The sequence below is a fragment of the Streptomyces sp. MRC013 genome (assembly GCF_023614235.1).
In the GTDB taxonomy this organism is placed as follows: domain Bacteria; phylum Actinomycetota; class Actinomycetes; order Streptomycetales; family Streptomycetaceae; genus Streptomyces.
Genome location: NZ_CP094264.1, coordinates 3,425,388 through 3,483,058 on the forward strand (window position 1 = coordinate 3,425,388; position 57,671 = coordinate 3,483,058).

The 57,671-nt window shown below is 73.4% G+C and carries 31 protein-coding genes, 2 rRNA genes, 1 other RNA gene and 8 pseudogenes (1 of these 42 only partly in view); 26 read left to right on the forward strand and 16 right to left on the reverse strand.

From position 1 onward, the window contains the following. Together LUW75_RS15705 and rrf are read left to right on the forward strand one after the other, a co-directional pair. A 23S ribosomal RNA gene (locus LUW75_RS15705) occupies positions 1-1,372 on the forward strand (it extends 1,744 nt beyond the left edge of the window). Positions 1,373-1,450: 78 nt separating this feature from the next. Next, positions 1,451-1,567: ribosomal RNA gene (rrf, locus tag LUW75_RS15710) — 5S ribosomal RNA — on the forward strand. A gap of 119 nt (positions 1,568-1,686) precedes the next feature. Here rrf and LUW75_RS15715 read toward each other — a convergent pair. From LUW75_RS15715 to LUW75_RS15735, 5 genes and pseudogenes are all read right to left on the reverse strand, one after another. After that, positions 1,687-2,997, reverse strand: coding sequence for a DUF58 domain-containing protein (locus LUW75_RS15715; protein ID WP_250336173.1), 1,311 nt, complete (start codon positions 2,995-2,997; stop codon positions 1,687-1,689). Between the two features lie 3 nt (positions 2,998-3,000). After that, positions 3,001-3,992 (reverse strand): annotated as a pseudogene (locus LUW75_RS15720) (AAA family ATPase). Beyond that, complete coding sequence (locus LUW75_RS15725) at positions 3,989-5,197, reverse strand: DUF4350 domain-containing protein (RefSeq protein WP_250336174.1); 1,209 nt, start codon at positions 5,195-5,197, stop codon at positions 3,989-3,991. The pseudogene LUW75_RS15720 and the gene LUW75_RS15725 overlap by 4 nt, the downstream one beginning before the upstream one ends. Next, a complete protein-coding gene (locus tag LUW75_RS15730; protein ID WP_250336175.1) occupies positions 5,194-5,883 on the reverse strand; it encodes a DUF4129 domain-containing protein in 690 nt (229 codons plus the stop codon). Before LUW75_RS15730 ends, LUW75_RS15725 begins: the two co-directional genes overlap by 4 nt. A 4-nt stretch (positions 5,884-5,887) precedes the next feature. Further along, a pseudogene (locus LUW75_RS15735) lies at positions 5,888-7,086 on the reverse strand (glycerophosphoryl diester phosphodiesterase membrane domain-containing protein). A gap of 193 nt (positions 7,087-7,279) precedes the next feature. Between LUW75_RS15735 and mtnA the strand changes: the two are divergent. From mtnA to LUW75_RS15770, 7 genes and pseudogenes are all read left to right on the forward strand, one after another. Further along, entirely contained in the window at positions 7,280-8,431 is a 1,152-nt protein-coding gene (mtnA, locus tag LUW75_RS15740) for an S-methyl-5-thioribose-1-phosphate isomerase (protein WP_250336176.1), read from the forward strand. A 4-nt stretch (positions 8,432-8,435) separates the two neighbouring features. Beyond that, positions 8,436-9,125, forward strand: coding sequence for a two-component system response regulator MtrA (gene mtrA, locus LUW75_RS15745; protein WP_250336177.1), 690 nt, complete (start codon positions 8,436-8,438; stop codon positions 9,123-9,125). 1 nt (position 9,126) lies between these two features. Then, positions 9,127-11,156, forward strand: a pseudogene (gene mtrB, locus LUW75_RS15750) (MtrAB system histidine kinase MtrB). After that, positions 11,146-13,008 carry an LpqB family beta-propeller domain-containing protein gene (locus tag LUW75_RS15755; RefSeq protein ID WP_250336178.1) on the forward strand — a complete coding sequence of 621 codons (1,863 nt, stop codon included), beginning with the start codon at positions 11,146-11,148 and terminating at the stop codon, positions 13,006-13,008. The pseudogene mtrB and the gene LUW75_RS15755 overlap by 11 nt, the downstream one beginning before the upstream one ends. 73 nt (positions 13,009-13,081) lie before the next feature. Next, the gene (locus tag LUW75_RS15760; RefSeq protein ID WP_250336179.1) at positions 13,082-14,194 is read left to right on the forward strand and encodes a phosphoribosyltransferase family protein; all 1,113 of its coding nucleotides are present in this window, start codon (positions 13,082-13,084) and stop codon (positions 14,192-14,194) included. 333 nt (positions 14,195-14,527) lie between these two features. Beyond that, complete coding sequence (gene hpf, locus LUW75_RS15765) at positions 14,528-15,217, forward strand: ribosome hibernation-promoting factor, HPF/YfiA family (RefSeq protein ID WP_250336180.1); 690 nt, start codon at positions 14,528-14,530, stop codon at positions 15,215-15,217. A gap of 194 nt (positions 15,218-15,411) precedes the next feature. Continuing rightward, positions 15,412-16,182 carry a response regulator gene (locus LUW75_RS15770; protein ID WP_250336181.1) on the forward strand — a complete coding sequence of 257 codons (771 nt, stop codon included), beginning with the start codon at positions 15,412-15,414 and terminating at the stop codon, positions 16,180-16,182. Positions 16,183-16,246: 64 nt separating this feature from the next. Here LUW75_RS15770 and LUW75_RS15775 read toward each other — a convergent pair whose 3' ends face one another. Further along, positions 16,247-17,410 carry a winged helix-turn-helix domain-containing protein gene (locus LUW75_RS15775; RefSeq protein WP_250336182.1) on the reverse strand — a complete coding sequence of 388 codons (1,164 nt, stop codon included), beginning with the start codon at positions 17,408-17,410 and terminating at the stop codon, positions 16,247-16,249. A 466-nt stretch (positions 17,411-17,876) separates the two neighbouring features. Here LUW75_RS15775 and secA point away from each other — a divergent pair, with 466 nt between their 5' ends. Then, positions 17,877-20,687, forward strand: a complete 2,811-nt coding sequence (gene secA / locus LUW75_RS15780) for a preprotein translocase subunit SecA (RefSeq protein ID WP_250336183.1) — start codon at positions 17,877-17,879, stop codon at positions 20,685-20,687. Between the two features lie 397 nt (positions 20,688-21,084). Here the strand turns inward: secA and LUW75_RS15785 are convergent, their stop codons facing one another. Then, positions 21,085-21,564, reverse strand: a complete 480-nt coding sequence (locus tag LUW75_RS15785) for an Rv3235 family protein (protein ID WP_462933799.1) — start codon at positions 21,562-21,564, stop codon at positions 21,085-21,087. 587 nt (positions 21,565-22,151) lie between these two features. Between LUW75_RS15785 and LUW75_RS15790 the strand changes: the two genes are divergently transcribed. From LUW75_RS15790 to LUW75_RS15800, 3 genes are all read left to right on the forward strand, one after another. Then, positions 22,152-22,658: a DUF6912 family protein gene (locus LUW75_RS15790; RefSeq protein WP_250336185.1), complete on the forward strand. Its 507-nt coding sequence runs from the start codon at positions 22,152-22,154 to the stop codon at positions 22,656-22,658. Between the two features lie 42 nt (positions 22,659-22,700). Further along, positions 22,701-23,363: an HAD family hydrolase gene (locus tag LUW75_RS15795; RefSeq protein ID WP_250336186.1), complete on the forward strand. Its 663-nt coding sequence runs from the start codon at positions 22,701-22,703 to the stop codon at positions 23,361-23,363. 449 nt (positions 23,364-23,812) lie between these two features. Further along, positions 23,813-28,753 carry an NAD-glutamate dehydrogenase gene (locus LUW75_RS15800; protein WP_250336187.1) on the forward strand — a complete coding sequence of 1,647 codons (4,941 nt, stop codon included), beginning with the start codon at positions 23,813-23,815 and terminating at the stop codon, positions 28,751-28,753. A 265-nt stretch (positions 28,754-29,018) separates the two neighbouring features. Here LUW75_RS15800 and LUW75_RS15805 read toward each other — a convergent pair whose 3' ends face one another. The 4 genes and pseudogenes from LUW75_RS15805 to LUW75_RS15820 form a co-directional block, all read right to left on the reverse strand. Beyond that, the gene (locus LUW75_RS15805) at positions 29,019-29,891 is read right to left on the reverse strand and encodes a carbohydrate ABC transporter permease (RefSeq protein ID WP_250337693.1); all 873 of its coding nucleotides are present in this window, start codon (positions 29,889-29,891) and stop codon (positions 29,019-29,021) included. A 20-nt stretch (positions 29,892-29,911) separates the two neighbouring features. Next, positions 29,912-31,252 carry a carbohydrate ABC transporter permease gene (locus LUW75_RS15810; protein WP_250336188.1) on the reverse strand — a complete coding sequence of 447 codons (1,341 nt, stop codon included), beginning with the start codon at positions 31,250-31,252 and terminating at the stop codon, positions 29,912-29,914. Positions 31,253-31,256: 4 nt separating this feature from the next. Beyond that, positions 31,257-32,621, reverse strand: a complete 1,365-nt coding sequence (locus LUW75_RS15815) for an ABC transporter substrate-binding protein (protein ID WP_250336189.1) — start codon at positions 32,619-32,621, stop codon at positions 31,257-31,259. A gap of 129 nt (positions 32,622-32,750) precedes the next feature. Continuing rightward, positions 32,751-35,919, reverse strand: a pseudogene (locus tag LUW75_RS15820) (FtsK/SpoIIIE domain-containing protein). A gap of 392 nt (positions 35,920-36,311) precedes the next feature. Between LUW75_RS15820 and LUW75_RS15825 the strand changes: the two are divergent. From LUW75_RS15825 to LUW75_RS15840, 4 genes and pseudogenes are all read left to right on the forward strand, one after another. Continuing rightward, the gene (locus LUW75_RS15825; protein WP_250337694.1) at positions 36,312-38,012 is read left to right on the forward strand and encodes a serine/threonine-protein kinase; all 1,701 of its coding nucleotides are present in this window, start codon (positions 36,312-36,314) and stop codon (positions 38,010-38,012) included. Between the two features lie 201 nt (positions 38,013-38,213). Then, positions 38,214-39,471, forward strand: a pseudogene (locus LUW75_RS15830) (serine/threonine-protein kinase). Between the two features lie 81 nt (positions 39,472-39,552). Beyond that, positions 39,553-40,671, forward strand: a complete 1,119-nt coding sequence (gene prfB / locus LUW75_RS15835; RefSeq protein WP_250336190.1) for a peptide chain release factor 2 — start codon at positions 39,553-39,555, stop codon at positions 40,669-40,671. 700 nt (positions 40,672-41,371) lie between these two features. Next, positions 41,372-42,403, forward strand: coding sequence for a hypothetical protein (locus LUW75_RS15840; RefSeq protein WP_250336191.1), 1,032 nt, complete (start codon positions 41,372-41,374; stop codon positions 42,401-42,403). 101 nt (positions 42,404-42,504) lie between these two features. Here the strand turns inward: LUW75_RS15840 and LUW75_RS15845 are convergent, their stop codons facing one another. After that, positions 42,505-42,699, reverse strand: coding sequence for a hypothetical protein (locus LUW75_RS15845; RefSeq protein WP_250336192.1), 195 nt, complete (start codon positions 42,697-42,699; stop codon positions 42,505-42,507). A 276-nt stretch (positions 42,700-42,975) separates the two neighbouring features. Here LUW75_RS15845 and ftsE point away from each other — a divergent pair, with 276 nt between their 5' ends. The 5 genes and pseudogenes from ftsE (at position 42,976) to ssrA (ending at position 46,901) form a co-directional block, all read left to right on the forward strand. Next, complete coding sequence (gene ftsE / locus LUW75_RS15850) at positions 42,976-43,665, forward strand: cell division ATP-binding protein FtsE (RefSeq protein WP_250336193.1); 690 nt, start codon at positions 42,976-42,978, stop codon at positions 43,663-43,665. A gap of 57 nt (positions 43,666-43,722) precedes the next feature. Next, positions 43,723-44,640 (forward strand): permease-like cell division protein FtsX, encoded by a 918-nt coding sequence (gene ftsX, locus LUW75_RS15855; protein ID WP_250336194.1) that lies wholly within the window; start codon positions 43,723-43,725, stop codon positions 44,638-44,640. 75 nt (positions 44,641-44,715) lie between these two features. Next, positions 44,716-45,911 (forward strand): annotated as a pseudogene (locus tag LUW75_RS15860) (S41 family peptidase). Positions 45,912-45,929: 18 nt separating this feature from the next. Then, positions 45,930-46,409, forward strand: coding sequence for an SsrA-binding protein SmpB (gene smpB, locus LUW75_RS15865; RefSeq protein ID WP_250336195.1), 480 nt, complete (start codon positions 45,930-45,932; stop codon positions 46,407-46,409). A gap of 122 nt (positions 46,410-46,531) precedes the next feature. After that, positions 46,532-46,901: a transfer-messenger RNA gene (ssrA, locus tag LUW75_RS15870) on the forward strand. 113 nt (positions 46,902-47,014) lie between these two features. Here ssrA and LUW75_RS15875 read toward each other — a convergent pair. Together LUW75_RS15875 and LUW75_RS15880 are read right to left on the reverse strand one after the other, a co-directional pair. After that, complete coding sequence (locus LUW75_RS15875) at positions 47,015-47,500, reverse strand: GNAT family N-acetyltransferase (RefSeq protein ID WP_250336196.1); 486 nt, start codon at positions 47,498-47,500, stop codon at positions 47,015-47,017. Next, positions 47,494-48,800, reverse strand: a pseudogene (locus LUW75_RS15880) (MFS transporter). The gene LUW75_RS15875 and the pseudogene LUW75_RS15880 overlap by 7 nt, the downstream one beginning before the upstream one ends. 145 nt (positions 48,801-48,945) lie before the next feature. On the opposite strand from LUW75_RS15880, the gene LUW75_RS15885 reads away from it, so the two are divergent. The 3 genes from LUW75_RS15885 (at position 48,946) to LUW75_RS15895 (ending at position 54,198) form a co-directional block, all read left to right on the forward strand. Beyond that, complete coding sequence (locus tag LUW75_RS15885; protein ID WP_250336197.1) at positions 48,946-49,929, forward strand: LysR family transcriptional regulator; 984 nt, start codon at positions 48,946-48,948, stop codon at positions 49,927-49,929. A gap of 206 nt (positions 49,930-50,135) precedes the next feature. Then, positions 50,136-52,418 carry a HelD family protein gene (locus tag LUW75_RS15890; RefSeq protein ID WP_250336198.1) on the forward strand — a complete coding sequence of 761 codons (2,283 nt, stop codon included), beginning with the start codon at positions 50,136-50,138 and terminating at the stop codon, positions 52,416-52,418. 355 nt (positions 52,419-52,773) lie between these two features. Further along, positions 52,774-54,198, forward strand: coding sequence for an NAD-dependent malic enzyme (locus LUW75_RS15895; RefSeq protein ID WP_250336199.1), 1,425 nt, complete (start codon positions 52,774-52,776; stop codon positions 54,196-54,198). Between the two features lie 294 nt (positions 54,199-54,492). Here LUW75_RS15895 and LUW75_RS15900 read toward each other — a convergent pair. Further along, positions 54,493-55,475: pseudogene (locus tag LUW75_RS15900) on the reverse strand (IS5 family transposase). A gap of 126 nt (positions 55,476-55,601) precedes the next feature. Here LUW75_RS15900 and LUW75_RS15905 point away from each other — a divergent pair. After that, a complete protein-coding gene (locus tag LUW75_RS15905) occupies positions 55,602-55,883 on the forward strand; it encodes an HU family DNA-binding protein (protein WP_250336200.1) in 282 nt (93 codons plus the stop codon). Between the two features lie 228 nt (positions 55,884-56,111). Here the strand turns inward: LUW75_RS15905 and murA are convergent, their stop codons facing one another. Then, positions 56,112-57,452 (reverse strand): UDP-N-acetylglucosamine 1-carboxyvinyltransferase, encoded by a 1,341-nt coding sequence (gene murA, locus LUW75_RS15910; protein ID WP_250336201.1) that lies wholly within the window; start codon positions 57,450-57,452, stop codon positions 56,112-56,114. Between the last annotated feature and the right edge of the window lie 219 nt (positions 57,453-57,671).

The window sequence follows — 57,671 nt, forward strand, 5'->3', positions numbered from 1 at the left end:
GATTGTGGCGAAGTGGATGATCCTATGCTGTCGAGAAAAGCCTCTAGCGAGTTTCATGGCGGCCCGTACCCTAAACCGACTCAGGTGGTCAGGTAGAGAATACCGAGGCGTTCGGGTGAACTATGGTTAAGGAACTCGGCAAAATGCCCCCGTAACTTCGGGAGAAGGGGGGCCATGTCTGGTGATGAGTCTTGCACTCGGAGCTGGGTGTGGCCGCAGAGACCAGCGAGAAGCGACTGTTTACTAAAAACACAGGTCCGTGCGAAGCCGTAAGGCGATGTATACGGACTGACGCCTGCCCGGTGCTGGAACGTTAAGGGGACCGGTTAGCTCCATTTCGGTGGGGCGAAGCTGAGAACTTAAGCGCCAGTAAACGGCGGTGGTAACTATAACCATCCTAAGGTAGCGAAATTCCTTGTCGGGTAAGTTCCGACCTGCACGAATGGCGTAACGACTTCTCGACTGTCTCAACCATAGGCCCGGTGAAATTGCACTACGAGTAAAGATGCTCGTTTCGCGCAGCAGGACGGAAAGACCCCGGGACCTTTACTACAGTTTGATATTGGTGTTCGGTTCGGCTTGTGTAGGATAGGTGGGAGACTGTGAAGCTTCAACGCCAGTTGGGGTGGAGTCGTCGTTGAAATACCACTCTGGTCGTGCTGGATGTCTAACCTGGGTCCGTGATCCGGATCAGGGACAGTGTCTGATGGGTAGTTTAACTGGGGCGGTTGCCTCCTAAAGGGTAACGGAGGCGCCCAAAGGTTCCCTCAGCCTGGTTGGTAATCAGGTGTTGAGTGTAAGTGCACAAGGGAGCTTGACTGTGAGACCGACGGGTCGAGCAGGGACGAAAGTCGGGACTAGTGATCCGGCGGTGGCTTGTGGAAGCGCCGTCGCTCAACGGATAAAAGGTACCCCGGGGATAACAGGCTGATCTTCCCCAAGAGTCCATATCGACGGGATGGTTTGGCACCTCGATGTCGGCTCGTCGCATCCTGGGGCTGGAGTCGGTCCCAAGGGTTGGGCTGTTCGCCCATTAAAGCGGTACGCGAGCTGGGTTTAGAACGTCGTGAGACAGTTCGGTCCCTATCCGCTGTGCGCGTAGGAATATTGAGAAGGGCTGTCCCTAGTACGAGAGGACCGGGACGGACGAACCTCTGGTGTGCCAGTTGTTCTGCCAAGGGCATGGCTGGTTGGCTACGTTCGGGAGGGATAACCGCTGAAAGCATCTAAGCGGGAAGCCTGCTTCGAGATGAGTGTTCCCGCCTCCTTGAGAGGGTAAGGCTCCCAGTAGACGACTGGGTTGATAGGCCGGATATGGAAGCCCAGTGATGGGTGGAGTTGACCGGTACTAATAGGCCGAGGGCTTGTCCTCAGTTGCTCGCGTCCACTGTGTTGTTCTGAAGGAACGACCTCCCGGTGTGCCGGTGGAGTGTCGGTATCTTCATAGTGTTTCGGTGGTCATAGCGTTAGGGAAACGCCCGGTTACATTCCGAACCCGGAAGCTAAGCCTTTCAGCGCCGATGGTACTGCAGGGGGGATCCTGTGGGAGAGTAGGACACCGCCGAACAATTCTTGAGACGGGAAAGCCCCGCACCTGACGGTGCGGGGCTTTCCCGCGTTTCCGGTTCTTCTGGCAGGACAGCCTACCGAGGTCTCCGAAGGTTCTCAGTAGGCTGCTCGCTTTCCTCAGAGACGCCCTGCCGCCTTCAGCGCGAGGTATGCGTCGGCAAGTGCCGGTGCCAGATCCTCCGGTTTGGCGTCCACGACGGTGACGCCGTGCCGTCGAAGCTGCTCCGCCGTACGGTGTCGCTGGGCTTGGGCCTGAGCTCCGGCAGCAGCCTCGTACACCGCCTCAGTCGTCCCCCGCGACCTCGTCATCCGGTCCACATGCGGATCCGACACGGCGGCCACCACGACTGTGTGCCGCTGGGTGAGCTGCGGCAGTACCGAGAGGAGGCCCTCCTCGATCGGCGCCGCGTCCAAGCCGGTCAGCAGCACGATTAACGAACGGCGCGGGGCGCCGGCCAGCGCTGCGGCGCTCAGACCGCGTGCGTCCGTCTCCACCAGCTCCGGCTCCAGCGTCGCCATGACGTCGACCATCACGGGTAGGACGTCCCGGGCCGCCCGGCCCTGCACACGGGCGCGGAGGCGGCGATCGTACGCCAGCAGGTCCACCCGGTCGCCGGCGCGTGAAGCGAGCGCGGTCAGCAGCAGGGCGGCGTCCATCGCCGCGTCCAGACGGGGAACGTTTCCGACACGGCCGGCCGAGGTGCGCCCCGTGTCCAAGACGAGCAGGAGGTGCCGATCCCGCTCCGGACGCCATGTGCGGACCGCGACATTCGATTGCCGTGCCGTGGCACGCCAGTCGATGGAACGGGTGTCGTCCCCGGGTACGTACTCGCGGAGACTGTCGAACTCGGTGCCCTCGCCCCGCGTCAGCACACTCGTCCGGCCGTCCATCTCCCGCAGCCTCGCGAGCTTGGACGGCAGGTGCTTGCGACTGGTGAACGGAGGCAGGACGCGGACCTTCCACGGCAGGCGGTGGCCGCCCTGGCGGGCCGCCAGACCCAGTGGTCCGTACGAGCGGACCGTGATCCGTTCCGCCTGGCGGTCACCGCGGCGCGTGGGCCGCAGCACCGTCGTCAGCCTGCGTCGCTCGCCCGCCGGGACCGTCACCTTGTGCCGGGAGGCATCCTGGGCGGTGCCCACCGGCCAGGAGCTCGGCGGCCACGCGTCCCGGACGACCGCCCGCAGGCGTCGCCGCGAGGGGTTCTCCAGGAGGAGGTGGACCTGTGCGTTCTCGCCGAGTCGAACGGAGGTATCACCACTTCGGGTGAACCGCAGGGTTCGCACTGGCGCAGCCAGGGCGTAGTCGCACAGAATTGCGAGGGACAGGGGGGCGTTGACGGCCAGCATGCCCGTCCAGCTGGGGGCGAGGATGCCGACCGGGAGCGAACCGATCGCGGCCAGAAGGGCGGTACGCCCGGTGAGGGTCATGGATCACTGCCTCAGCGACGGTGCGGGGACGTGGGCGAGGATCGAGTTGATGACGGAGTCGGCCGTCACGCCCTCCATCTCCGCTTCGGGACGCAGTTGGACGCGGTGGCGCAGGGTGGGTAGGGCGAGGGCCTTCACGTCGTCGGGGGTGACGTAGTCCCGGCCGGTGAGCCAGGCCCAGGCCCGGGCGGTGGAGAGCAGAGCGGTGGCGCCTCGGGGGAGACGCCGAGGGTGAGCGAGGGGGATTCACGCGTGGCACGGCAGATATCGACGACGTAGCCGGAAATCTCGGTGGACACCGAGGTTCGGGCGACCGCGCGGCGAGCGGCCTCCAGGTCCGCGGCGCCGGCGACCGGACGCACACCCGCAGCCTTCAGGTCACGTGGGTCGAAGCCCTCCGCGTGACGGGTCAACACGTTGACCTCGTCGTCGCGGGACGGCAGGGGGACCGTCAACTTCAGGAGGAAACGGTCCAACTGTGCCTCGGGGAGGGGGTAGGTCCCCTCGTACTCGACGGGGTTCTGCGTCGCCGCCACCAGGAACGGCTCGGGCAGGGGACGCGGTGTGCCGTCCACCGTGACCTGCCGCTCCTCCATCGCCTCCAGAAGCGACGACTGGGTTTTCGGCGGCGTCCGGTTGATCTCGTCGGCGAGGAGCAGATTCGTGAAGACCGGGCCCGGCTGGAAGGAGAACTCCGCGGTCCGCGTGTCGTAGACGAGTGAGCCCGTCACGTCGCTCGGCATCAGGTCAGGGGTGAACTGGACGCGCTTGGTGCCGAGTTCCAGCGACGCGGCGAGGGCGCGCACGAGCAGTGTCTTGGCGACACCGGGCACGCCCTCCAGAAGGACGTGGCCCCTGCAGAGCAGAGCGACGACGAGTCCGGTGACGGCGGAGTCCTGCCCGACCACGGCCTTGGCGATCTCGGTGCGCAGGGCTTCCAAGGAGGCGCGGGCGCGGTCCGAGTCCTCAGCGGTCTCGGGGGTCGGGGCACTCATGAGGTGCGTACCTCTCTTTCGAGGGCGTCGAGTTGGTCTGCCAGGAGGACGAGCGCGGCGTCATCGAAGGGAGCCGGGCCGAACAACAGGTCCCGCACGTCGTCGGTGCCGCCGGCCAAGCGGGCCGACAGGGCGGGGAGCAGGGCATCGGGTGAGTGGGCTTCCCGCAGGGGGACACCCACGAGGGGAGCGAGGCGGCCGCGGACGGCCGAGCGGAGCACGGCGGCGGCGCGGTCGCGGGCGTTGGCGCGGAAGTAGAGGCGGGCGCGGCCCTCCGTCGCCTCCGACGCGCGGATCGCGGCCGGGAGGCGTTCCATGACGAGCGGCCCCAGACGGCGGGCCCGCCAGACGGCGGCCAGGACCGCCGCCACGGAGAGCTGCAGGGCGGCCCACGACCAGCCCGAGGGGATCAGGCTGAGGAAGTCCGCTTCCCCTTCCGCATGGTCCCCGCCGTCGGAGCCGTCGCCATCGGCGGCGGAAGGATCGGTGAGTGAGGGGAGGTACCAGACGAGATGGCTACGGGAACCGAGGAGTTGCAGAGCGAGCGACGCGTTGCCCTCGGCGGCGAGGTGCTCGTTGAACAGCAGGTCCGCCGCTCCGAGAAGGACCGTGTCACCGCCGGCGGAGTTCTCCAGGCGGATCAGTGTGGGCAGGCCGTCGTGGAAGTAGCAGGCGTCCGCGGAGGTGGAGCCGGTCGTCGCGTACCGCTCGCCGCCCAGGTCCACCGAGCCCGCACGGCGGGCCTCGGGAAGGTCGCAGCCGGGCTGCAGGGTCCGGACCGCGGCGGGGAGGTCCGCCGTCACACCGGGGGCCAGGGTGCCGAGGGACGACGTGTCGGCGGCGAGGAGGACGGTCCGGCCGCCCGACGTGCCGATCGTGTCGCGCAGGGCCGTTCGCTGGGCGCCGCTGAGCACGTTGGGTGCCGTGACCAGGACGGTGGAGTCGGGGCCGGCGGCGGCGGTGACCTCGTCGAGGGTCGTGGCGACCCGGACCGCCACCCCGCGCTCCCTGAGCAGTTCGGCGATCGCGCGGCTGCCGTTGCGGTTCGGGGAGCGGGGGTCGAGACGGCCGTGCTGCTCGTCGGCCCGCAGCAGGGCCAGAACGAAGCCCGCGGTGATCAGCAGTGCCAGGGCGAGCAGGACGCCCCGCACCCGCGACCAGACGTGGGCGGGGCTCCGGGACAGGGAAGTGCCGGCGGAGGTCATCGGGCGGCTCCCCGGGGCTGGTCGCCCCACCGGGGCCTGGTCCGCTGCACCGCGGCGTCCAGATCCCTCAGACGCCGGTACGCGCGCTGGTCGGCGGTCCGGCCGCCGTACGTGACGTCGTCGAACTCGCGGGCGGCGGTGCGTAGCCCGTCGGCATGGGCGGGCAGTGCCCGGCCCGCCTCGGCGGCCGCCTCGTCCGCGGTGCGGCCCGGACGCGGGTCGAGTACGGTGCGCTCCTCCAGGGAGCGGACCACGGCGCGCATCCGTTCCTGCACCGCCTGGTTCCAGCGGCCCGCGGCCGCGTGTCGCTCGGCGGCCGCACGGTGGTCCTCCGCCGTCCGCGGCTCCTCGGCGAACAGCGAGTCCGCCCGCATCGGCGCCCGGCGCGGCGTGCCGAGCCGCCACCCCAGGGCGCCGAGCAGGGCCGCCGCGAGGGCGGTGATCACCACGATGCCCACCCAGCCCCCCGGAGTGGCGCCGGACGCCGCGTCGAACAGGTCGCCGATCCACTCGAAGAAGGCGTCCGCGGCACGCAGGAGGAGGCTTGGCTCGTCCTCCCCGTACAGCGGCCTGGACAGCTCCCGCTCCGCCGCCTCACGGGCGGGCACCCGCGGCACGTCCAACGGCGGCCCGTCGCCGTCCGCGGTGATCCGCCCCCACACCCCTGCTCCCCCCGCGACCTGCACCGCATCAGCTCCTGGGAGTCGTGCCGCCCGGCGAGGCGGAGCCGTAGCCGGGCACACCCGCCGCACGGGCGAGTTCGAGGTCGAGGGCCTCACGGCGGATACGCAGGTCCACGTAGAGCAGGACCGGCACTCCCGCGGAGATCGGGTACGTGATCGCGGATGCGACGACGGCACCGACGTGCGTAATGACCAGGAACGTCCAGTCGTACGGGGAAACGCCTCCGGAGAGCAGGCCGCCCATCCCCTCACCGCTCACGGCGAACGCGAGCAGGGAGAACGGAACCGCCACGATCATCATGACCAGGAACGTCAGCAGCACCGTCAGGATCAGGATGCCGAAGGTCCGCCACCACGAACCCCGCACCAGTCTGGCGGAACGCCGCAGCGAGGCCACCACACCCTGCCTCTCCAGCATCACCACCGAGTACGACAGGCTGAACCGCACCATCAGCCAGCACACCGCGAGCAGTGCGACCAGCCCGCCGAGGACCGTCAGCAGCGCGCCCGGTGCGGAGCCGACCGCCAGCCCCGGGAGGACGCCCACGGCCATGACGGCGGTGGCCACCAGCGGAAGGAGGAGCATCAGACCCAGCAGCGGCACGAGCCGCGGCCGGGCGTCCCGCCACACCTCTCCGAGCGTCACCGGACGGCCCAGCACCGAGCGGCTCACCACGAACGTCAGCAGCGCCGTCGTCACGAACATGGCCATCAGCCCCAGCAGCGACGACGGAAACGCGGAGATCATGCCCACCCGCAGCGACTCGCCGGTCTGCTCCAGCACCTCCGACGGGCTCGCGTTCGGGTCGACCGTCGGCTGCCGCGGGAGTACGTACCGCCGCAGGAGGAGCTGCGCCAGCTGCACCACCACCGACACGGAGAGCGTGATCCCCAGGACGGTCCGCCAATGCGTACGCAGCGTCGACACCGCCCCGTCCAGGATCTCGCCCACGCCCAGCGGACGCAGCGGGATCACGCCCGGCTTCGGCGCCGGAGGCTGCGCCCACCCGCCGTACGGACCGCCGCCGCCCCGGCCGGGCCCGCCCGGCCCGGGCGCCGACGGCGACCACCGGCCGGGAGGCGGCTGGTTACCCGACCACTTCGGGGCAGGGCCGCCCTGCCCGCCTACCGGGCGGGGCGAATCGGCGCCCCGGTCGTCGGCGGGGGAGGGGATCCGGGCGAGGCCCAGCCCGGAGAGTCGTTCACGGTCGTCCACCTCGTGGCTTGGTCGCGGGGCCCACTCGTCGAGCCGGCTCGGTCACGGCACCCGGCCGCCCGCAGAGCGGCAGGTCGGCAGCCATCGTGCCACGGGCCGCCCGCCCCGGGACCAGTGCCCCGGCGACTCGACCACCCGCCGTGACACCTTCATTGTCACCCGGCCAGCGGGCAGACTGGGCGAATGGCTGATCAGCACGCAGGAACGGATATCGGCGCCCTACCGCCCGTACCCTCCGCCCTCCGCTGGGCGGAACCCCCCGAAGGCCCCGTGGTGATACTCCTCGACCAGACCCGGCTCCCCGCCGAGGAGGTCGAACTGGTCTGCACCGACGTGCCGGCCCTCGTCCGGGCCGTCCAGACGCTCGCCGTGCGCGGCGCACCCCTCCTCGGTCTCGCCGGAGCCTACGGCGTGGCGCTCGCCGCCGCCCGCCGCTACGACGTGGAGGAGGCCGCGGTCCAGCTGGCCGAGGCGCGCCCCACCGCCGTGAACCTCGGATACGGCGTACGGCGGGCCCTCGCCGCCCATCGCGCCGCCGCCGCGAGGGGCGCCACCCCGGAGGAGGCCGCCGAGGCCGCCCTGGTCGAGGCCCGGCGGCTCCACCGGGAGGACGCGGAGGCCAGCACCGCCATGGCCGCCCGAGGCCTCGCCCTCCTCGACGAGCTGCTGCCCGGGGGGAGTCACCGCATCCTCACCCACTGCAACACCGGGGCCCTCGTGTCCGGAGGTGAGGGGACCGCGTTCGCCGTCGCCCTCGCCGCCCACCGGGCCGGGCGGCTGCGGCGGCTGTGGGTCGACGAGACGCGGCCCCTCCTCCAGGGCGCCCGCCTCACCGCGTACGAGGCCGCCCGCAACGGCCTCGCCTACACCCTGCTCACCGACAACGCCGCCGGGTCCCTCTTCGCGGCCGGCGAGGTCGACGCCGTCCTCGTCGGCGCCGACCGGATCGCCGCCGACGGCTCCGTCGCCAACAAGGTCGGCACGTACCCTCTCGCCGTCCTCGCCAGGTACCACCACGTACCGTTCGTGGTCGTCGCCCCCGTGAGCACGATCGACACCGGCACGCCCGACGGGGCGTCCATCGAGATCGAACAACGACCGGGAAGCGAAGTGACGCGGTTCACGGTCCCGGTCCCCGCCGGGGCGGCCGCGAGGGGCACCGGCGGCGGCACACCCGTCGCACCCTTGGGAACCCAGGCCTACAACCCGGCCTTCGACGTCACACCGCCCGAACTGGTGACCGCGCTCGTCACCGAGGCGGGAGTGGCGTCGCCGGCCACCCCGGGAGGAATCGCAGAGCTGTGTGCCAGGTCATGCCGGGTAACGATGAGCTAATGGGATGATGTCGATTATGAAGGGACGCGTCCTTGTCGTCGACGACGACAGCGCACTGGCCGAGATGCTCGGGATCGTGCTGCGTGGTGAAGGGTTCGAGCCGTCGTTCGTAGCGGACGGCGACAAGGCGCTCGCCGCATTCCGGGAGACCAAGCCCGACCTGGTACTCCTCGACCTCATGCTGCCCGGACGGGACGGCATCGAGGTGTGCCGGCTCATCCGCGCCGAGTCGGGCGTGCCGATCGTCATGCTCACCGCCAAGAGCGACACCGTGGACGTGGTCGTCGGCCTCGAATCCGGTGCCGACGACTACATCGTCAAACCGTTCAAGCCGAAGGAGCTCGTCGCCCGCATCCGGGCGCGCCTGCGCAGGTCCGAGGAGCCCGCGCCCGAGCAGCTCACCATCGGCGACCTCGTCATCGACGTCGCCGGGCACTCCGTGAAGCGGGACGGGCAGTCCATCGCGCTCACGCCCCTCGAGTTCGACCTCCTCGTCGCGCTCGCCCGCAAGCCGTGGCAGGTCTTCACCCGTGAAGTCCTCCTCGAGCAGGTCTGGGGTTACCGCCACGCCGCCGACACGCGCCTGGTGAACGTCCACGTCCAGCGCCTCCGCTCCAAGGTCGAGAGGGACCCCGAACGGCCCGAGATCGTCGTCACCGTCCGCGGCGTCGGCTACAAGGCGGGACCGAGCTGACATGACCCGAGGCAGCGCTGCTCCGAAGCCCGGGAAGCCGGGAGTCCGTGCGGGGCGGGCTGCCGGACCCGGTCACGGTCCCACCCGCCTGGGCCGCCTCCTCTCCGGCGGACGCATCCTCCAGGACGGAGCACCGGGGGGCCCGGTGCTCCGCCTCCTGGCGCGGTGGATCCGCCGTCCCCTCCTGCCCGCCCTGCGCCTGTGGCGACGCAACATCCAGCTCCGCGTCGTCGTCGCCACCCTCCTCATGTCGCTCGGCGTGGTCCTGCTGCTCGGCTTCGTCGTCATCGGTCAGGTCCGCAACGGCCTGCTCGACGCCAAGGAACGAGCCGCGCAGAGCCAGGCCGCGGGCGGCTTCTCCGCCGCCCAGGACGAGGCCAGCGCCGCCACCGGCTCCGCCCCCACCGGCGGTGACACCCCCTCCCGCTCCCTCCTCAACTGGCGCTCCGACCTCGTCGTACAGCTCGCCAGCGGCGGCGCCGGCGCCTTCGACGTCGTCGCCCTCAGCTCCGACTCCGCCGGCACCGCACCCAGCCGCGGTGCCCGCGCCTCCGGAGGCGTCGAGGTCGAGAGCATCCCCGTCGCCCTGCGCGAGGCGGTCGCCCAGGGCACCGGGACCTTCCAGACGTACACCCGCATCCACTACGCCGACGGCCAGCACTCGGAGGCCGGACTCGTCATCGGCAAGCGCCTCAACGACGTCGAGGGCAACACCTACGAGCTGTACTACCTCTTCCCCCTCACCCAGGAGGAGACCTCCCTCAGCCTCGTCAAGACGACCATCACCACCGCCGGGCTGTTCGTCGTCGTCCTCTTCGGCGCCATCGCCTGGCTCGTCGTGCGCCAGGTCGTCACCCCCGTCCGCATGGCCGCCGGCGTCGCCGAACGCCTCTCCGCCGGGCGTCTCCAGGAACGCATGAAGGTCACCGGGGAAGACGACATCGCCCGCCTCGGCGAGGCCTTCAACAAAATGGCCCAGAACCTCCAGCACAAGATCCAGCAGCTGGAGGACCTGTCCCGCATGCAGCGCCGCTTCGTCTCCGACGTCTCCCACGAGCTGCGCACCCCCTCACCACCGTCCGCATGGCCGCCGACGTCATCCACGAGGCACGCGACGACTTCGACCCCGTCACCGCGCGCTCCGCCGAGCTCCTCGGCGACCAGCTCGACCGGTTCGAGTCCCTCCTCGCCGACCTCCTCGAGATCAGCCGCTTCGACGCCGGCGCCGCCGCCCTCGAGGCCGAGCCCATAGACCTCCGCGACGTCGTCCGCCGCGTCATCGACGGCGCGCGGCCCCTCGCCGAACACAAGGGCGGCCGCATCCGCGTCGCCGGCGACGAACAGCCCGTCATCGCCGAAGCCGACGCCCGCCGGGTCGAACGCGTCCTGCGCAACCTCGTCGTCAACGCCGTCGAGCACGGCGAGGGCCGCGACGTCGTCGTCCGCCTCGCCGCCGCGGGCGGTGCCGTCGCCATCGCCGTACGCGACTACGGCGTCGGCCTCAAACCCGGCGAGGCCACCCGCGTCTTCAACCGCTTCTGGCGCGCCGACCCCGCACGCGCCCGCACCACCGGCGGCACCGGCCTCGGTCTCTCCATCGCCCTCGAAGACGCCCGCCTCCACGGCGGCTGGCTCCAGGCCTGGGGCGAACCGGGCGGCGGCTCGCAGTTCCGCCTCACCCTGCCCCGCACCGCCGACGAACCGCTCCGGGGCTCCCCCATACCCCTCGAACCCGAGGACTCCCGCCGCCACCGGCAACACGCCGCCGCCGAACACGCCCGGAGGACCGACGCGCGGACCGGCCCCGCCCCGCCCGGCCCGGCCCGGGGCGACGGCGACGGAAACCCCGGGCCCACCCGTCCCGCCCCGCCCGGCCCGGCGCGCGCCGCCACCGCCGACCCCGCCGCCCTCCCCGGCAACGGCACCCGCGTCGTCGCACGCGGACACAGCGCCGAGCCCGCCGCCGGCGACGCACCGCAAGACCAGGACCAGGACCGGACGAAGCGGAAGGACACCACCCGTGGACGCTGACCGCCGACGCGCCCGCCGGCGAACGGCACGCGGCACCGCGCTCCTCGGCTCGGCCGCCCTCCTCGCCGGCTGCGCCTCCATGCCCGACACCGGGGACGTCAGCGCGGTGAAGACCTCCCGGCAGGGCGACTCCCAGGTACGCGTCTATCCCGTGCCGCCCCGCGAGAACGCCGAGCCCGCCGAGATCGTCGAAGGCTTCCTCGAGGCGATGACCGGCGACGACCCCGACTTCGACACCGCCCGCAAGTACCTCACCAAGCAGGCCGCCCGCACCTGGAAGCCCGAGGAGCGCACCACCGTCCTCAGCACCGCCCCCGTCCCGCAGCAGGGCGGCCCCGCACGCCAGGAGCGCGCCGCCCCCGGCAGCCCCCAGACCCTCCTCTACCGCCTCTCCGGCCGGAAGATCGCCACCGTCGACGACCGGCACGCCTACCAGCCGCTCGGCTCCGTGACGTACAGCGAATTCATCCGGCTCGTGCAGCAGCGCTCCGCGGACGGCAAACAGAAGGAGTGGCGCATCGACCTCCTCCCGCAGGGCCTCCTCCTGGGCGAATCCGACTTCCAGCGCAACTACCGCTCCGTCAACAAGTACTACTTCGCGGCCGGCAAGCACTGGGTCGTCGCCGATCCGGTGTACATCCGGAAACGCCAGGACCCCGTGACCGGCATGGACTCCCTGACGCAGGCGGTGGAAGCGCTCCTGGAAGGGCCGACGAACTGGCTCAAACCAGCCGTCGAGACCCGCTTCCCCGACGGGACGGAACTGAAGGAGGACACCACCGTCCTCGCCACCGACGACCAGAACACCCTCAAGGTCCCGCTCAACGACAAGGCGAACGGCGTCGACCGCGAGCAGTGCCGCAAGATGGCCGCACAAATCCTCTTCACCGTGGGGGACCTGGCCTCCACCCGGGTCCGGCAGGTGGAACTCCAGCGCTCCGACGGCCGCTCCCTCTGCGCCCTGCGCGAGGACCGGAAATCCGACTTCATGGCCGATCCCACCCCCGGCCTCCGCGAGACCCCCTACTTCGTCGACGCCCAGGGCAGACTCGCCCGGCTCCTTCCCGGCGCCAAGGAGACCGTCGAGCCCCGGCGCGTCCGGGGACCCTTCGGCGACGGGGCCGTGAAGGTCGAGGCCGCCGCGGTCTCCCGGGACGAGGAGCACGCCGCCGTCCTGGCCGAGAACGGCCGCACCCTCCGCGTCGCCTTCCTCCAGTCCGACTCCGGTCTTCCCGAACCCCTCGTCACCAGCCGGGGCGCCCGGGCGGCCGACCGGCTCTCCGCGCCCAGCTGGGACGGGCGCAAGGACCTGTGGGTCGCCGACCGGGACCCCGCCGGACCCCGGTTGCTCCTCCTCCCCGGCGGCACCGGCGAGCCGCTCACCGTCACCGCGCCCTGGCTCGGCGAGGGCGTGCGCGTCGAGGAGCTGCGCCTCTCCGAGGACGGCGTGCGCATCGCCATGCGCCTCACCGAGAACGGCAGGACCACCCTCCAGATCGGCCGCGTCGAACGGCGGACCGTCGGCGACCGGCAGAAGGTCGCCGTCGTCGACCTCCAGTCGGTCGCGCCCCGCATGGAATCGGTGGCGTCCGTCTCCTGGGCCGGACCCAGCCGCCTCGTCGTCCTCGGCAAGCAGGCCGGCGGCGTCCAGCAGGTCCGCTACGTCCAGACCGACGGCTCCGCCTCAGCCGCCGTCATCCCCGGTCTCAACCAGGTCAAGGCCGTCGCCGCCGCCAGCGACGAGCGCGCCCCCCTGGTCGCCGCCGCCGACGACGGTGTCGTCAGACTCCGGTCCGGCGTCAACTGGCAGCCCATGGTCGACAAGGGGACCTCCCCCGTCTACCCGGGCTGACCTGCGCAGACGCCCCTGGGGGAGTTTTCCACAGGGGTGGCGAACCGCCCCGGAGCGCGCCATCGTGGAGGGCATGCGGGGATGGTGGCAGGAGATCACCGGGCTCGTACTGCCGGCGGCCTGCGCCGGTTGCGGCCGTGCCCGTGCGGTCCTGTGCGACGCCTGCACCCGGTCGCTCCACGGACGGCCGGCGGTACGCGTACGACCCGAACCGGAGCCCGCGGGGCTCCCCGGCGTGTGGGCGGCGGCCCCCTATGCCGACGCCGTACGCGCGGCCCTGCTCGCCCACAAGGAGCGTGGAGCGCTGGCCCTGGCCGTGCCGCTGGGCGCGGCCCTGGCGGGCGCCGTGCGGGCGGCCGCGGCGAGGTGCGCGGGGGCCGGCGGGCGCCCGCACGGAGCGGAGGCGGAGGAGGCGGGTGGGGGAGGGGCGGGGGGCCTCCCCCTGGTACTGGTGCCGGTTCCGTCGGCACGCCGGGCCGTGCGCGCGCGTGGCCATGACGCGGTACGGCGTGCGGCGGCCGCCGCCGCGAGGGAGTTGCGGCGCACCGGGGTGGCGGCTCGGGTCGCGCCGGTGCTGCGGCAGGGCAGGACGGTCGCCGACCAGGCCGGTCTGGACGCGCGGGAGCGGCGGGAGAACCTGGCGGGTGCGTTGGAGGTGGTCCCGGGCGGGATCCGGCTGCTGCGGGGCGCCCGGGTGGTGCTGGTGGACGACGTCATGACGACGGGGGCCTCCCTCGCCGAGGCGGCGCGGGCGCTGTACGCCGCGGGGGTGGGGTCCGTTTCCGGCGGCGCGGCGGGTTCCCCCGCCGGGCGCGGCCGCGACGCGTGCGCCGGGTCCTCGCCGCGGGGGGCGGCGGGCACCGGCGGCGCAGGAGCCGGCGGGGAGCGGCCGGTCCACCGGGCCGTGGGGGGCCCGGAGCCGGCGGGGGAGGCCCGCCGACCCGGCACGCCGCCCGACGGCGCGGACGCCCGGGTCGCGGTGCCGCCCGGTGCTCCGCCCGGGCGGTGGGCGCCGGGGCGGCGGAATGGCGGGGATTCCGCGGCGAAATCCCCGCCGTCCGGGGCGCGGGTGCGAATTCCGGATCGCGGGCACGATGGATCGGCGCGGGGCGACCGGGTGCCGTCGCTGGTCGGCGCCGCTGTCGTGGGCGCCTCTCCCAAATCGTTCGGAATAAACCGGAACTGATGGGGAATTCCAAACGTTGCAGGTAGTGAGGGGAGAGGAACGCCTGATCGGAGGTTTGTGCTGGTAACGGGTGCCGAGATCAGTCCGGGCGAGCTATGTTCGGTTGTACAGGAATGGCGAATGCCGCCCTTCACCGAATGCGCCGTCATGCGTCCGTACGGAATCCGGAGCCGGTCAGCACATCGGCGTCGTGGGGTGGGGATCTTGTCGACTGGGGAGGAGGAAGTTCGAGTCGCCAAGTCCGGGACCCCGGTGTTCACCGGGGTCTGGTGCAAAAGGGAGAAGCCCGCCAGCCGCTGAGCTGGTCGGAGTGATCCGGGAACGGAGTTCTGCGTGGACATCGTCGTCAAGGGCCGCAAGACCGAGGTGCCCGAGCGGTTCCGCAAGCACGTGGCCGAGAAGCTGAAGCTGGAGAAGATCCAGAAGCTCGACGGCAAGGTGATCAGCCTCGACGTCGAGGTGTCCAAGGAGCACAATCCGCGGCAGGCCGACCGGTCCGACCGCGTGGAGATCACCCTCCACTCCCGAGGCCCGGTGATCCGGGCCGAAGCGGCCGCCCCCGACCCGTACGCAGCGCTCGACCTCGCGACCGCCAAGCTGGAGGCGCGGCTGCGCAAGCAGCACGACAAGCGGCACACCCGCCGCGGCAGCGGTCGTATGACGGCCGCCGAGGTGGCCGAGGCGGTGCCGGGCGCCGCCCGGCTCAACGGGGCCGGGGTCGCGGTGCTCGAGGAGTCGGAGGAGGCCGTCCCGACCACCCGGATCGGCCCGCTGGAGGTGCAGGGCGAGGGCCCGCTCGTCGTGCGCGAGAAGACGCACCGGGCCGCCCCCATGTCGCTCGACCAGGCGCTGTACGAGATGGAACTGGTCGGCCACGACTTCTATCTGTTCGTCGACGCGGAGACCAAGCAGCCCAGCGTCGTGTACCGGCGCCACGCCTACGACTACGGCGTGATCCACCTGGAGAACGACCCGCTCGCGGCGAGCGAGGGCGGCGGCGCCGGTGGAGCGCTCGGCGGTTGACGGTTCCCCGGCCGGTTCGGTGCCCCCGGAAGCGCCCCGTGCGCCCCCCGGGGGGCGCCTTCGTGCCACCGAGGGGTCACCGCCCGGTCGTCGGGGCATGAAATCATGGCGGCGCGCACCAACCGGTCCGTGCCGGACCGCCGTTGGTGCATTTACCGTGAACTTCAGGGCCCCGGCCTGCAGGGGGAGGAACGATGGCGGACAGCTTCGGCCCGGTGCATCATCCGGGCGGCTCCGGCGCCCCGGACCGCGGCGCCGGCTCGCGCGACGCCTCCGGAGACGGGGGGAGCGGCGGGTCCGGGAAGGAGCCCATCCGGGTTCTCGTGGTGGACGACCACGCACTGTTCCGCCGCGGGCTGGAGATCGTCCTCGCGCAGGAGGAGGACATCCAGGTGGTGGGGGAGGCCGGGGACGGCGCGGAAGCCGTCGGCAAGGCCGCCGACCTGCTTCCCGACATCATCCTGATGGACGTCCGGATGCCCAGGCGGGGCGGTATCGAGGCGTGCACGTCCATCAAGGAGGTCGCCCCCAGCGCGAAGATCATCATGCTGACGATCAGCGACGAGGAGGCGGACCTCTACGACGCGATCAAGGCGGGCGCCACCGGGTACCTGCTCAAGGAGATCTCCACCGACGAGGTCGCCACGGCCATCCGGGCCGTCGCGGACGGGCAGTCGCAGATCAGCCCGTCCATGGCGTCCAAGCTGCTCACCGAGTTCAAGTCGATGATCCAGCGCACCGACGACCGCCGGCTCGTCCCGGCGCCCCGGCTCACCGACCGGGAGCTGGAGGTGCTGAAGCTGGTGGCGACGGGGATGAACAACCGGGACATCGCCAAGGAGCTGTTCATCTCCGAGAACACCGTGAAGAACCACGTCCGCAACATCCTGGAGAAGCTGCAGCTGCACTCCCGGATGGAGGCCGTCGTCTACGCGATGCGGGAGAAGATCCTGGAGATCCGGTAGACGTCCGGATCCCCGCGGGCCGCCGGCCGAGGCACCGGCGGCCTCCCGCCGGGCGGCGCCGTCGTCAGGCGAGTGCCGCCGTGAGGGCCGGGGCGAGGTCCGGGCGGTCGGTCCGCTCGACGCGCACGGAGTCGCAGCCCACCCACTCCGCCGCCTCCCGCAGCGCCCTGGCCATCGGAGTCACCGCCCCGGGCCCCGCCAGGGACAGCTGCCGGGCCACCAGCGTGGTGCCCTCGCGAGCCGGGTCGACGCGTCCCAGCAGCCTGCCGCCCGTCAGCAGCGGCATCGCGAAGTAGCCGTGGACGCGCTTCTGCTTCGGTACGTACGCCTCCAGCCGGTGGGTGAAGCCGAAGATCCGCTCGGTGCGGGCCCGCTCCCAGACCAGCGAGTCGAAGGGGGACAGCAGCGTCGTCCGGTGCCGTCCGCGGGGCTCGTCCTCCAGCGCCGCCGGGTCCGCCCAGGCGGGCCTGTCCCAGCCCCGCACCCGCACGGGGACGAGTCCCGAGTCCGCGACGACCGCGTCGAACTCCTCGCCCCTGATGCGGTGGTAGTCGGCGATGTCCGCGCGCGTGCCCACGCCCAGCGCCTGCCCGGCGAGCCGGACGAGGCGGCGCAGGCACTCGGCGTCGTCCAGCTCGTCGTGGAGCAGGTCGGCGGGGACGGCGCGCTCCGCCAGGTCGTACACCCGCTTCCAGCCGCGCCGCTCGACGCACACGACCTCGCCGTACATCAGCGCCCGCTCGACGGCGACCTTGGAGGCGGACCAGTCCCACCACTCGCCGCCGTTCTTCGCGCCGCCCAGCTCCGTCGCCGTCAGGGGGCCCTGCGCGCGCAACTGCCCGATGACCGCCTCGTAGGTGCCGTCCGGCAGGTCGTGGTGCCACTGGGGACGCCGCCGGTAGGCGCGGCGGCGGAACGCGAAGTGCGGCCACTCCTCGATCGGCAGGACGCACGCCGCGTGCGACCAGTACTCGAACGCGTGCCGGCCCGTCCAGTACGCCGCGTCGACCGCCGGGCGGCCCACGGCGCCGAGCCGGGCGTAGGGCACCAGCTCGTGCGAGCGGGCCAGGACGGAGATCGTGTCCAGCTGGACCGCGCCGAGACGGCGCAGGACGCCGCGGACGCCGGCGCGCCGGTCGGGGGCGCCCAGGAAGCCCTGTGCGCGCAGGACGATGCGGCGGGCCTCGTCGGCCGAGAGCTCTGTCGCGGGTCGCGGCGTGGTGGTCATGCCCCGCACGATAGGGGCCGCCACTGACACCCTCCGTCCGGGGGCCTCAGCATGCGCCGGCGTGCGGTTCGGGGGTGCCCGGACGGCAGGTGGGGGACGGCGGACGGCAGGTCCGGGTCGGGAGGGGAGGAGGGGGCCGAGCCGGCAGCCGCGGCGGCCGCCGGGGTGGGCGGACGCGGCGCGGAGGGCGTCCTTCCGGGGTGAAGCCGGCCTTCCCGGCGACGAGCCGGGAGGCGGGGCGCGGCACGAACCGTTTTGGGCGGGTGCGGCACCTTCGGCGCGTCCCGCGCGTTCTCCCTGAGGGCGGCGGCCGCCCCCGGCGGTCGTTCCTCGGAGGCGCGGACCTCCCGGCGCGGCGGGGTCCTCGCTTACGATGACCGTTGCGGTGGGGCCCACCTGCCGTGCCCGTGCCCGTGTCCATGACAAGACCCAGTGCCAGGCCCGACCGGCAAGGAGACCAGCCTCAGTGTCCGTCTTCAACAAGCTCATGCGTGCAGGCGAAGGCAAGATCCTGCGCAAACTGCACCGCATCGCGGACCAGGTCAACTCCATCGAAGAGGACTTCGTCGACCTCTCCGACGCCGAGTTGCGCGCCCTCACCGACGAGTACAAGCAGCGGTACCAGGACGGTGAGAGCCTCGACGACCTGCTCCCGGAGGCCTTCGCGACCGTCCGCGAGGCGGCCAAGCGCGTGCTCGGCCAGCGCCACTACGACGTGCAGCTGATGGGCGGCGCCGCGCTGCACCTCGGGTACGTGGCGGAGATGAAGACCGGTGAGGGCAAGACCCTCGTCGGCACCCTCCCCGCGTATCTGAACGCGCTGTCCGGCAAGGGCGTGCACCTGATCACGGTCAACGACTACCTGGCGGAGCGCGACTCCGACCTGATGGGCCGGGTGCACCGGTTCCTGGGCCTGTCGGTCGGCTGCATCCTGGCGAACATGTCGCCGGCGCAGCGCCGCGAGCAGTACGCCTGCGACATCACCTACGGCACGAACAACGAGTTCGGCTTCGACTACCTGCGCGACAACATGGCGTGGTCGAAGGACGAGCTCGTGCAGCGCGGCCACAACTTCGCGTGCGTCGACGAGGTGGACTCGATCCTCATCGACGAGGCCCGTACGCCGCTGATCATCTCCGGCCCCGCGGACCAGGCGACGAAGTGGTACGGCGACTTCGCGAAGCTGGTGCAGCGCCTGAAGCGCGGTGAGCCGGGCAACCCGCTCAAGGGCGTGGAGGAGACCGGCGACTACGAGGTCGACGAGAAGAAGCGGACCGTCGCCATCCACGAGGCCGGCGTCGCCAAGGTCGAGGACTGGCTGGGCATCGACAACCTCTACGAGTCGGTGAACACGCCGCTCGTCGGCTACCTCAACAACGCCATCAAGGCGAAGGAGCTGTTCAAGAAGGACAAGGACTACGTCGTCATCGACGGCGAGGTCATGATCGTCGACGAGCACACGGGCCGCATCCTCGCCGGCCGCCGCTACAACGAGGGCATGCACCAGGCGATCGAGGCGAAGGAGGGCGTCCCGATCAAGGACGAGAACCAGACGCTCGCCACGATCACCCTGCAGAACTTCTTCCGCCTCTACGACAAGCTGTCCGGCATGACCGGTACGGCGATGACCGAGGCCGCCGAGTTCCACCAGATCTACAAGCTGGGCGTCGTGCCGATCCCGACGAACCGGCCGATGGTCCGCAAGGACCAGTCCGATCTGATCTACCGCACCGAGGTCGCCAAGTTCGCGGCGGTCGTCGACGACATCGCGGAGAAGCACAAGAAGGGCCAGCCGATCCTCGTCGGCACCACGTCGGTCGAGAAGTCCGAGTACCTGTCGCAGCAGCTGTCGAAGCGGGGCGTCCCGCACGAGGTGCTGAACGCGAAGAACCACGAGCGCGAGGCGTCGATCGTCGCCCAGGCGGGCCGCAAGGGCGCCGTCACGGTCGCGACGAACATGGCCGGCCGCGGCACGGACATCAAGCTCGGCGGCAACCCCGACGACCTCGCCGAGGCGGAGCTGCGCCAGCGCGGCCTCGACCCGGTCGAGCACCCGGAGGAGTGGGTGGCGGCCCTGCCGGACGCGCTGGAGAAGGCCGAGCTGGCCGTGAAGGCCGAGTCGGAGGAGGTCAAGCAACTCGGCGGCCTGTACGTGCTGGGCACCGAGCGGCACGAGTCGCGGCGCATCGACAACCAGCTGCGCGGCCGTTCCGGCCGTCAGGGCGACCCGGGCGAGTCCCGCTTCTACCTGTCGCTGGGCGACGACCTGATGCGGCTGTTCAAGGCGCAGATGGTCGAGCGCGTCATGGCGATGGCGAACGTGCCGGACGACGTGCCGATCGAGAACAAGATGGTGACGCGCGCGATCGCGTCCGCCCAGTCGCAGGTCGAGCAGCAGAACTTCGAGGCGCGTAAGAACGTCCTGAAGTACGACGAGGTCCTCAACCGGCAGCGCGAGGTCATCTACGGCGAGCGCCGCCGCGTCCTGGAGGGCGAGGACCTGCGCGAGCAGATCCTCCACTTCATGGACGACACGATCGACGCGTACATCCAGGCGGAGACCGTCGAGGGCTTCGCGGAGGAGTGGGACCTGGAGCGGCTGTGGGGCGCGTTCAAGCAGCTCTACCCCTGCAAGGTCACCATCGAGGAGCTGGAGGAGGCCGCCGGGGACCGGGCCGGTATCACGGCGGAGTTCATCGCGGAGTCCGTCAAGGACGACGTCCACGAGCAGTACGAGGCGCGGGAGAAGCAGCTCGGCTCCGAGATCATGCGTGAGCTGGAGCGGCGGGTCGTGCTGTCCGTGTTGGACCGCAAGTGGCGCGAGCACCTCTACGAGATGGACTACCTCCAGGAGGGCATCGGGCTGCGCGCGATGGCGCAGAAGGACCCGCTGGTCGAGTACCAGCGCGAGGGCTTCGACATGTTCATCGCGATGATGGACGGCATCAAGGAGGAGTCCGTCGGCTACCTGTTCAACCTGGAGGTCCAGGTCGAGCAGCAGGTCGAGGAGGTCCCGGTGGAGGCGGCCGGGGACCGGCCGTCGCTGGAGAAGGAGGAGGCCGTCCCCGCGGGCGCCGGCCGCCCCGAGATCCGCGCCAAGGGACTGGAGGCCCCGCAGCGGCCGAACCGGCTGCACTTCTCCGCGCCCACCGTCGACGGCGAGGGCGGCGTCGTCGAGGGCGACTTCGACGACGACGGCGCGCGGTCCGGGGCGGACGGCATGACGCGCGCGGAGCGCCGCAAGGCCCAGAAGGGCGGTCGTCGCCGCAAGAAGTGACCGCGGCGCCCCCGGTACGACGGCGGGGCCGGGACACGCGGACCCGCGTGTCCCGGCCCCGCCGTCGCGTGTGCGCGGGACCCCGCCGGGCGGATGCCCGCGGGGCGCGTACGGCCCGTGAGGCCTTGGCGTGGCCCTGGGGGCCCGGGACCTCGGCGGCCTCGCGGGAACCCCCCGGGCCTCCGGGGGAGAGGGCGGGAAACCCGCCCGCTCCTTTCCCGGGCCGTCCGGGCCGTCACGGCCTCCCGGGCCGTCCGGACCGCCACGGCCTCCCGACCGTCCGGGCCGCCACGGCCTCCCGACCGTCCGGGCGGCCCTGACGACTCCGGTGCCCCGGCGGCCCGGCTTCCGGCGGCCCCGGCGATCCCGGGGCCGCCGGAAGCCGGAAGGGGCCCGGTCAGGGGAGGGCGGGGCCGAGGTCCACCGCCGCGCAGCGCCACCTGCGGTCCGGCCCCTGCTCCAGGCGGAACGCCATCGCCCGGACCCGTACCCCCGTCACCACGCTGGCGTACGCCTCGACCACGCCCGGCCGGAGCGGGGTGCCGCCGCAGCGGCGCAGGACCGGCCGGGCCCGGCGGGCCGCGTCCACGGGCCGCAGGGGGTTGTCCGGCGCCAGGCGGATCAGCTGCTCGTACGCCTCGCCGACGGTCTGGCCCAGCATCCAGTGCACGGGCCGCTCCCCGGTCAGCACGGCCAGCAGCCGCTCGGCGAAGACCACGTGCGGGGGCAGGACGCGGGGGCCGGCTTCGCCCACCCGCCCGGCGGGCGGGCGCGGAGCGCCCGGACGGGCCCCACCGGGTCGCGCGCCGCCGGGGCGCCGCAGATCCCGCCGGCCGCCGGGCCGGCCCGCCGCCCGCGCCGCCTCGGACGCGGACAGGGGCCGTCGCGCCCCGGCCGGGCGGGGCCGGTCCGGTGCCGCGGACGGCTCCTGGGCGGCCGAGGAGCGGCCTGCGGACGCGGCCGGGGCCGGACGCGGGACGCTCGGGGGCGTGGGGCCCGGCGGGGCCGTACGGAGCCGGTGGGGGGCGTCGGCCGCGACCGCCACCGGGACGTTGCGGACGCGGGCGGCGCCCGCGCCGAGTCCCTCCGGTGCCTTCCACAGCCGGTGGGGACCGCTCGTGCCGGCGGGCCCCCGCGCCGCCGGGGTGCGGGGGGTCCGTGCTTCGGGGATGGGGGTCGGGGTGGGCGGCATGGGCGTTGTCCCTTCCGTCAGCCCGGATTACCGGGTAGTAACTTCGCGGTGGCCCACTTCTACGGGGGCGACGCCCGCCCCGCAACGCGCCGTCAAGCGGGTGAAGCGGGGTGCCGGAACCACCTATCCGGGTGACGGAGCCCATGGCGCGCCTGGCCCGACGGGGGTCCGGCGTATCACGCGGTGGACGCCGGAAGGGGGCGGCACCAGCCCCCGAACGGGTACAGCCGCACGTATCCTGAGGACGTCCTCCGTCTACGAAAGCGGCTGTCATGCGCGTCTACGTCCCCCTGACCCTCCCCGGTCTCGCACAGGCGCACAGGACGGGCGCCCTCGGCGCCGGTGCTTTCACGGCGTACGCCGTCACGCCCGGGCTGCGCGAGTGGTACGTCTCCGACGACATCGAGGAACTGGAGTACGCCGCGCTCAGCCGCGCCGCCGCCGCCTCCCTGCGCCTCCTCGCCGCGGACCCGCAGGCCGCGCGCCGCCGGGTCGTCGTCGCCGTGGACGTCCCCGACGGCGCGGCGACCGCCGACCCCGACCGCGGTCTCGACCCCGCGTCGATCGGCGAGGTGCGGGTCGCCGGGCCCGTGCCGCTGACCGGGGCCGCCGCGGTGCACGCCGACTCCGGCGACGCCGAGGCCGACGTGGCCGCGGCCGCCGACGCGCTCGGTGCGGCCGACACGGGCGACGACGACGCCCGCTTCACCGTCGACGGAGCCGAGGACCACGAGCTGCTCTGGTACGCGGTGCAGGAGATCCCCCACCTCGTCGACTGACGGCGAGGTCCGCCGTCGGACCCCGCCTGTACGGTTTTCGGTATGGGGAAGCACCGCGCGCACCTGGTCTGGGACTGGAACGGAACCCTGCTCGACGACATCGGCGCCGTCATCGAGGCGACCAACGCCTGCTTCGAGGAGGTGGGGCTGCCGCCGATCACGCTCGAGCGGTACCGTGAGCTGTACTGCGTACCCGTCCCGCTCTTCTACGAGCGGCTGCTCGGCCGGCTCCCCACCGAGGAGGAGTGGGCCGTCATGGACGACGCGTTCCACCGGCACTACTGGGCGCGCGCCGCCGCCTGCGGGCTCGCCGACGGCGCGGCCGAGTTGCTGGCGGCCGCGCGGGAGTTCGGCCGGACGCAGTCGCTGCTGTCGCTGGCCCCGCACGACCGCCTGGTGCCGCTGGTGCGGCGGTACGGCATCGAGGAGTGGTTCGTCCGCGTCGACGGGCGTACCGACCGCTCCACCTCCGGCAAGGCCGAGCACATGGTGCGGCACCTGCTGGCCCTCGACGGGGTCCCTCCCGAGCGGACCGTGGTCATCGGGGACGCCCGCGACGACGCGGTTGCGGCGGCCCACGTCGGCGCGCGGGCGGTGCTGTACACGGGCGGGTCGCACAGCCGCGCCGGCCTGGAGGGCGCGGGCGTCCCCGTGGTCGACACGCTGGCGGAGGCCGTCGCCGTCGCCGAGGACATGGTCGGCTGACCCGGCGGGCGCCGCCCCGGGCGACCGCACGCCCCCGGCGGCCGGGACGGCCCGGCCCCGTACGCCCGGGCCGCCTACCCACCCCTCCGGGCACCTGTCACTGTCCACACCGTCAAACTTCGGGGCGGTCTTTTGTACACATGCGGCCCATGACGGTTCGGGGGCGGGGGGCGATAGCCTGGACCCGTGATCAGCGCTATACGCCGTGGGGGCAGCGCAGCCCCCGGCCGGCATCCGGCGGGCCACCGCGCCCGGGCGGGTGCTGATCCCTCCTGCCCGGTCCCCCCCGCCTTCCGGGGCTTCCCCTCCGGAAACGGCCGACAGTCGCCCGGGCTTCCCTCATTTCGGCATGACGCCCCCGCCGAGCGGATACCCCGCCTTGAAGCGTGAACGTGATGCCGCACCCTTCCCCTACGTCACGCAACGGCGCGCGACAGGAGCCAGAGGACATGCAGACCAAGCTGGACGAAGCCAAAGCCGACCTGCTCGAACAGGCCGCCCGGGTAGCTGAGAACGAGACCGGGGGCAGGCCCGGCCCGGGCGTCGTGCTCGAGTACCTCCAGCGCTACTACCTGCACACGGCTCCCGAGGACCTCGCGGACCGCGACCCGGTCGACGTGTTCGGCGCGGCGGTCTCCCACTACCGACTGGCCGAGAACCGCCCCCAGGGCACGGCGAACGTCCGCGTGCACACGCCGACCGTCGAGGAGAACGGCTGGACGTGCAGCCACACCGTCGTCGAGGTCGTCACCGACGACATGCCGTTCCTCGTCGACTCCGTCACCAACGAGCTGTCCCGGCAGAACCGCGGCATCCACCTCGTCGTGCACCCGCAGGTCGTCGTCCGCCGCGACGTGACCGGCAAGCTCATCGAGATCGTCCCCTCCGGACCCGGCTCCGAGGCCGGCGGCCACGCCAGGCCGCACGACGCACTCGTCGAGTCGTGGATCCACGTGGAGACCGACCGCGAGACCGACCGCGCCGACCTCAAGCAGATCACCGCCGACCTGCTGCGCGTCCTCTCCGACGTCCGCGAGGCCGTCGAGGACTGGGAGAAGATGCGTCAGGCCGCGCTCGGCCTCGCCGAGAGCCTCGCGGACGAGCCGACCGCCGACGACCTGCGGCCCAGCGAGGTCGAGGAAGCCCGCGAACTGCTGCGCTGGCTGGCCGACGACCACTTCACCTTCCTCGGCTACCGCGAGTACAACCTCGTCGACGGCGACGCCCTGGCCGCCGTGCCCGGCACCGGCCTCGGCATCCTGCGCTCCGACCCGCACCACAGCGGCGACGACGCCCACGGCCACCCGGTCTCCCCCTCGTTCAACCGGCTGCCCGCCGACGCCCGCGCCAAGGCACGCGAGCACAGGCTGCTCATCCTCACCAAGGCCAACAGCCGCGCCACCGTCCACCGTCCGTCCTACCTGGACTACATCGGCGTCAAGAAGTTCGACGCGCAGGGCAACGTCGTCGGGGAGCGCCGCTTCCTCGGCCTCTTCTCCTCCGCCGCCTACACCGAGTCCGTCCGGCGCGTCCCCGTCATCCGCCGCAAGGTCTCCGAGGTCCTCGACGCCGCCGGCTTCTCGCCCGCCAGCCACGACGGCCGCGACCTGCTGCAGATCCTGGAGACCTACCCGCGCGACGAGCTGTTCCAGACGCCCGTCGACCGGCTGCTGTCCATCGCCACCAGCGTCCTGTACCTCCAAGAGCGCCGCCGGCTCCGCCTCTACCTGCGCCAGGACGAGTACGGCCGCTACTACTCCGCCCTCGTCTACCTGCCGCGCGACCGCTTCAACACCACGGTCCGCGAGCGGCTCACCGACATCCTGAAGGAGGAGCTCGGCGGCACCAGCGTCGACTTCACCGCCTGGAACACCGAGTCGGTCCTCTCCCGCCTCCACTTCGTCGTCCGCGTCCCGCAGGGCACCACGCTCACCCCGCTCACCGACGCCGACGCCGACCGCATCGAGAACCGGCTCGCCGAGGCCGCCCGCTCCTGGGTCGACGGCTTCGGAGAGGCGCTCAACGCCGAGATCGGCGAGGAGCGCGCCGCCGAGCTGCTGCGCCGTTACGCGGGCGCCTTCCCCGAGGGCTACAAGGCCGACCACCCGCCGCGCTCCGCCGTCGCCGACGTCCTCCAGATGGAGCAGCTCACCCGGGGGGAGCAGGACTTCGCGCTCTCCCTGTACGAGCCGGTCGGCGCCGCCCCCGGCGAGCGCCGCTTCAAGATCTACAAGACGGGCGCGCAGGTCTCCCTCTCCGCCGTGCTGCCGGTCCTCAACCGGCTCGGCGTGGAGGTCGTCGACGAGCGCCCGTACGAGCTGCGCTGCGCCGACCGCACCCACGCCTGGATCTACGACTTCGGCCTGCGCGTCCCCGCCCCCGCCGGGGGCGCCGGCGACTACCTCGGCGAGGACGCCCGCGAGCGGTTCCAGGAGGCGTTCGCCGCCACCTGGACCGGGCAGGCGGAGAACGACGGCTTCAACGCCCTGGTCCTCAGCGCCGGCCTGACCTGGCGCCAGGCCATGGTGCTGCGCGCCTACGCCAAGTACCTGCGGCAGGCCGGGTCGACGTTCAGCCAGGACTACATGGAGGACACCCTCCGCGACAACGTCCACACGACGCGGCTGCTCGTCTCGCTGTTCGAGGCGCGGATGGCGCCGGAGCGGCAGCGGGCCGGCACCGAGCTGACGGACGGCATCCTGGAGGAGCTCGACGGAGCCCTCGACCAGGTCGCCTCGCTCGACGAGGACCGCATCCTGCGGTCGTTCCTCACCGTCATCAAGGCGACCCTGCGGACCAACTTCTTCCAGCGGGACGCCGAGGGCCGGCCGCACGGGTACGTGTCGATGAAGTTCGACCCGCAGGCCATCCCGGACCTGCCGGCGCCGCGCCCCGCGTTCGAGATCTGGGTGTACTCCCCGCGCGTCGAGGGCGTCCACCTGCGCTTCGGCAAGGTCGCGCGCGGCGGCCTGCGCTGGTCCGACCGGCGCGAGGACTTCCGCACGGAGGTCCTCGGCCTGGTCAAGGCGCAGATGGTGAAGAACACCGTCATCGTCCCGGTCGGCGCGAAGGGCGGCTTCGTCGCCAAGCAGCTGCCCGACCCGGCCGTCGACCGCGACGCGTGGCTGGCCGAGGGCGTCGCCTCGTACCGGACGTTCGTCTCCGCGCTGCTCGACATCACCGACAACCTGGTCGGCGGCGAGGTCGTGCCGCCCGCCGACGTGGTCCGCCACGACGAGGACGACACGTACCTGGTCGTCGCCGCGGACAAGGGCACGGCGACGTTCTCCGACATCGCCAACGAGGTCGCCGTCTCGTACGGCTTCTGGCTCGGCGACGCCTTCGCCTCCGGCGGCTCCGCCGGGTACGACCACAAGGGCATGGGCATCACCGCGCGCGGCGCCTGGGAGTCGGTGAAGCGGCACTTCCGGGAGCTGGGCCACGACACGCAGACGGAGGACTTCACCGTCGTCGGCGTCGGCGACATGTCCGGTGACGTGTTCGGCAACGGCATGCTGCTCTCCGAGCACATCCGCCTCGTCGCCGCCTTCGACCACCGGCACATCTTCATCGACCCGGACCCGGACGCGGCCGTCTCGTACGCCGAGCGGCGCCGCCTGTTCGAGCTGCCCCGCAGTTCCTGGGCCGACTACGACCCGGAGCTGCTCTCGCCGGGCGGCGGCGTCCACTCGCGCCAGGCCAAGTCCATCCCGGTCAACGCGCACATGCGGGCGGCGCTCGGCATCGGCCAGGACGTCACCAAACTGACCCCGGCCGAGCTGATGAAGGCCATCCTCAAGGCGCCGGTGGACCTGCTGTGGAACGGCGGCATCGGCACGTACGTCAAGGCGTCCACCGAGTCGCACGCCGACGTCGGCGACAAGGCCAACGACGCCATCCGCGTCAACGGCGAGGACCTGCGGGTCAAGGTCGTCGGCGAGGGCGGCAACCTGGGCCTCACCCAGCTCGGCCGCATCGAGTTCGCCCGCGCCGGCGGCCCCGAGGGCACCGGCGGCAGGATCAACACCGACGCCCTCGACAACAGCGCCGGCGTCGACACCTCCGACCACGAGGTGAACATCAAGATCCTGCTGAACGGGCTCGTCGCCGACGGCGACATGACCGTCAAGCAGCGCAACGCGATCCTCGCGGAGATGACCGACGAGGTCGGCTCCCTGGTGCTGCGCAACAACTACGCGCAGAACGTGGCGCTCGCCCTCGCCGTCCACCAGTCCGGTTCCCTCCTCCACGCCCACCAGCGGTTCATGCGCCGCCTGGAGCGCGACGGGCGGCTCGACCGGAACCTCGAATTCCTCCCCAGCGACCGGCAGATCCGCGAACTGCTCGGCGGCGACAAGGGGCTCAGCCAGCCCGAGCTCGCCGTGCTGCTCGCCTACACCAAGATCACGGTGGCGGAGGAGCTGGTCCACACCGACCTGCCGGACGACCCGTACCTGCGGAGCCTGCTCCACACGTACTTCCCGGCGCTCCTGCGCGAGCGGTTCCCCGAGCAGATCGACGCGCACGCGCTGCGCCGGGAGATCATCACCACGATCCTGGTGAACGACGCGGTCAACACCGGCGGTTCGACGTTCCTGCACCGGCTCCGCGAGGAGACCGGCGCGTCGATCGCGGAGATCGTCCGCGCGCAGACGGCCGCCCGCGCCATCTTCGGCCTGGGCGCCGTCTGGGACGCGGTGGAGGCGCTCGACAACCGGGTCCCGGCCGAGGTGCAGACCCGGATCCGGCTGCACTCGCGCCGCCTCGTCGAGCGCGGCACGCGCTGGCTGCTCAACAACCGGCCGCAGCCGCTCCAGCTCGCCGAGACGATCGACTTCTTCGGCGCCCGCGTCGAGCAGGTGTGGGCCGAGCTGCCGAAGATGCTGCGCGGCGCCGACCTGGAGTGGTACGAGGGCCTGGTCGCCGAGCTGACCGGGGAGGGCGTCCCCCAGGAGCTGGCCGCCCGGGTCGCCGGCTTCTCGTCGGCGTTCCCGACGCTCGACATCGTCGCCGTCGCGGACCGCACGGGCAAGGAGCCGCTGGCCGTCGCCGAGGTGTACTACGACCTCGCCGACCGGCTGGGGATCACCCAGCTGATGGACCGCATCATCGAGCTGCCGCGCGCCGACCGCTGGCAGTCGATGGCGCGCGCCGCGATCCGCGAGGACCTGTACGCGGCACACGCCGCCCTCACCTCCGACGTGCTGTCCGCCGGGAACGGCTCGTCGACGCCGGAGGAGCGGTTCGCGGCCTGGGAGGAGAAGAACGCCTCCCTGCTGGCGCGGGCGCGGACCACGCTGGAGGAGATCCAGAACTCCGACGCCTTCGACCTGGCGAACCTCTCGGTGGCCATGCGGACGATGCGGACGCTGCTGCGCGCCCACGGCTGAGCCGCGGCGCGGCGGCCGGTACGGCCTCGCAGGGGGCGCCCACCCGCGCGGTGGGCGCCCCCTGCGCGTTCCCACGGAGTCCGTGGCCACCCCGGCCGCCGTGCCCGCGCCGTGCCCGCGCCGCGCCGCGCCGCGCCGCGGCACGGGCGCGAGCGCGGCGGAGGGCCTCCGGGCGGTGTGCGCCCCCGGGTGCGCGCGGTGGTGCCGGCTCTCCGCCCGCCGCGCGCCTCCGGGGGACGCGGCGGGCGGCCGCCCGGGGAAGGCGCTACTTCACCGCCCCCGCCATCACTCCCGAGACGAACTGCCGCTGGAAGGCGAAGAACACCGCCAGCGGCACCACCATCGACACGAACGCGCCCGGCGCCAGCACGTCGATGTTGTTGCCGAACTGGCGTACCTGCTGCTGGAGCGCCACCGTGATCGGCGGGGCGTCGGAGTCGGCGAAGATCAGCGCGACCAGCATGTCGTTCCACACCCACAGGAACTGGAAGATGCCGAGCGACGCGATCGCCGGACCGCCCAGCGGCAGCACCACGCGTGCGAAGAGCCGGATCTCGCCCGCCCCGTCGAGGCGGGCCGCCTCCAGCAGCTCGCGCGGGATCTCCGCGAAGAAGTTGCGCAGCAGGAAGATCGCGAACGGCAGTCCGAAGGCCGTGTGGAACAGGACCACGCCCAGCGTCGTCTCGAAGACGCCGATCTCGCCGAACAGCTCCGACACCGGCACGAGCGCCACCTGCACCGGCACCACCAGCAGCCCCACCACGGCCAGGAACCACCAGTCGCGGCCCGGGAACTCCATCCACGCGAACGCGTATCCGGCGAGCGAGCCGATCACGACGACGAGCACCGTCGCCGGGACGGTGATCATCACCGTGGAGAGCAGCGAGCCGGTGATCGCCTCGTTGCCCAGGATCGCCGCGTAGTTGTCGGCCGTCAGCTGCGCCGGGGCGGTGAACACCGTCCACCAGCCGCTCCCGCTGATGTCGGACGGCGAACGCAGGGAGGACAGCAGCAGACCCACCGTGGGCGTCAGCCAGAAGAGCGCGACGGCGACGAGGAACACCTGCGCGGCGCCCCCCGCCAACCGCGAGACCAGCCGCGAGCCGGGCCGGGAGCCCGGCCGCGAGCCCGGTGGCACCGACGTGGTACGCGATCCCCTCACCGCCCCGCCCTCCTGATCCGTCGGACGTTGAAGAACATCACCGGGAGCACCAGCACCAGCAGCAGCACCGAGATCGCGCTGCCGACGCCCAGGTGGGCGTCGGTGCCGAAGGACGAGCGGTACAGCTGGAGCGCCAGCACGTTCGCGTCGTCCTGTACCGACCCCGGCGCGATGATGAACACCAGGTCGAAGATCTTCAGCACGTTGATCACCAGCGTCACCAGCACCACCGCCAGCACCGGCGCGAGCAGCGGCACCGTCACCCGGCGGAACACCTGCCACTCGTTGGCGCCGTCCACGCGGGCCGCCTCCAGCAGCTCGCGCGGCAGGCCCGCGAGGCCGGCCCCGATGAGGACCATCGCGAAGCCCGCCCACATCCAGACGTAGGCGCCGATCACGGCGGGCGTCACCAGCGCCGGGCCCAGCCAGTCCACACCGTTGTACGGCTCCCGGAAGTTGACCTCCGGCAGCCGCAGCAGCGCCCCGTCCGCCGCGGCGGGCAGGGTGAACGAGCCGTCCGCCGCCGCCGTCGCCGTGGCGACGACCCGGCCGTCCCGCACCGCCTCGATCCGCAGGCCCTTCAGGCCCAGCTCCCCGGCGTCGACGGTGTTGGGGGTGCCCCCGCCGCCCCGGGTGAAGTCCAGCCACGCCGTGCCGGCGACCGTGCCGGGGGCGGTCCGCGGCTCGCGTGCCGGCCGGGCGTCGCCGGGCATCTTCGCGGGTGCCACGCCGACGAGCGGCAGCCGCGCGGGCGTTCCCGCCCGCGCCGGCTCCTTCGTCACGTACGCGCCGCCGCCCGCCGCCTCCAGCGGGTGCACCGGCAGCGGGCGGGCCTTCGGGTAGCCGGCCGACTCGGCGAACGTGTCGTGGACGCCGACCCACACCGCGTTGGCGACGCCCCGGTCGGGGTCCTGCTCGTACACGAGCCGGAAGATGATCCCGGCGGCCAGCATGGAGATCGCCATCGGCATGAAGACGACCAGTTTGAACGCCGTGCCCCAGCGCACCCGTTCGGTCAGCACCGCGAAGACCAGCCCGAGGGCGGTGGCCAGCGTCGGGGCGAGGACGACCCAGACCGCGGTGTTGCGCACCGCCGTCAGGATCGTCTCGTCGGTGAAGATCTCCGCGTAGTTGTCGAGGCCGGCGAAGCCCGTGCCGGCCCGGTCGAGGAACGACCGCTGGACGGAGTACCCGATCGGGTACACGACGAGGGCGCCCAGCAGTACCAGCGCGGGCAGCAGGAACGCGGCGGCGAGCAGCCCGCGGGTGCCCGTCACACCCCTGCGGGCGGGCCGCCGGTACCGCTGCCGCGTCCGGAGCGGGGGAGCGGCGGTCACGGCGTCAGCTCCCGCTCCGGTACGCCTTGGCCGCGTCCGCCTCCAGGCGCGCCTGCGTTCCCGCGACGTCCTTCGGGTTCTTCAGGAAGTCCTGGAGCGCCTTCCACTCGCCCTTGCCGGGCGTACCGCCGAACGACTGCGGCATCTGGTCCGACATGTCGAAGCGGAAGCCGTCGCCGGCGGCGATCAGCGCCTTCGCGATGCCGCGCTGCACGTCGTTCGGGTACGCGGCCGGGTCCAGCGACTTGTTGGGCGAGACGAACCCGCCCTCGGCCGCCCAGATCGCCGCCGCGTCCGGCGACGCGAGGAACGTCAGCAGCGCCCGCGACGCGGGCCTGTCCGTCAGCGCCACCGCCACGTCCCCGCCCGTCACCACGGGCGGCTCGCCGCCGTCCACCGCCGGGAACGGGAACACCTTCGCGTCCGTGCCGACCTCCGCCTCGGTCTGGGCGATGTTGATCGACACGAAGTCACCCTCGAAGACCATCGCCGCCTTGGGCTGGTCGCCGCCGGTGAACGTCTGCGTCACCGACGCGGGGAACTCCGTCTGCAGCGCCCCGGCCGCGCCGCCCGCGATCAGCTCCGGCTTCCCGAACAACCCGGCGAGCGTCGTCAGGGCACGGGTCACCGACGGGTCGGTCCACTTGATGCGGTGCTTCGCCAACCGGTCGTACTTCTCCGGTCCGGCCTGCGACAGGTAGACGTTCTCGAACCAGTCCGTCAGCGTCCACCCGTCCGCACCGCCGACCGACACGGGCGTGACCCCGGACGCGGAGATCGTCTCGGCGGTGGCCAGCAGTTCCTTCCACGTCTTCGGCTCGGACGCGCCGGCGTTGTCGAAGACCGCCGCGTTGTACCAGACCAGCGACTTGTTGGCGGCCTTGAAGTACACGCCGTACTGCGTGCCGTCCACCGCGCCGAGGTCCCGCCAGCCCTCGGAGTAGTTCTTCGCCAGCTGCGCCTCGGCCTCCGCGCCCGCCGGTTTCGCCCACTTCCGCTCGACGGCCTGCTGCAACGCGCCGACCTGCTGGAGCATCGCCACGTCGGGCGGCGAACCGCCGGCGATCTTCGTGCCGATGTAGTTGAGCATCGCGTCCTGCGTCGGCACGTACGAGACGTTCGCGCCGGTGCGCTTCCCGAACTCCTCCAGCACCTTGGTGAACGCCTTCTGCTCCGGCCCCGTCCAGACGCCCACCACCTGCAGCCGCTGCCCGTCCAGTTTCGGCAACCGGACGGTCCGCGCGGTGCTCCCGCCGTTCGCGTCCCCGTCCGGGCGCGGCCCGCCGCCGTCGCCGCAGCCCGCGAGCGCGAGGGCCCCGGCGGCCGCGAGGGCCACGACGGTCCGGCGTTTGCGCGGAGTTGTACGCATCACTGCCCCGTTTCTTCCGTGTGCGTCGTCCCTGTCGTCCCTTTCGCTCTGGTCTACGCCGCGTACCGGAGGGCCGCAATACCGCCTTCCGCCCCTACCGCTGGATCGTGATCGGCTCGTGACGTGCCGTCAGCGCACGGGGCCGGCGGCGCCGGAAGCGGCGGCGAGCGGCGGCAGGGGCGTCGCGCCGACCGAGCGGGCCGCCCGGTCCAGGGCGCTGGCCAGCAGGGCCAGGTCGGTCGGCCCGTTGCCCAGCTCCCGTACGGGGCGACGGGCCGGCGGGTCGCCCATGCGCTCCCACTCCAGCGGGACGACGGTGGGGCGCAGCGTCGCCGTGCGGGGGATCCGCCCGGTCACGCGGCCCGCCTGGAACGGCGTCACCCGCCCGTCGGCGTGGCGCACCCGTCCCCGGCCGGGCGCCGGGTCGTCCGGGCCGGGCGGCGCGGGCGGCGCGTCCAGCACGACCCGGGTCCGCGCCCGGCGGTCCGGTTCCGTCCCGGCCGTACGGTCCGGGTGGGCCGTCGCCGCCACCAGGTGGACGCCCAGCCGCCCGCCGTCCCGCGCGACGGCCTCCAGCGCCCGTACGACCGAACCCGCCGCCGGGCGGCCCGGACTGCCGAGCGCGGGCGCGACCAGCGCGTCCAGGTCGTCGACCAGCACGACGAGGCGGGGCGGCGGCGCCGCCGCCTCGCCCCCGGGCCGCCCGGTGCCCGCGGCGGGGCGCAGCCGCAGCGTGCGGCCCGACCCGGGGGCCGGGTCGCCGCCGCGCTGCTCGGGGACGGTCCGGTCGGCGGGCGGGGTGTCCGGGCGGCCGCCGTCGCCGTGCGCGGGCCATTCGGCGAGCCCCTCGCGGCCCAGCAGCTCCGCGCGCCGCTTCAGTTCGGCGCCGAGCGCCTGCGCGAACGCCCGCATCCGCACCGGGTCCGAGGCGACGAGGTGCTCCGTGACGTGCGGCAGGTCGGCGCAGGGGCCGAGGCCGTCGCCCCGCTCCCCCGCCCGCGCCGTCCACCAGCAGCAGCCCGAGCCGGTCGGGCCGCGTCGCGGCGGCGAGCGACGCCGCGACGGAGCGCAGCAGCTCCGTACGGCCGCTCCCCGCGGGGCCCTCGACCAGCAGGTGCGGGCCGTCGGGGCCCGCCAGGTCCACGCCGACCGGGCCGTGCGGGCCGGCGCCCAGCACCGCCGTGCCGTCCGGGGCGGACGCCCAGCGGGCCATCAGCGACGCGGGAGTGGCCCTCGCCAGCTCCAGCTCCTCGAGCAGGCGCGACGACGGGGGCAGCGCCGCGGCCGCGGTCCGCCCGCGCCGCTCGGGCCCGTCCGCGCGCAGCGGCGCCAGCGCCCGGGCGAACCGCTCCGCCCACGCCGGCGACACCGCGTCGACCGCCGCGACCGTGCCGTGGCCCGCCGGACGGCCGCCCGCCGTCCGCATCACCCGCACCGCCGTCGCCACCTCGCCCGTCAGCAGGCCCACCGCGCCGCACTCCCGGAACCCCGGCGCCGCGCACGCCGCCTCGTAGGCCGCCGCCACCGGGAAGACCGCCGTCGCGGGCGCCGTCTCCGCCAGGCGCACCAGGTGGACGCCGGCCGCCGCGCCCGCGCCCGCCAGCCGTACGACCGCCTCCCGCAGCGCCCCGGTGCCCGGGTCGCCGTCGACCACCACCACCGTGCACGGCCCCGGGGCGGCCTCCGCCGGGCCGGGGCCGGGCGGCCCGCCGTCCAGCCGCCGGGCCAGCTCCGCCATCCGTGCGGCGGCCTGGTCGGGGTCGTACGCGAGGAGCAGCCGGCAGTCCTGGCCGTGTGCGGGCCGGACGTGCGGCAGCCAGCCGAGCCACGCCCAGTCGCGGCGGCGCTCCTCCAGGGGACGGGCCGGATCCGCGCCGACCAGCACGATCTCCAGGTCGGCCGGGGCGTGCAGGGCGGCGAGCTGGGCCACGACCGAGCGGGCCAGGCCCAGGAGCCGGGCGCGCGGCCCGGCGAGGCCCAGTGCCCCGGCCTCCCGCAGCCCGACGGTGACCGGCACCGCCGGGAGGTCGGCCCGGTCCGTCGTGCCGAGCCGCACCGCGAGCGCCTCCGGATGGGCCGGTGCCCGCTCCCAGAGCCGCGGGCCCGGCCCGAGGGCGGTCAGCAGCACGGCGGCCGGGTCGGGCCACGCCTCGGCGCCGGGCACCCGCGGCGCGTCGGGCGCGGCGGACCCGGTACCCGGGCCGTCCGGGGCGGCCCGGTCCGCCTGGTCCCCGCGCCCGCCGGCCAGCCGCCGGGCCCAGGCGCCTATCCCGCGCCGCCTGGCCGGCTCCCCGGGCGCGGGGCCGCCTCCGGCGAAGGCCCCCGCGGCGCCCCCGCGGTCGTGCGCCGCCCCCTCGCGGGCGTCCGGTCCGGCCGCGTCCGGGGCGCCGGAGCGGACGCCCCCGCGCGCGCGGCCGTGGTCCGCGCCGGTCGGGAGCGCCTCGGCGCCTCCCCGTGCCGCGGCGGGGGAGCGCCGTACGGACCGCTCCCGCCCCCGGGGGCCTCCGCGGCGCCGCGGAGGCCCCCCGCCCGCTCGTGCCCGTCCGCGCCGGAGGCGTCCCCGGGGCCGGCCGGGGAGCCCGCCCGGCCCCGGTCCGCGGCGGGGGCGTACGGCCGGGTCCGCCCGTCCTCCGCCGTGCCGCCCGCCGCGCGCGCGACGCGCACCCGGCCCTCGCCGTCCGGGGCCCTGGGCAGGACGGCGGCGTCCGCTCCGGCGGACAGGCGCAGGGCAGACTCGCCGACCCTGAGCAGCGCCCCCCGGGGGCAGGTGGACGGGCCGGGGGCCGACCGGCCGGCCCTCCAGCGCCGTCCCGTTCGTCGACCCCGGGTCGGCGACCGTCACACGGCCGTCCCCGCCGACCGCGAGCTCGCAGTGGAGCCGTGACACGTCGGGGTCGTCCAGCGGTACGTCGGCGTCGGAGGAGCGGCCGACGCGGACGTGCCCGGGGTGCAGCAGGTGCACCCCGCCCGCGTCCGGTCCCGCCACCACGTGCAGCCGCGCGACCGCGTCGCCGGGGGCGGCCGCGTCGTCCGCGGGGACCTGGAGCGCCAGCACCGCCCCGTCGACGAGGGGCGGCTCGCCCAGGGCGCAGCGCTGGAGGTCGAGCCGTTCGCGCCCGGCGTACAGCACGACGGGGCCCGTGCCCGCCGCGCCGTCCGGCCCCGCCGCCGCGGCGGCGACACCGGAGGCCACGGCGGCCAGCGCGGTGCCGGCGGGGGCGGTGACGAGCACGTCGCAGGCGCGCCGCGCGGTCTGCCCGCCGGGCGGCGCCGCGAGGACGGTCAGCCGGATCTGCATCGCCGTCAGCGGTCCCTTCTGCGCGACGCGCCCGGCGGCGGGGGACAGGCCGTCGACGCCCCCGCCCATGCGCGGACACGTCGTCCGGTACAGGTCGGCACGGCCCGTCCCGGAGGCTCCCGTCCCCGTGGCGCGCCGCGCAGGGGCATCCTCCCACCTGCGACCGGTCCGGCGCCCCCGGACCGGCAAAGAACGATCTTGGGATTCCCGTCCGCAGGGAAAGCGCCCGCCCCGCCCGCGCCCCGGGCAACCGGGCGCCCCGGCGGCACGTCTTCCCTCTCGTCCCGTCCGGCGGAGAGATGTTCGAAGGAAATTCGAAGGAAGCGGAACGGCACTACAGTGGGTCGGACGAAAGACCGGTTTCGGACCACGATCGCGGGGAGCACATGACCGTGCGGCCAGTCGGCAGCAAGTACCTGCTCGAGCAGCCGCTCGGACGCGGCGCCACGGGCACCGTCTGGCGTGCCCGCCAGAGGGAGACGGCGGGCGCCGAGGCGGCCGTCCCGGGCCAGCCCGGCGAGACCGTCGCGATCAAGGTCCTCAAGGAGGAACTCGCGAACGACGCGGACGTCGTGATGCGCTTCCTCCGGGAGCGCTCCGTACTCCTGCGCCTCACCCACCCCAACATCGTCCGCACCCGCGACCTGGTGGTCGAGGGCGACCTGCTCGCCCTCGTCATGGACCTGATCGACGGCCCGGACCTGCACCGCTACCTCCGCGAGAACGGCCCGCTGACCCCGGTCGCCGCGGCGCTCCTGACCGCCCAGATCGCGGACGCGCTGGCCGCCAGCCACGCCGACGGCATCGTGCACCGCGACCTCAAGCCGGCGAACGTCCTGCTCGCCGAGCGTGACGGGCGGATGCACCCGATGCTCACCGACTTCGGCATCGCCCGCCTCGCCGACTCCCCGGGCCTGACCCGCACCCACGAGTTCGTCGGCACTCCCGCGTACGTCGCGCCCGAGTCCGCCGAGGGCCGCCCGCAGACCTCCGCCGTGGACGTCTACGGCGCCGGAATCCTGCTGTACGAGCTGGTCACCGGTCGTCCCCCGTTCGCGGGCGGCACGGCGCTGGAGGTCCTGCACCGGCACCTCAGCGAGGAGCCCCGCCGCCCGTCGACCGTGCCGGCCCCGCTGTGGACGGTCATCGAGCGCTGCCTCAGCAAGGACCCCGACCGCCGTCCCAGCGCCGAGAACCTCGCGCGGGCGCTGCGCACGGTCGCCGCCGGCGTCGGCGTCCACGCGACCCCCGCGGAGATCGAGGCGGCCGAGGGCGTCGACGCGCTGCTGGCGCCCGACCCGTCCCCCGCGCCCGTCCCCGGTGCGCCGGGCGTCCCCGGCGCCTCCGACGCCACCCAGGTCCTCCCGAACACCGGCCCGGACGCCCCGCAGTACGACCCGGCGGCCGCGACCAGCGTCCTCCCGCAGACCGGCCCCGCCCCCGCCGGGCCGGCCGGTGCGGCGGACCCGACCGCCGTCCTGCCGCCCGTACCGCGGCCGGAGGACCCGCACCCCTGGCAGACGCAGCTGCGCGCCGCCCGGGACCGCAACGAGCAGACCCAGGTCCAGTACCTCAGCCCCGAAGAGGACCCTCTGCGCCGCCGCCCCCAGCGGAGTCCCCGGCAACCGCCCCAGCCCCAGCCGCCCCAGCCCCAGCCGCCCCAGCCCCAACCGCAGCCCCCGTACCCGCCGCAGCACCGGCAGCAGTACGCCCCGCAGCCTCCGCCGCAGCAGTACGCCCCGCAGCCGCTCCAGCCCCAGCAGTACGCCCCGGCGCCCCGGCAGCAGTACGCCCCCCAGCCGCAGGCACCCCAGCAGCCCCAGCCGCCGCAGCCCGCGCCGCGCGCCCCGCGGCAGCGCAGCGCCAACCCGATGCGCATTCCCGGCCTGGGCTGCCTCAAGGGCTGCCTGTTCACGGTCGTGCTCCTCGTCGCGGCCGGCTGGCTCGTCTGGGAGCTGACCCCCCTCCAGGACTGGATCGCCCAGGGCAAGAGCTACTGGCAGGCCATCAGCGACGCGTTCTCCGCGGTCAGCGACTGGATCTCCGAAGTGAGCGGCGGCACGGAGAACCCGGCCCCGCCGGCGCAGCGGTGACCTCCGCGCCGGGGCGGCCCGCACCGCCCCGGCGCCCACCGCCGGGCCCGTCCGGGGCGGCCCGCCGCCCGCGCCCCTCCCCGGTCCGCGCCGACCTCGTCGCCTTGTCGACTTCGCAGGGGTGATTTCCGCTCCCGCGTGACCACCGGCGCCCGCATCCGCGTAACGTGGTCGAGAACGCCAGCCGCTGAGGGAGCAGTCTTGGCACGGAAAATCGGCAGCCGGTACACGGCTCACCAGATTCTGGGGCGGGGCAGTGCCGGCACGGTGTGGCTCGGGGAGGGCCCGGAGGGCCCGGTCGCCATCAAGCTGCTGCGCGAGGACCTCGCCTCCGACCAGGAACTCGTCGGCCGCTTCGTTCGGGAGCGCACCGCTCTGCTCGGGCTGGAGCACCCGCACGTGGTGGCCGTGCGCGACCTGGTCGTCGACGGCAACGACCTGGCCCTGGTCATGGACCTCGTCCGCGGCACCGACCTGCGCAGCCGCCTCGACCGCGAGCGCCGCCTCGCGCCCGCCGCGGCCGTCGCCGTCGTCGCGGACGTCGCCGAGGGCCTCGCCGCCGCACACGCCGCCGGGGTCGTCCACCGGGACGTCAAGCCGGAGAACATCCTGCTCGACATGGAGGGCCCCCTCGGCCCGGGCGGCGCCCACCCCGCCCTCCTCACCGACTTCGGCGTGGCCAAGCTGATCGACACCCCGCGCCGCACCCGCACCAACCGCATCATCGGCACCCCCGACTACCTCGCCCCCGAGATCGTCGAGGGCCTGCAGCCGCGCGCCGCCGTCGACATCTACGCCCTCGCCACCGTCCTGTACGAGCTGCTGGCGGGCTTCACCCCGTTCGGCGGCGGGCACCCGGGCGCCGTGCTGCGCCGCCACGTCACCGAGACGGTCGTCCCGCTGCCCGGCATCCCCGACGAGCTGTGGCAGCTGATCGTCCAGTGCCTGGCCAAGGCGCCCGCGTCCCGGCTGCGCGCCTCCGAGCTCGCCGCCCGCCTCCACGACCTGGCGCCGCTCGTCGCCCACATGCCCCCCTGGACGTGGACGAGCCGGGCGCCGAGCCGTCCCCGGAGCCGTACGAGGACGACCCGTACCCGACGCTTCCCGGCGCCCCGCGCCGCGCCGCCGTCCCGCTGGTCCCCGGCTCCTCCGCCGACTCCAGCCGCGACACCCACACGTCGATGCGCGTGCCCGGCCCGGACGAGCTGTCCGGCGGCCCCCTCGGCACCGCCCGGGCCCCCGCGCGTCCGGTCAGCGCCGCCCCGGTTCGGCCCGCAACAAGCCGTCCGCCGTCCGCAGGCGCCGTCTCGCGCTCTCCGTCGCGGGCGCCGCCCTGGCCGCCGCGGCGGGCGTCGGCGGCTGGCTCGCGGTCGGCGGCGACGACGCGGAGGCGCCGCCCCGGGACTTCCGGCAGTCCGCCCCCGAGACCGCTCCGGACACCGGCCCCACCCGGCCCTGAGCAGGCACGCGGCGCCCCACGGGGAGCGATCCGCCGCCCTCGGGGGAGGGCACCGCCGCGGTCAGCCGTTACGCTGGACCCGTGGCAGTCGTCGACGTATCCGAAGAGCTGAAGTCCCTCACCTCGACCATGGGGTCCATCGAGGCGGTCCTCGACCTCGACAAGATGAGGGCAGACATCGCCGTGCTCGAGGAGCAGGCGGCCGCGCCGTCCCTGTGGGACGACCCCGAGGCGGCACAGAAGATCACCAGCAGGCTGTCCCACCTCCAGGCCGAGGTGCGCAAGGCGGAGACCCTGCGCGGCCGGATCGACGACCTCGCGGTGCTGTTCGAGCTCGCCGAGGCCGAGGACGACCCGGACGCCCTCGCCGAGGCCGAGGCGGAGCTCACCGAGGTCCGCAAGGCCCTCGACGAGATGGAGGTCCGCACGCTTCTGTCCGGCGAGTACGACGAGCGCGAGGCCCTCGTCACCATCCGCGCCGAGGCCGGCGGCGTCGACGCCTCCGACTTCGCCGAGCGCCTGCAGCGCATGTACCTCCGCTGGGCCGAGCGGCACGACTACAAGACCGAGATCTACGAGACGTCGTACGCGGAGGAGGCGGGCATCAAGTCGACCACGTTCGTCGTCCACGCCCCCTACGCGTACGGCACGCTCTCCGTCGAGCAGGGCACCCACCGCCTGGTCCGCATCTCCCCGTTCGACAACCAGGGCCGCCGCCAGACGTCCTTCGCGGGCGTCGAGGTGCTGCCGGTCGTCGAGCAGACCGACTCCATCGAGATCCCGGAGAACGAGCTCCGCATCGACGTGTACCGGTCCTCCGGCCCCGGCGGCCAGTCCGTCAACACCACGGACTCCGCGGTCCGCATCACGCACATCCCGACGGGCGTGGTCGTCTCCTGCCAGAACGAGAAGTCGCAGATCCAGAACAAGGCGTCCGCGATGCGCGTCCTCCAGGCCCGCCTCCTGGAGCGCCGACGCCAGGAGGAGCGCGCCAAGATGGACGCCCTCAAGGGCGACGGCGGCAGCTCCTGGGGCAACCAGATGCGCTCCTACGTCCTGCACCCGTACCAGATGGTCAAGGACCTGCGCACGGAGCACGAGGTCGGCAACCCGCAGGCCGTCCTCGACGGCGAGATCGACGCCTTCCTGGAGGCGGGCATCCGCTGGCGCAAGCAGCAGGAGCAGGAGCAGGAGAAGTAAACGGGCCCGCCCCGTCCCGCTGCACGACCGGCGCCGCACCCCCGTCAGGGGTGCGGCGCCGCTGCACGCGGACGCCGGCGGGAGACCGCTCCCGGTGCGCGCCGCGAGGACGGCTCCCCGAGGAGGAGCCGGTTCCCGGAGGGGACCTCCCGTACGGTTTCCGCGTCCGGGGCACCGGACTCGCCGACGGGAGGCCGGCCCCGGGCCGACCGGGCGGCCCCGTCACGCCTCAAGGGGACCGAACCGGAACCCTGCGGGCGCCTCGTTCCGGACGGCGGGGTGGCGACCGGCGCCCGGGTGCTCTGCGGCGATCCGGCCCGGGACCGGGCGGCGCCGACGGGGCGAGCCGCCCCGTCCGGCGTCCCGTCCGGACCACGGGGAGACCGGGCGGACCGCCGCCCCCTGCGAGGCCGCGCAGTTCACCGGTGGCTTTGTCGACAAGGTAATCGCCGTGCCTGCCAGGGACTTCGCGTTTACGTCACAGATGCATGCCCGCATAGCGGGCAAAACCGAATCACTCAACCCTTCTGCTTTATAACGCCCTTGACGGCCCCTTGAAAAGCCGAAAGTCTGGGGCGCGGCATGCGCGGAACCTGGGGCGCGTGTGAACGGGGCCGGTCGGGTGACGTCGCGGCCCTCCTGTCCCGGCCCCGGTGCGCTGCTCCACTAGACGAGAACAGCTACTGGGGGTAGCAGCTTTATGACCAAGAAGATGCGGGTCAGGGTCGCGCGGATAGCCGCTGGTGCGGTGATCGCCGCGGGTGCGTCCCTGACCGCGGCCGGAGCCGCTCAGGCGACCGGCATCGACCTCGGCCTCAACGGGGCGTGCTCCCCGCTCGACCCCGCCTGCAACGGCGGCGGTGACTCCTCCAGCGGTGGCACGTCCGTCAACGGTGGCGCATCCGTCAACGGTGGCACGTCCGTCAACGGTGGCGTGTCCATCGGCGGTGGCGTGTCCATCGGCGGTGGTGACTCCTCTACCGGTGGTGCCAACTCCAACGGTGGTGACTCCTCTACCGGTGGTGCCAACTCCAACGGTGGTGACTCCTCTACCGGTGGTGCCAACTCCAACGGTGGTGACTCCTCTACCGGTGGTGCCAACTCCAACGGTGGTGCCAACTCCAACGGTGGTGACTCCTCTACCGGTGGTGCCAACTCCAACGGCGGCGCCAACTCCAACGGTGGCGGCAACTCCAACGGTGGTGACTCCTCTACCGGTGGTGCCAACTCCAACGGCGGCGGCAACTCCAACGGTGGTGACTCCTCTACCGGTGGTGCCAACACCAACGGTGGCACCGCTTCTACCGGTGGCACCGCCTCCAACGGTGGCACCGCTTCTACCGGTGGCACCGCCTCCACTGGCGGCACCGCCTCCACCGGCGGGTCGACCGGTACCACGGGTACGACCGGTACCACGGGTACGACCGGCACCACGGGTGGTGAGGAGCCCGCCTCCACCGGTGGCACCGCCTCCACCGGCGGCAGCGCGACCGGCGGCGACACCGACCCCTGCACCGTGACCCCCGACGGCGTCGAGTGCGCCGACACCAACAACCCCGACACCAACAACGTCGGCTCGCAGCCGGTGCAGCAGGGCGAGGCCAAGGAGGAGCTGGCGGAGACCGGCGCCGCCGAGACCTCGTTCCTCCTCATCGGCGCCGCGACGATGATCGCCGGCGGCATCGGCTTCCGCCTGCTGCCGCGCATGGTCGGCGGCCGCACCGTCGCCTGAGCGACACCCCCGCCCGGGTGACCGGGCATACGGAAGGGCCCGGACACCCACGGTGTCCGGGCCCTTCCCCGCGTACGGCCCTCGGCCCCGGTGGTCGGCCGCTACGCGGGCTGGTGCGCCACGACCAGCGCCGCCGCCGTCGCCACCAGGAGAAGGAACAGCGCCAGCAGCGCCGACGGGCTCAGGGCACCCCAGGGGCTCTGCTGCATGCGTTCGCGGTTCGCCCGGCAGACGGGGCAGCGGCCCTCGCTCACGGGGGCGGCACAGCTGGCGCACACCAATCGGTCATAGGTCATGCGCTCTCCTCCTCCCGCGCGGCGGAGCCGCCGGACCGCGGTCGTCCATCCGGTTCTCTCCGCACAACGCTCAGGGAAACGCGTCCGTTCCCCTTCCCCACTGTGCCAGGTCTCACGAGTTTAGGCGCGTCCCGCCGGATCCGGACCGGCGGAACCGCTTACCACAGCCCCACAACACGGACAACTCGGACAAGCCCGTCCGGTGTCTGCACGGGACATCCCGGTTCGCGTATGGTCACGCTCACCTACTCCTCCCGGCCGACCGTGGGTGCATCCGTGATCCGATTCGACAACGTCTCCAAGTCCTACCCGAAGCAGAACCAGCCCGCGCTCAGGGACGTCTCCCTGGAGATCGAGAAGGGCGAGTTCGTCTTCCTGGTGGGGTCCTCCGGCTCCGGGAAGTCCACCTTCCTGCGGCTGCTCCTGCGCGAGGAGCGCGCCAGCACGGGCACGGTGCACGTCCTCGGCAAGGACCTCGCCCGGCTGTCCAACTGGAAGGTGCCCCACATGCGCCGCCAGCTGGGCACGGTGTTCCAGGACTTCCGACTGCTGCCGAACAAGACGGTCGCGCAGAACGTGGCCTTCGCGCAGGAGGTCATCGGCAAGTCCCCGGGGGAGATCCGCAAGTCCGTACCGCAGGTCCTCGGCCTGGTCGGTCTCGCGGGCAAGGAGGACCGGATGCCGGGCGAGCTGTCCGGCGGCGAGCAGCAGCGCGTGGCCATCGCGCGCGCGTTCGTCAACCGGCCGATGCTGCTGATCGCCGACGAGCCGACCGGAAACCTCGACCCGCAGACGTCGGTGGGCATCATGAAGCTCCTCGACAAGATCAACCGCACGGGCACCACCGTCGTCATGGCGACGCACGACCAGAACATCGTCGACCAGATGCGCAAGCGCGTCATCGAGCTGGAGAAGGGCCGTCTCGTCCGCGACCAGGCCCGCGGCGTCTACGGCTACCAGCACTGACCGGCCGGCGGGCAGTGGCAGGCTTCAGGCACGGCAAGGAAAGGCTCTACGCACGCGATGCGCGCCCAGTTCGTACTCTCGGAGATCGGTGTCGGCCTCCGTCGCAATCTCACGATGACCTTCGCGGTCATCGTCTCCGTGGCCCTGTCGCTGGCGCTGTTCGGCGGCGCGGTGCTCATGGGTCAGCAGGTCAACGCGATGAAGGACTTCTGGTACGACAAGGTCAACGTCACCATCTACCTCTGCAACAAGAACGACGCGGAGACGGCCGAGACCTGCTCCAAGGGCGCCGTGACCGCCCAGCAGAAGGAGCAGATCGAGACGGACCTCAAGAAGCTCGACATCGTGGAGGCCGTCCACCACGAGACGGCGGAGGAGGCGTACCGGCACTACCGGGAGCAGTACGGCGACACGGCCATCGCCAGCGTCATCACGCCCGACCAGATGCAGGAGTCGTTCCGGGTCAAGCTGAAGAACCCGGAGAAGTACGAGGTCGTCGCCACCGCCTTCTCCGGCCGGTCCGGCGTCCACTCGGTGCAGGACCAGCGCGGCCTCCTGGAGACCCTGTTCAACATGATGCGCGGCATGAACGTCGCCGCCCTCGTCGTCATGGGCCTGATGCTGCTGATCGCGCTGATGCTGATCGTCAACACGGTGCGCGTCTCGGCGTTCAGCCGCCGCCGCGAGACCGGCATCATGCGGCTGGTCGGCGCGTCCAGCTTCTACATCCAGATGCCGTTCATCATGGAGGCCGCCTTCGCCGGCCTGCTGGGCGGCCTGGTCGCCTGCGTACTGCTGCTCGTGGGGCGGTACTTCCTGATCGACGAGGGCCTGTCGCTGGCGGAGCAGATGCCGCTGATCCAGTTCATCGGCTGGGACGCGGTGTTCTCGGTGCTCCCCCTCGTCCTCGTCCTGGGCCTGCTGATGCCGTCGCTGGCGGCCGCCGTCGCGCTGCGCAAGTACCTGAAGGTGTGACAAGTACCCCTCCGGCGCCGCACGGGCGACCCCCGTGCGGCGCCTCCCGCTTGTCCTAGAGTGGGCGTCATGTCGCTGCCGGGTCCAGAGTCCTCGCTCCGGCCCCGCCGCATCGGACGGGGGGCCGCCTTGACCGTCCTGTTCGCGACCGTCCTCGCGACGGCCGCAGTCACCGACTCCCTGCCGCGCGAGGGCACCCCGCCGGGGGCGGCCCGCAGCGGCCCGCCGGCCACCCCCTTCTCCCGGGCGGGCGCGGTGCGGGAGCAGGTGGTCCGCGCCGCCGCCGAGGCCGCCGCGGACGGCAAGCCCGTCGCGCAGGCCGCCGAGGAGGTCGTCAGCCGCAGCGGCGACCGGTGGGGCGCCGTCTACGACCGGAGCGAGTACGAGGACTTACGGCGCGCCCTCGACGGGGCGTACACCGGCGTCGGCCTGTGGGCGCGCCGCACCGCCGACGGGCACGTCGAGGTGGCCCGCGTGCAGCGCGGCGGGCCCGCGGAGCGGGCGGGGCTGCGGCCCGGCGACCGGCTCCGCACGGTCGACGGCCGGTCCGTGCGGGGGTGCGCCGCCGCCGAGGTGGTCGCCCTGCTGCGCGGTGACGCCGCGGACGGGGGGGCGCGCGCGCGAAGGCCGGTTCCGCGGTCGTCCTCGGCGTCCAGCGGGGCGCGCGCGCGTGGACGCTGACGCTGCGCCGCGCCCGGCTCGCCGTCGAGGCGGTCACCGTGCGGCGGGTCGGCGACGCGGTGCTGATCCGGATCAGCGCCTTCACCCGGGGCAGCGGCGACCAGGTGCGCAGGGCAGTGGACCGGGCCCCCGACGGCGCCGGGGTGCTGCTGGACCTGCGGGGCAACGGCGGCGGTCTGGTCGCCGAGGCGGTCGTCGCCGCGTCCGCGTTCCTCGACGGGGGGCTCGTCGCCACGTACGACGTGCACGGCGAGGAGCGCGCCCTGTACGCCGAACCGGGTGGTGACACCGAGAGACCCCTCGTCGCACTGATCGACGGCGGCACCACGAGCGCCGCCGAACTGCTGACCGGGGCGCTCAAGGACCGGGGGCGGGCCGTCACCGTGGGGACCCGCACCTTCGGCAAGGGCTCCGTGCAGATGCCCAGCGGCCTCCCCGGCGGTTCGGTCGCCGAGCTGACCGTCGGCCACTACCGCACCCCGGCGGGCACGCGGGTCGACGGGCGCGGCATCACCCCGGACGTCCCGGCGCCCACCCGCGCCGAGGAGCGGGCCCGTACGGTATTGAGTGGCCTCGGGACGGGCGCGTAGTGCGAAAATGGCCGCACTATGGCTAAGGAAAAAGGGCGCAAGCTGATCGCGCAGAACAAGAAGGCGCGGCACGACTACCACATCCTGGACACCTACGAGTGCGGTCTGGTCCTGACCGGCACCGAGGTGAAGTCGCTGCGCCAGGGGCGCGCCTCGCTGGTGGACGGATTCGTGCAGATCGACGGGCACGAGGCGTGGCTGCACAACGTCCACGTACCGGAGTACAGCCAGGGCACCTGGACCAACCACACCGCCCGGCGGAAGCGGAAGCTGCTGCTGCACCGCGCGGAGATCGACAAGCTGGAGTCGAAGTCGCAGGAGACGGGGCACACGATCGTGCCGCTCTCGCTGTACTTCAAGGACGGCCGGGCCAAGGTCGAGGTCGCGCTGGCGCGGGGCAAGAAGGAGTACGACAAGCGGCAGACGCTGCGCGAGAAGCAGGACCGGCGCGAGGCCGAGCGGACCATGTCGGCGATCCGCCGCCGCCAGCGGGCGTGAGGGAGGTGAGGCGGATCACACGACCGGGGAAATACGCTGGCACCGTCCCGCGTTGATCCCGTACGATGGCATCTGCCCCCTGCGAGGGGGCGCGCCCCCTCGGGGGCTTGAAAAAACAACATGGGGATGATCGGTTTCGACAGCGGCTGTCGAAGCAGGGGAAGCGTGTCGAGGAAGCGGCCATGATCTCGTAAACCACAGGCCGAAACCAATAATCGCCAACACCAAGCGCGATTCCTTCGCCCTCGCTGCCTGAGTAGCGACTCGCGAAGTGTCAGCCCGGGGCTGTTCCCGACCCGGATCCTGGCATCAGCTAGGGAACTCGACCTCTAGGCCCGGTCACGGGGCGTAGAGGGAAACCACACAGTGACTGAGCCCGTCGGAGACTTGTCCGCGTGATCTCCGGGGCCGAGAAAAGCGAAGCGGACTGCACACGGAGAAGCCCTGGTTCCGCACCGTTGGACGCGGGTTCGATTCCCGCCATCTCCACTTTCCCATGTGGGTGAGGGCCCGGCAGCCACCAGGCGGCCGGGCCTTCGTCATGCCCGCGCGGGCCGCGGCCCGGACGGCGTCCCGGCGGCGTCCGCGCGGCCGGGACGCCGGCCTCAGAGGAGGGCGCGGTGATGGAGCAGGCCCGGCCGGCCGGTCCGGATCGGCTGCTCGCCCACCCGCCTGAAGGCGTTGCGCTCCAGGACCCTGCGCGAGGCGGCGTTGTCCGGGGTCGTGACCGCCCACAGCTCCACCAGGCCGTACGCCTCGGCGGCCAGCCGGCACACCTCCGCGACCGCCGCCGTCGCCACGCCGCGGCCCGTCGCCCGCCGCGCGATCCGGTAGCCGAGTTCCGGGGCGTTCGGCCCGTCGCAGACCAGGTTGACGCGCCCGACCAGCCCGCCCTCCTCGTCCAGGACGACGTGGAGGTGGACGAGCCCCGCCTCCTGCTCGGCCAGCAGCGCGCGGTGCCGGTCGGCGAACTCCGCGAAGTACGCATCTCCCCGGTCGGACACCGACCGGGCGAAGTAGGCGCGGTTCTCCCGCTCGAAGGCCGGCAGGGCGGGCGCGTGGTCGGCCCGCAGCCGCTCCACCGTCAGCATGCCGCGGAGCATACGGGAGCCCTGCCCCGGACGCCCGCCGCCAGGCCCAGCGCCGCGGCCCCCGCCGCCACCGGCACGGCGTACCCGGTGCCCGCGCCCGCCCGCTCCACGAGCCAGCCGCCCGCCGCCGCGCCCGCCGAGATTCCGCCCAGCAGGGCCGTCACGGCCAGGGACATGCCCTCGTTCAGCCGTCCGGCGGGGGTCAGCCGCTGCACCAGCGACATGGCCGTCACCATCGTCGGCGCCGTCGCCGTCCCCGCCAGCAGCAGCGCTCCCGCCAGGGCGGGCAGCGAATCCGTGACGGACGCCGCCAGCAGCGGCAGCGACATCGGGGCCGCCATCGCCGCCAGGCACACCAGCAGCCGCCGCCGCACGTCCGCGGCGGGACGCGCCGACCCGTACGCGAGGCCGGTCAGGAAGGACCCGAACGCCTGCAGCGCCATGAGCGGCCCGGCCTCCGGTCCGTCCACGAACGCCAGCGTCACGATCTCCATCGACCCGAAGACCGCGCCCGTCGCCAGGAACACCGCCAGCAGCGCGGGCATCCCCGGCGCGCGGAGCGGGGGCGCGCCCGCCGTCCGGCCGCGCGCGGCGCGACCGGCGGCTCCGTCGTGCGCTCCGCAGTGAACAGCAGCGTTCCGGCGAGGAGCAGGACCGCGCCGACCAGGGTGCCCGCCTCCGGGAACAGGGCCGCGCACAGGAACGCGGCGAGCACCGGGCCGGTCATGAAGCACAGTTCGTCCACGGCCTGCTCGAAGGCGTTCGCGGCGTGTGCCGCGCGCGGGTCGGCGCGGTACAGGCGGGCCCAGCGGGCGCGGGACATGCCGCCGGTACTGGGGGTCGTCGCGGTCGCGGCGTACGAGGCGAACAGCGTCCAGTCCGGCGCGTCGTGGCGGACGCACAGCAGCAGGGCGAGCGAACCGAGGGCGGCGAGCACCGTGGCGGGGACGGCGACGCGTGCCTGCCCGTACCGGTCGATCAGCCGCGCGGTGAACGGCGCCACGACCGCCGTCGCGGCGAGGCCGGTCGCGGTGACGGCGCCGGCCAGGGCGTACGAGCCGCGCGACCCGGCGATCATGATGACCGCGCTGACGGTGAACATGCCCATGGGGACGCGTGCGATCACGCTGCCGGCGGTGAACGCGCGCGTACCGGGCGCGGTGAAGAGCCGGGCGTACGGGGTGCGGGGACGGGGCGCCGGGACGGGGCCGCCGACGACCGGCCCGGGTCCCGCGGCGGTGGGCGCGGAGGCGGGTCCGGGTTCGGTGGGGGTGGTGGGGGCGAAGGCGGGTTCGGGCACGGGTCCGGGGCCGGCGGGAGCCGCGGGCGGCCCGGACGCCGGCGTCGTCGGGTGCGGGGTCACGCCCCCACCCTCACCGCCCGACCCGACGCCGGTCCAACACCTGTTCGGGGCGGATCGACGCGCCCGTGTTGTAAGTTCGGACGTGGCCACCGACATCGAACCCCGGCTCCTGCGCGCCTTCGCCGCCGTGGCCGAAGAGCTGCACTTCACCCGCGCCGCCGCCCGCCTGTACGTCGCCCAGCAGGCCCTCAGCCGCGACATCCGGCGCCTGGAGCGACGGCTCGGCACCGAGCTGTTCGTCCGCACCACCCGGCAGGTCGCCCTCACCGCCGACGGCGAGCGGCTCCTCCCGTACGCGCGGGCGGTCCTCGCCGCGTACGACGACCTGGCCGGCGCCCTCTCCGGTGCCGGGCCGCGCCCCCTCCTGGTGGACCTCAACTCGCCGGGCCTGAGCGGCGGCCGCGTCCTGGACCGCGCCCGCGCGCTGGCGTCCGACTGCGAACTGATGGCCCGCTTCGAGAGCGGACTGACCGGCGCCGCCGCCGAGATCCTCGCCGGCCGCCTCGACGCCTCCTTCGGCCGGGTCGCCGGCCTCGACCCGGCGGTCCGCGCCCGGCTCGCCTGGCAGCCCGTGCGGTACGAGCCGATGGCCGTGGTCCTGCCCGCCGACCACCCGCTCGCCGACCGCGCCGAGGTGCCGCTGGCCGCGCTGGCCGGGCAGGCCCTGTACGCCGGGGCGGGGAACCCGCGCACCCGCGAGTGGACCGACCTGGCCGCGCTGCTCTTCGCCGGGCGCGGTCTCCGCGTCGCCCCGCCCGCGCCCCTCGCGGTCGGGGTGGAGGAGTTCCGCCGCGTCATGGCCGGGAGCCGTACGCCGGTCCTGGCCGTGGTCGACTTCCCGCCCATGGCGGACACGGTCCTGCGCCCGCTCGTGGACCCCGTCCCCCTGTCGCCGGTGGCACTCGTGTGGCGCAGGGGGCTGGAGCACCCGGGCCTGGACGCGTTGCGCCTCGCCGCCGCCCGACTGGCCGCCGAGGAGGACTGGCTCACCGTGCCGCGGGGGGCGTGGCTCCCGGAACCGGACGCCGCCCTGATGCGCGCCCCGGAGCCGGGCGCGGCACCATAGCCCCGGCAACCGCCCGCCCCCGCCGGCGCCCCCGGTTCGCCCACCGGGTACGGCCCCGCCTTCGGGCCCGGCCTCCCGCGCGGTGCGGCCGGGGCCCGCGCCCCGTGCCCCGCCCGCGGGAGGCCGCGGGGGCGGCCCGACTGACAGGGGGCCGGAACGTGGCGTACGCTCGACGGCTGCCCAACGCACGTCAGAAGGGGGCCGCGGTGGCCGCGCAGGAAGCCGACCGTGTGGTCGACACGGTCCGGGACCGTGAGGTCGCGGTGGAGCAGGAGCACCTGGACCGGGTGTACCTCCGGCTCGAGGAGAAGATCCACGAGGCGGAGTTCCTCATGCACGACGCCGCCCAGCGCGGCCAGGTCGGCACGCCCGGCGCGCTCGCCGAGCGGGACGCGCAGGTGTTCCGCGCCGGCGTGCACCTCAACCGCCTCAACAGCGAGTTCGAGGACTTCCTCTTCGGCCGTGTCGACCTCCTGCGCGGCAAGGACGGCGAGAAGGGCCCCGACGGGGCGTACACCTCCGTGGAGCCCGCCGACGACGCCGTACGGCCGGACGGCACCGCCGAGATCGCCGAGACCCTCCACATCGGCCGCCTCGGCGTACTCGACGCCGACTACAGCCCGCTCGTCATCGACTGGCGCGCGCCCGCCGCCGCGCCGTTCTACCGGGCCACCCCCGTGGAGCCGGGCCGCGTCGTGCGCCGCCGCGTCATCCGCTCCAAGGGGCGCCGCGTCCTCGGCGTCGAGGACGACCTGATGCGCCCCGAGCTGACCGCCACGCTCGACGGCGCGGAGCTGCCCGCCGTCGGCGACGGCGCCCTCATGGCCGCACTCGGCCGGGCCCGCGGCCACACGATGCGCGACATCGTGTCGTCCATCCAGGCCGAGCAGGACCTCGTCATCCGCGCGCCCGCCGCGTCCGTCACGTACGTCGAGGGCGGCCCCGGCACCGGCAAGACCGCCGTCGCCCTCCACCGCGCCGCGTACCTGCTCTACCAGGACCGCCGCCGGTACGCCGGGGGCATCCTCGTCGTGTCGCCGACCCCGCTGCTCGTCGCCTACACCGAGGGCGTCCTGCCGTCGCTGGGGGAGGAGGGCCAGGTCGCCGTCCGCGCCGTCGGCAGCCTCGTCGACGGCGTCGAGGCCACCGCGTACGACGACCCGTCCGTCGCCCGCGTCAAGGGCTCCTCCCGGATGCCGAAGGTGCTGCGCAGGGCCGCCCGGGGCGCCCTGGAGCGGGGCGGCGCCCCCGACCGGCTGCGCGTCGTCGCCTTCGGCCGCCGCGTCGAGCTGGAGGCGGAGGAGCTGCGGCGGATCCGTCACGCGGCGCTCGGCGGCACCGCGCCCGTCAACCTGCTCCGCCCCCGCGCCCGGCGCCTGATCCTCGACGCCCTGTACGCGAAGACGGGCGCCGCCGCCCGCCAGACCGATCCGGAGCTCGCCGCCGAGTTGCGGTCCTCCTTCGACGAGGACGTCGCCTCGGAGGACTCCTTCACCGCGTTCCTCGACGCCTGGTGGCCCGAGCTGACCCCGCGGGGCGTGCTCGCCGCGATGGCCGACGAGCGGCGCCTGGGCCGCTGGTCGCGCCGCGTCCTCAACCCGGGCGAGGTGCGCCGCCTCGCCCGCTCGCTGCGCCGCGACGCGTACTCGGTGCACGACGTGGCGCTCCTGGACGAGCTGCAGACGCTGCTCGGCGCCCCCGCCGGACCGCGCCGCAGACGGGAGCCGGACCCGCTGGACCAGCTCACCGGCCTGGAGGAGCTGATGCCCGTCCGCGAGGAGTCGCAGCGCGAGCGGGCCGAGCGGCTGGAGCGGGAGCGCACCGAGTACGCGCACGTCATCGTCGACGAGGCGCAGGACCTGACGCCCATGCAGTGGCGCATGGTCGGCCGCCGCGGCCGGCACGCCACCTGGACGGTCGTCGGGGACCCGGCCCAGTCGTCCTGGTCGGACCCGGACGAGGCCGCGGAGGCCCGGGACGAGGCGCTGGGCACCCGGCCGCGCCGCCGCTTCACCCTCACGGTGAACTACCGCAACCCCGCCGAGATCGCCGAACTGGCCGCCGGGGTCCTGGCCCTGGCCATGCCCGGCGCCGAGTCGCCGCGCGCGGTGCGCTCCACGGGCGTGGAGCCCCGCTTCACCGCCGTGGGCGACGGGGACCTCGCGGCGGTCGTGCGGGACGAGGCGCGCCGCCTGCTGGAACGCGTGGACGGCACCGTGGGCGTCGTCGCCATGGGCCGGCGGGAGCAGGCGGCGGGCTGGCTCGCGGGCCTGGGCGACCGCGTGGTGGCGCTGGGCAGCCTGGAGGCGAAGGGCCTGGAGTACGACGCGACCGTGGTCGTCTCCCCGGCCGAGATCGCCGACGAGTCCCCGGCGGGCCTGCGGGTGCTGTACGTGGCGCTGACCCGTGCCACGCAGCAGCTGACGGTCGTCGCCGGGCGGCGCGACGAACCGGACGCCGCGGGGGTCCCGGACCTGCTGCGCGACTGAACCGCGACCGGATCCCGGCGGGTTTGTTAGCCTGGTGGTGGCACCGGCTCGATCCAAGCCCCCGGGCCCAACCTTAGTCGCCGCGAGCGACCACTTGCCGCGAGGCGAGCATGGCGGGCCGGTGTCGCCGAACGTGCAGGCGGGTCCGCGTCATCCGGGGCGATGACGCGGACCCGCCTCCTTTTGGCCGCCGGCCTCCGGGCGCCGGCCCTGCCCGCGGGGCGGGAGAGCGGCTCCCGAGAACAAAACGACCGTATTACCTGCTACCCGCGAGTAGGTGCGACCATCGGAAGGCTCGTGCGGCCCGTTCCGCGCGGTACGGCAGCGAAACCAGGGAAAGCAGAGGAACCCGGCCATGGCAACGGCGCCCAGCGTCTCGTACTCGATGACGGTCCGGCTGGAGGTGCCCGCGAGCGGAACGGCGGTCTCCCAGCTCACCACGGCCGTGGAGTCCTCCGGCGGCTCCGTCACCGGCCTGGACGTGACCGCGTCCGGCCACGAGAAGCTGCGGATCGACGTGACCATCGCGGCCACCTCGACCACCCACGCCGACGAGATCGTCGGCAAGCTGCGCGACATCGAGGGCGTCGTCCTCGGCAAGGTCTCGGACCGCACGTTCCTGATGCACCTCGGCGGCAAGATCGAGATGGCGTCGAAGCACCCCATCCGCAACCGCGACGACCTGTCCATGGTCTACACACCCGGCGTCGCCCGCGTGTGCATGGCCATCGCCGAGAACCCCGAGGACGCCCGCCGCCTCACCATCAAGCGCAACTCCGTCGCCGTCGTCACGGACGGCTCCGCCGTGCTCGGCCTCGGCAACATCGGCCCGAAGGCCGCGCTGCCCGTCATGGAGGGCAAGGCTGCGCTGTTCAAGCGGTTCGCCGGCATCGACGCCTGGCCGATCTGCCTCGACACGCAGGACTCCGACGCCATCGTCGAAATCGTCAAGGCCATCGCGCCCGGCTTCGCCGGCATCAACCTGGAGGACATCTCCGCGCCCCGCTGCTTCGAGATCGAGGCGCGGCTGCGGGAAGCCCTCGACATCCCGGTCTTCCACGACGACCAGCACGGCACCGCGATCGTCGTCCTGGCCGCCCTGACCAACGCCCTGCGCGTCGTCGGCAAGGCCGTCGGGGACGTCCGCGTCGTCATGTCGGGCGCCGGCGCCGCCGGCACGGCCATCCTGAAGCTGCTCATCGCGGCGGGCGTCAAGCACGCGGTCGTCGCCGACATCCACGGCGTCGTCCACGCCGGCCGCGAGGACCTGGTGGACGCCGCGCCGCAGTCCCCGCTGCGCTGGATCGCCGACAACACCAACCCCGAGGGCGTCACCGGCACGCTCAAGGAGGCCGTGCGCGGCGCGGACGTCTTCATCGGGGTGTCCGCCCCGAACCTCCTCGACGGCGACGACGTGGCCGCCATGGCCGACGACGCCGTCGTGTTCGCGCTCGCGAACCCGGACCCCGAGGTCGACCCGGCCGTCGCCCGCCGGACCGCCGCCGTCGTGGCCACCGGCCGGTCGGACTTCCCCAACCAGATCAACAACGTCCTGGTCTTCCCCGGCGTGTTCCGCGGACTGCTGGACGCCCAGTCCCGTACGGTCAACACCGACATGATGCTCGCGGCGGCGACCGCCCTGGCGGACGTCGTCACCGACGGGGAGCTGAACCCGAACTACATCATCCCGTCGGTCTTCAACGACAAGGTCGCGGGCGCCGTGGCCGGTGCCGTACGCAATGCCGCGAAGGCCGCGGCGGCGGACGCGAAGCCCCTCTGACGCCCCTCACCGAGCGTGACGGCACGCACGGTCGCGCGGCCGCCCGGCGCGTCGCGGACCGTGGGCCTCCGCCCCCGCCCTTAGGGTTGCGCTTCGGCTCCGGGACGTCTTCGCGCGGCCGGCGCGCGGTCGGCCGGACCCCACCGGGACGGGGCCGTGGCGCTTTCCGTGTGATGCCGGAGGGTGCCGGATTGGCTTTCCCGCCGCTGGTGGGGGCAGGATGCGTATTCGGGCGCGAGGGTCTGACGGCAGACCCGGGTCCGAGCACTGTCCTGGGACTGTCTCCAGTTGTGATCATTGGGCTTTCAGGAGGCTGCTGATCCAGATGGTCGCTGCGCGGAGATGGAGTCCGGCGAGGTAGCTCTCGGGTGTCTTGTCGTAGCGGGTCGCGATGCCGCGCCAGTCCTTCATCCTGTTGATGGCCCGCTCGACCGTGTTGCGGTCGCGGTAGAGATCGGCATTGTGGGTGACGGGCCTGCCGCCCCGGCTGCCTTTCTTCCTGCGGTTGGCGGCCTGGTCCTTCTTCTCCGGGATGACCGCCTTGATGCGGCGTTTGCGCAGGTGGGCTCGGTTGGCGCGGGAGGAGTAGGCCTTATCACCGGCCACGGCGGCGGGCCGGGTGCGGGGACGGCCGACGGGCAGACGGACCCGCACCTTGCTCAGCACCGGGATGAAGTGGGGGCTGTCGCCAGCCTGCCCGGCGGTCAGAAGGAGGGCCATCGGCCGGCAGCGCCGGTCGGCGGCCAGGTGAATCTTGCTGGTCAGCCCGCCGCGGGACCGCCCGAGGAGGGCGGCCTTCAGCCGGGCCCGCCGTCGTAAGCGGATGCGTTGGCGTTCGGCGCGGACCGGATCGCTTTCGCTGTCCTGCCCGTCTTGTCCCTTCGACGCTCCCCCTTTTGCACGGCCGCCTCCTCGAGTGCGGACAGGGTCTGTTCGCTGACCCGCATGCCGGCGGCGTCGTGATGGGCCCGCGTGGTGGTGGAGTCCACGCTGACCAGGGACATGTCGATCTCGTCCCTGCGGGCGGCTTCGGCGATCGCTTCGTCCAGCAGGGCCTGGAAGACGCCCGCGTCCCGCCATCGCATGAAGCGGTTGTAGACGGTCTGCCAGGCGCCGAACCGCTCGGGCATCTCCCTCCACTGGCTGCCGGTCCGGAACCGCCAGATCACCCCTTCGAACTGCTCACGCAGCCGCTCGGGGTACGGGCCGAACCTGCCGACCGGCAGGAACGGCCCGATGAACTCCCACTCTTGGTCCGTGAGTTGCGCACGCGTCACACCACAGTCCTACCGGACCGGCACCCATCCCCGTGCTTGATCACAACAAGAGACAGCCCCTAGGGCCCTGGCAGCATCGGCTTCGATCTCACGCCTCACAGGCAAGAAGAACACGGGAGTAACAACATGAACCGCAGTGAGCTGGTGGCCGCCCTGGCCGACCGCGCCGAGGTGACCCGAAAGGACGCCGACGCCGTGCTGGCCGCGCTCGCCGAGACCGTCGGCGAGGTCGTCGCCAAGGGCGACGAGAAGGTCACCATCCCCGGTTTCCTGACCTTCGAGCGCACCCGCCGTGCCGCTCGCACCGCTCGCAACCCCCAGACCGGTGAGCCGATCGAGATCCCGGCCGGTTACAGCGTGAAGGTCTCCGCGGGCTCGAAGCTCAAGGAAGCCGCCAAGGGCAAGTAGGCCCCCGCAGACGTGTGAGGAGGGCGGTCACCCGTCGGGTCGGGTGACCGCCCTCCCCCTGCCCGCGCCCGGCCCGCCCGGAGCCCCGCGCACCCCGCGCACGGCGGCGGCCCCCGTCCACCACGGGGCGGCCGCCGTCGTACGCGAACGCAAGCCGGCGCTCCGTCGGAGCCCCGTCGCGCGCCGGGACGGACCCGCCGGGCGGTTCCCCGCCCGGCGGGTCCGCCGTCAGACGGTCCCGGCGCCCGGGAGCTCGACCTTCGCGCCCAGCTCCACCAGCTTCTGCATGAAGTTCTCGTAGCCGCGGTTGATCAGCTCGATGCCGTGGACGCGCGACGTGCCCTGCGCGGCCAGGGCGGCGATCAGGTACGAGAAGCCGCCGCGCAGGTCGGGGATGACCAGGTCGGCGCCCTGGAGCTTCGTCGGGCCCGACACGACCGCGGAGTGCAGGAAGTTCCGCTGGCCGAAACGGCAGTCGGAGCCGCCCAGGCACTCCCGGTACAGCTGGATGTGCGCGCCCATCTGGTTCAGCGCCGACGTGAAGCCGAGCCGCGACTCGTACACCGTCTCGTGGACGATCGACAGGCCCGCGGCCTGCGTCAGGGCGACCACCAGCGGCTGCTGCCAGTCGGTCTGGAAGCCCGGGTGCACGTCCGTCTCCAGCGCTATCGCGTTCAGCGAGCCGCCCGGGTGCCAGAAGCGGATGCCCTCGTCGTCGATCTCGAAGGCGCCGCCCACCTTCCGGTACGTGTTGAGGAAGGTCATCATCGAGCGCTGCTGCGCGCCGCGCACGGAGATGTTGCCCTCGGTGGCCAGCGCCGCCGAGGCCCAGGACGCCGCCTCCAGACGGTCCGGGAGCGCGCGGTGGGCGTAGCCGCCCAGCTCGTCGACGCCGGTGATCCGGATCGTCCGGTCGGTGTCCATCGCGATGATGGCGCCCATCTTCTGCAGGACGCAGATGAGGTCCTCGATCTCGGGCTCGACCGCCGCGTTGGAGAGTTCCGTCACACCCTCCGCCAGCACGGCCGTCAGCAGCACCTGCTCGGTCGCGCCCACCGACGGGTACGGCAGCCGTATCTTCGTGCCGCGCAGCCGCCGCGGCGCCTCCAGGTACTGGCCGTCGGCGCGCTTCTCGATCCTCGCGCCGAACTGCCGGAGCACCTCGAAGTGGAAGTCGATCGGCCGTCCGCCGATGTCGCAGCCGCCCAGCCCGGGGATGAACGCGTGCCCGAGCCGGTGCAGCAGCGGACCGCAGAACAGGATCGGGATGCGCGAGGAGCCCGCGTGGGCGTCGATGTCGGCGACGTTCGCGGACTCGACGGACGTCGGGTCCATCACCAGCTCGCCCGGCTCGTCGCCGGGCCGGACGGTCACGCCGTGGAGCTGGAGCAGCCCGCGGACCACGCGCACGTCGCGGATGTCCGGCACGTTGCGCAGCCGGCTGGGCCCGCTGCCGAGCAGTGCGGCGACCATCGCTTTGGGCACGAGGTTCTTCGCGCCGCGGACGCGGATCTCGCCCTCCAGCGGAGTGCCGCCGTGGACAAGCAGTACATCGTCTGTGCCGGTCATGTATCTCGCGTTCCGGATGTGGTCGGGCAGGGGCCAGACAAAAGCGTAAAGGGCTTTCGCCCGTGCACCGTAAGTCGGCGGGGCGGCGGGGGCGCGGCGCAACCGGACCGGGGCCCGGGCGGACGTGTCGTCGCCCCGGGTGACGACGCGTCTCCGTGCCGGGGCGCGTACGGAGCGTGTCCGGCGCGCCGGCCCCCGCCGTGTGCCGGGAGACGGCCG

Excerpts from the sequence above, each read along its gene's own strand:
- mtrA (WP_250336177.1), top strand. The coding sequence starts at position 8,436 with ATGATGTCGATTATGAAGGGACGCGTCCTTGTCGTCGACGACGACAGC.
- murA (WP_250336201.1), bottom strand. The coding sequence starts at position 57,452 with ATGACCGGCACAGACGATGTACTGCTTGTCCACGGCGGCACTCCGCTG.
- LUW75_RS15800 (WP_250336187.1), top strand. The coding sequence starts at position 23,813 with ATGCAGACCAAGCTGGACGAAGCCAAAGCCGACCTGCTCGAACAGGCC.
- LUW75_RS15775 (WP_250336182.1), bottom strand. The coding sequence starts at position 17,410 with ATGACCACCACGCCGCGACCCGCGACAGAGCTCTCGGCCGACGAGGCC.
- LUW75_RS15845 (WP_250336192.1), bottom strand. The coding sequence starts at position 42,699 with ATGACCTATGACCGATTGGTGTGCGCCAGCTGTGCCGCCCCCGTGAGC.
- LUW75_RS15760 (WP_250336179.1), top strand. The coding sequence starts at position 13,082 with ATGCGGGGATGGTGGCAGGAGATCACCGGGCTCGTACTGCCGGCGGCC.
- LUW75_RS15905 (WP_250336200.1), top strand. The coding sequence starts at position 55,602 with ATGAACCGCAGTGAGCTGGTGGCCGCCCTGGCCGACCGCGCCGAGGTG.
- smpB (WP_250336195.1), top strand. The coding sequence starts at position 45,930 with ATGGCTAAGGAAAAAGGGCGCAAGCTGATCGCGCAGAACAAGAAGGCG.
- LUW75_RS15770 (WP_250336181.1), top strand. The coding sequence starts at position 15,412 with ATGGCGGACAGCTTCGGCCCGGTGCATCATCCGGGCGGCTCCGGCGCC.
- LUW75_RS15795 (WP_250336186.1), top strand. The coding sequence starts at position 22,701 with ATGGGGAAGCACCGCGCGCACCTGGTCTGGGACTGGAACGGAACCCTG.
- ftsX (WP_250336194.1), top strand. The coding sequence starts at position 43,723 with ATGCGCGCCCAGTTCGTACTCTCGGAGATCGGTGTCGGCCTCCGTCGC.
- LUW75_RS15715 (WP_250336173.1), bottom strand. The coding sequence starts at position 2,997 with ATGACCCTCACCGGGCGTACCGCCCTTCTGGCCGCGATCGGTTCGCTC.
- mtnA (WP_250336176.1), top strand. The coding sequence starts at position 7,280 with ATGGCTGATCAGCACGCAGGAACGGATATCGGCGCCCTACCGCCCGTA.
- LUW75_RS15725 (WP_250336174.1), bottom strand. The coding sequence starts at position 5,197 with ATGACCTCCGCCGGCACTTCCCTGTCCCGGAGCCCCGCCCACGTCTGG.
- LUW75_RS15895 (WP_250336199.1), top strand. The coding sequence starts at position 52,774 with ATGGCAACGGCGCCCAGCGTCTCGTACTCGATGACGGTCCGGCTGGAG.
- LUW75_RS15840 (WP_250336191.1), top strand. The coding sequence starts at position 41,372 with ATGACCAAGAAGATGCGGGTCAGGGTCGCGCGGATAGCCGCTGGTGCG.
- LUW75_RS15790 (WP_250336185.1), top strand. The coding sequence starts at position 22,152 with ATGCGCGTCTACGTCCCCCTGACCCTCCCCGGTCTCGCACAGGCGCAC.
- LUW75_RS15815 (WP_250336189.1), bottom strand. The coding sequence starts at position 32,621 with ATGCGTACAACTCCGCGCAAACGCCGGACCGTCGTGGCCCTCGCGGCC.
- LUW75_RS15875 (WP_250336196.1), bottom strand. The coding sequence starts at position 47,500 with ATGCTGACGGTGGAGCGGCTGCGGGCCGACCACGCGCCCGCCCTGCCG.